Annotated in this window: 49 protein-coding genes (2 of these 49 running past the window's edge); 20 read left to right on the top strand and 29 right to left on the bottom strand. The window is 48.9% G+C overall.

Going from position 1 to position 57,671, the window contains the following annotated elements:
- On the top strand, positions 1-49 hold the end of the coding sequence (locus ACH3Y6_RS08100) for an acyl-CoA reductase (protein WP_490835094.1). The gene continues 956 nt to the left of window position 1, outside the view; the window shows 49 of its 1,005 coding nt (coding positions 957-1,005); the start codon falls outside the window, past its left edge; its stop codon occupies positions 47-49.
- A gap of 218 nt (positions 50-267) precedes the next feature.
- The gene (locus tag ACH3Y6_RS08095; RefSeq protein WP_490835093.1) at positions 268-1,791 is read left to right on the top strand and encodes a Do family serine endopeptidase; all 1,524 of its coding nucleotides are present in this window, start codon (positions 268-270) and stop codon (positions 1,789-1,791) included.
- Between the two features lie 76 nt (positions 1,792-1,867).
- On the opposite strand, the gene ACH3Y6_RS08090 is transcribed toward ACH3Y6_RS08095, so the two are convergent.
- A complete protein-coding gene (locus tag ACH3Y6_RS08090; RefSeq protein WP_490835092.1) occupies positions 1,868-3,139 on the bottom strand; it encodes an alpha-amylase family glycosyl hydrolase in 1,272 nt (423 codons plus the stop codon).
- 47 nt (positions 3,140-3,186) lie between these two features.
- On the opposite strand from ACH3Y6_RS08090, the gene ACH3Y6_RS08085 reads away from it, so the two are divergent.
- Positions 3,187-4,527, top strand: coding sequence for an APC family permease (locus tag ACH3Y6_RS08085; protein ID WP_490835091.1), 1,341 nt, complete (start codon positions 3,187-3,189; stop codon positions 4,525-4,527).
- A gap of 88 nt (positions 4,528-4,615) precedes the next feature.
- Here ACH3Y6_RS08085 and ACH3Y6_RS08080 read toward each other — a convergent pair whose 3' ends face one another.
- The 4 genes from ACH3Y6_RS08080 to ACH3Y6_RS08065 all read right to left on the bottom strand — a co-directional run bounded on the left by ACH3Y6_RS08080 (position 4,616) and on the right by ACH3Y6_RS08065 (position 11,744).
- Positions 4,616-6,343 (bottom strand): sodium:solute symporter family protein, encoded by a 1,728-nt coding sequence (locus ACH3Y6_RS08080; RefSeq protein ID WP_490835090.1) that lies wholly within the window; start codon positions 6,341-6,343, stop codon positions 4,616-4,618.
- A 147-nt stretch (positions 6,344-6,490) separates the two neighbouring features.
- Complete coding sequence (locus ACH3Y6_RS08075) at positions 6,491-6,643, bottom strand: hypothetical protein (RefSeq protein WP_490835089.1); 153 nt, start codon at positions 6,641-6,643, stop codon at positions 6,491-6,493.
- A gap of 2 nt (positions 6,644-6,645) precedes the next feature.
- Complete coding sequence (locus ACH3Y6_RS08070) at positions 6,646-9,138, bottom strand: PIG-L family deacetylase (RefSeq protein WP_490835088.1); 2,493 nt, start codon at positions 9,136-9,138, stop codon at positions 6,646-6,648.
- 110 nt (positions 9,139-9,248) lie between these two features.
- Positions 9,249-11,744 carry a M14 family metallopeptidase gene (locus tag ACH3Y6_RS08065; RefSeq protein WP_490835087.1) on the bottom strand — a complete coding sequence of 832 codons (2,496 nt, stop codon included), beginning with the start codon at positions 11,742-11,744 and terminating at the stop codon, positions 9,249-9,251.
- A gap of 124 nt (positions 11,745-11,868) precedes the next feature.
- On the opposite strand from ACH3Y6_RS08065, the gene ggt reads away from it, so the two are divergent.
- The 3 genes from ggt to ACH3Y6_RS08050 are packed head-to-tail and all read left to right on the top strand — an operon-like array spanning position 11,869 to position 14,862.
- Positions 11,869-13,596 (top strand): gamma-glutamyltransferase, encoded by a 1,728-nt coding sequence (gene ggt / locus ACH3Y6_RS08060; RefSeq protein ID WP_490835086.1) that lies wholly within the window; start codon positions 11,869-11,871, stop codon positions 13,594-13,596.
- Positions 13,597-13,610: 14 nt separating this feature from the next.
- Positions 13,611-14,153, top strand: a complete 543-nt coding sequence (locus tag ACH3Y6_RS08055) for a DUF1572 family protein (RefSeq protein WP_490835085.1) — start codon at positions 13,611-13,613, stop codon at positions 14,151-14,153.
- Positions 14,154-14,199: 46 nt separating this feature from the next.
- Positions 14,200-14,862, top strand: a complete 663-nt coding sequence (locus ACH3Y6_RS08050; protein ID WP_490835084.1) for an HAD family hydrolase — start codon at positions 14,200-14,202, stop codon at positions 14,860-14,862.
- 3 nt (positions 14,863-14,865) lie between these two features.
- Here ACH3Y6_RS08050 and rfbD read toward each other — a convergent pair whose 3' ends face one another.
- From rfbD to ACH3Y6_RS08030, 4 genes are read right to left on the bottom strand one after another with little or no spacing between them, the layout of a single operon-like run.
- Positions 14,866-15,735, bottom strand: a complete 870-nt coding sequence (gene rfbD, locus ACH3Y6_RS08045; protein WP_490835083.1) for a dTDP-4-dehydrorhamnose reductase — start codon at positions 15,733-15,735, stop codon at positions 14,866-14,868.
- A gap of 9 nt (positions 15,736-15,744) precedes the next feature.
- On the bottom strand, positions 15,745-16,731 hold the full coding sequence (locus tag ACH3Y6_RS08040; RefSeq protein WP_490835082.1) for a UDP-glucuronic acid decarboxylase family protein: 987 nt from the start codon (positions 16,729-16,731) through the stop codon (positions 15,745-15,747).
- A 1-nt stretch (position 16,732) separates the two neighbouring features.
- Positions 16,733-18,043, bottom strand: a complete 1,311-nt coding sequence (locus tag ACH3Y6_RS08035; protein ID WP_490835081.1) for a UDP-glucose dehydrogenase family protein — start codon at positions 18,041-18,043, stop codon at positions 16,733-16,735.
- A 2-nt stretch (positions 18,044-18,045) separates the two neighbouring features.
- Positions 18,046-19,176, bottom strand: a complete 1,131-nt coding sequence (locus ACH3Y6_RS08030; RefSeq protein WP_490835080.1) for a DegT/DnrJ/EryC1/StrS family aminotransferase — start codon at positions 19,174-19,176, stop codon at positions 18,046-18,048.
- 123 nt (positions 19,177-19,299) lie between these two features.
- Here ACH3Y6_RS08030 and ACH3Y6_RS08025 point away from each other — a divergent pair, with 123 nt between their 5' ends.
- Positions 19,300-20,565 carry a 3-deoxy-D-manno-octulosonic acid transferase gene (locus ACH3Y6_RS08025; RefSeq protein WP_490835079.1) on the top strand — a complete coding sequence of 422 codons (1,266 nt, stop codon included), beginning with the start codon at positions 19,300-19,302 and terminating at the stop codon, positions 20,563-20,565.
- Here the strand turns inward: ACH3Y6_RS08025 and ACH3Y6_RS08020 are convergent.
- Positions 20,538-21,191 carry a DUF8457 domain-containing protein gene (locus ACH3Y6_RS08020; protein WP_490835078.1) on the bottom strand — a complete coding sequence of 218 codons (654 nt, stop codon included), beginning with the start codon at positions 21,189-21,191 and terminating at the stop codon, positions 20,538-20,540. The two genes, ACH3Y6_RS08025 and ACH3Y6_RS08020, sit on opposite strands and share 28 nt — an antisense overlap.
- 80 nt (positions 21,192-21,271) lie before the next feature.
- Here ACH3Y6_RS08020 and ACH3Y6_RS08015 point away from each other — a divergent pair, with 80 nt between their 5' ends.
- Together ACH3Y6_RS08015 and ACH3Y6_RS08010 are read left to right on the top strand one after the other, a co-directional pair.
- Positions 21,272-21,838, top strand: a complete 567-nt coding sequence (locus ACH3Y6_RS08015) for a thymidine kinase (RefSeq protein ID WP_490835077.1) — start codon at positions 21,272-21,274, stop codon at positions 21,836-21,838.
- Entirely contained in the window at positions 21,828-22,487 is a 660-nt protein-coding gene (locus ACH3Y6_RS08010; RefSeq protein WP_490835076.1) for a heme exporter protein CcmB, read from the top strand. Before ACH3Y6_RS08015 ends, ACH3Y6_RS08010 begins: the two co-directional genes overlap by 11 nt.
- Here ACH3Y6_RS08010 and ACH3Y6_RS08005 read toward each other — a convergent pair.
- The gene (locus ACH3Y6_RS08005) at positions 22,484-23,254 is read right to left on the bottom strand and encodes an AMP nucleosidase (RefSeq protein WP_490835075.1); all 771 of its coding nucleotides are present in this window, start codon (positions 23,252-23,254) and stop codon (positions 22,484-22,486) included. The genes ACH3Y6_RS08010 and ACH3Y6_RS08005 overlap by 4 nt on opposite strands.
- An 87-nt stretch (positions 23,255-23,341) precedes the next feature.
- Between ACH3Y6_RS08005 and ACH3Y6_RS08000 the strand changes: the two genes are divergently transcribed.
- Positions 23,342-23,776: a type I restriction enzyme HsdR N-terminal domain-containing protein gene (locus ACH3Y6_RS08000; protein WP_490835074.1), complete on the top strand. Its 435-nt coding sequence runs from the start codon at positions 23,342-23,344 to the stop codon at positions 23,774-23,776.
- Between the two features lie 144 nt (positions 23,777-23,920).
- Here ACH3Y6_RS08000 and ACH3Y6_RS07995 read toward each other — a convergent pair whose 3' ends face one another.
- The 3 genes from ACH3Y6_RS07995 to ccsA form a co-directional block, all read right to left on the bottom strand.
- On the bottom strand, positions 23,921-25,342 hold the full coding sequence (locus ACH3Y6_RS07995) for a Glu/Leu/Phe/Val family dehydrogenase (protein ID WP_490835073.1): 1,422 nt from the start codon (positions 25,340-25,342) through the stop codon (positions 23,921-23,923).
- Positions 25,343-25,463: 121 nt separating this feature from the next.
- Positions 25,464-25,685: a CcmD family protein gene (locus ACH3Y6_RS07990; RefSeq protein WP_490835072.1), complete on the bottom strand. Its 222-nt coding sequence runs from the start codon at positions 25,683-25,685 to the stop codon at positions 25,464-25,466.
- On the bottom strand, positions 25,682-26,362 hold the full coding sequence (ccsA, locus tag ACH3Y6_RS07985) for a cytochrome c biogenesis protein CcsA (protein ID WP_490835071.1): 681 nt from the start codon (positions 26,360-26,362) through the stop codon (positions 25,682-25,684). The genes ACH3Y6_RS07990 and ccsA overlap by 4 nt, the downstream gene beginning before the upstream one ends.
- Positions 26,363-26,541: 179 nt before the next feature.
- Between ccsA and ACH3Y6_RS07980 the strand changes: the two genes are divergently transcribed.
- Together ACH3Y6_RS07980 and queA are read left to right on the top strand one after the other, a co-directional pair.
- On the top strand, positions 26,542-28,269 hold the full coding sequence (locus ACH3Y6_RS07980; protein WP_490835070.1) for an ABC transporter ATP-binding protein: 1,728 nt from the start codon (positions 26,542-26,544) through the stop codon (positions 28,267-28,269).
- Between the two features lie 171 nt (positions 28,270-28,440).
- Positions 28,441-29,490, top strand: a complete 1,050-nt coding sequence (queA, locus tag ACH3Y6_RS07975) for a tRNA preQ1(34) S-adenosylmethionine ribosyltransferase-isomerase QueA (RefSeq protein WP_490835069.1) — start codon at positions 28,441-28,443, stop codon at positions 29,488-29,490.
- 95 nt (positions 29,491-29,585) lie between these two features.
- Here the strand turns inward: queA and ACH3Y6_RS07970 are convergent, their stop codons facing one another.
- The 7 genes from ACH3Y6_RS07970 to ACH3Y6_RS07940 all read right to left on the bottom strand — a co-directional run bounded on the left by ACH3Y6_RS07970 (position 29,586) and on the right by ACH3Y6_RS07940 (position 37,176).
- Positions 29,586-30,824: a carboxypeptidase-like regulatory domain-containing protein gene (locus ACH3Y6_RS07970; RefSeq protein ID WP_490835068.1), complete on the bottom strand. Its 1,239-nt coding sequence runs from the start codon at positions 30,822-30,824 to the stop codon at positions 29,586-29,588.
- A 91-nt stretch (positions 30,825-30,915) separates the two neighbouring features.
- Positions 30,916-31,362 carry a hypothetical protein gene (locus ACH3Y6_RS07965; protein WP_490835067.1) on the bottom strand — a complete coding sequence of 149 codons (447 nt, stop codon included), beginning with the start codon at positions 31,360-31,362 and terminating at the stop codon, positions 30,916-30,918.
- A gap of 7 nt (positions 31,363-31,369) precedes the next feature.
- A complete protein-coding gene (locus ACH3Y6_RS07960; protein ID WP_490835066.1) occupies positions 31,370-32,689 on the bottom strand; it encodes an aspartate kinase in 1,320 nt (439 codons plus the stop codon).
- 156 nt (positions 32,690-32,845) lie between these two features.
- On the bottom strand, positions 32,846-33,913 hold the full coding sequence (locus ACH3Y6_RS07955; protein ID WP_490835065.1) for an Ldh family oxidoreductase: 1,068 nt from the start codon (positions 33,911-33,913) through the stop codon (positions 32,846-32,848).
- A 179-nt stretch (positions 33,914-34,092) separates the two neighbouring features.
- Positions 34,093-34,623, bottom strand: a complete 531-nt coding sequence (locus ACH3Y6_RS07950; protein ID WP_490835064.1) for an REP-associated tyrosine transposase — start codon at positions 34,621-34,623, stop codon at positions 34,093-34,095.
- 135 nt (positions 34,624-34,758) lie between these two features.
- Positions 34,759-36,657 (bottom strand): FAD-dependent oxidoreductase, encoded by a 1,899-nt coding sequence (locus ACH3Y6_RS07945; RefSeq protein ID WP_490835063.1) that lies wholly within the window; start codon positions 36,655-36,657, stop codon positions 34,759-34,761.
- A gap of 81 nt (positions 36,658-36,738) precedes the next feature.
- Positions 36,739-37,176: a single-stranded DNA-binding protein gene (locus ACH3Y6_RS07940; protein ID WP_490835062.1), complete on the bottom strand. Its 438-nt coding sequence runs from the start codon at positions 37,174-37,176 to the stop codon at positions 36,739-36,741.
- Between the two features lie 282 nt (positions 37,177-37,458).
- On the opposite strand from ACH3Y6_RS07940, the gene mnmA reads away from it, so the two are divergent.
- Positions 37,459-38,565, top strand: a complete 1,107-nt coding sequence (mnmA, locus tag ACH3Y6_RS07935; protein WP_490835061.1) for a tRNA 2-thiouridine(34) synthase MnmA — start codon at positions 37,459-37,461, stop codon at positions 38,563-38,565.
- A 120-nt stretch (positions 38,566-38,685) separates the two neighbouring features.
- On the opposite strand, the gene ACH3Y6_RS07930 is transcribed toward mnmA, so the two are convergent.
- From ACH3Y6_RS07930 to ACH3Y6_RS07920, 3 genes are all read right to left on the bottom strand, one after another.
- On the bottom strand, positions 38,686-39,864 hold the full coding sequence (locus ACH3Y6_RS07930) for an RsmB/NOP family class I SAM-dependent RNA methyltransferase (protein ID WP_490835060.1): 1,179 nt from the start codon (positions 39,862-39,864) through the stop codon (positions 38,686-38,688).
- 99 nt (positions 39,865-39,963) lie between these two features.
- Positions 39,964-41,184: a 2-oxoglutarate dehydrogenase complex dihydrolipoyllysine-residue succinyltransferase gene (gene odhB / locus ACH3Y6_RS07925; RefSeq protein WP_490835059.1), complete on the bottom strand. Its 1,221-nt coding sequence runs from the start codon at positions 41,182-41,184 to the stop codon at positions 39,964-39,966.
- Between the two features lie 41 nt (positions 41,185-41,225).
- Positions 41,226-43,973: a 2-oxoglutarate dehydrogenase E1 component gene (locus ACH3Y6_RS07920; protein WP_490835058.1), complete on the bottom strand. Its 2,748-nt coding sequence runs from the start codon at positions 43,971-43,973 to the stop codon at positions 41,226-41,228.
- A 290-nt stretch (positions 43,974-44,263) separates the two neighbouring features.
- Between ACH3Y6_RS07920 and rpsT the strand changes: the two genes are divergently transcribed.
- Positions 44,264-44,518 carry a 30S ribosomal protein S20 gene (gene rpsT / locus ACH3Y6_RS07915; RefSeq protein ID WP_490835057.1) on the top strand — a complete coding sequence of 85 codons (255 nt, stop codon included), beginning with the start codon at positions 44,264-44,266 and terminating at the stop codon, positions 44,516-44,518.
- A gap of 60 nt (positions 44,519-44,578) precedes the next feature.
- Here rpsT and ACH3Y6_RS07910 read toward each other — a convergent pair whose 3' ends face one another.
- From ACH3Y6_RS07910 to ACH3Y6_RS07900, 3 genes are all read right to left on the bottom strand, one after another.
- Entirely contained in the window at positions 44,579-45,961 is a 1,383-nt protein-coding gene (locus ACH3Y6_RS07910) for an ATP-binding protein (RefSeq protein WP_490835056.1), read from the bottom strand.
- Positions 45,962-45,972: 11 nt separating this feature from the next.
- On the bottom strand, positions 45,973-46,653 hold the full coding sequence (locus ACH3Y6_RS07905) for a response regulator transcription factor (RefSeq protein WP_490835055.1): 681 nt from the start codon (positions 46,651-46,653) through the stop codon (positions 45,973-45,975).
- A gap of 94 nt (positions 46,654-46,747) precedes the next feature.
- The gene (locus ACH3Y6_RS07900) at positions 46,748-47,470 is read right to left on the bottom strand and encodes a head GIN domain-containing protein (protein WP_490835054.1); all 723 of its coding nucleotides are present in this window, start codon (positions 47,468-47,470) and stop codon (positions 46,748-46,750) included.
- A 118-nt stretch (positions 47,471-47,588) separates the two neighbouring features.
- Between ACH3Y6_RS07900 and guaA the strand changes: the two genes are divergently transcribed.
- The 6 genes from guaA (at position 47,589) to ACH3Y6_RS07870 (ending at position 54,680) form a co-directional block, all read left to right on the top strand.
- Complete coding sequence (gene guaA / locus ACH3Y6_RS07895; RefSeq protein ID WP_490835053.1) at positions 47,589-49,124, top strand: glutamine-hydrolyzing GMP synthase; 1,536 nt, start codon at positions 47,589-47,591, stop codon at positions 49,122-49,124.
- Between the two features lie 21 nt (positions 49,125-49,145).
- Positions 49,146-50,315 carry an ABC transporter substrate-binding protein gene (locus tag ACH3Y6_RS07890; protein WP_490835052.1) on the top strand — a complete coding sequence of 390 codons (1,170 nt, stop codon included), beginning with the start codon at positions 49,146-49,148 and terminating at the stop codon, positions 50,313-50,315.
- The gene (locus tag ACH3Y6_RS07885) at positions 50,312-50,512 is read left to right on the top strand and encodes a DUF2256 domain-containing protein (protein ID WP_490835051.1); all 201 of its coding nucleotides are present in this window, start codon (positions 50,312-50,314) and stop codon (positions 50,510-50,512) included. The genes ACH3Y6_RS07890 and ACH3Y6_RS07885 overlap by 4 nt, the downstream gene beginning before the upstream one ends.
- A 61-nt stretch (positions 50,513-50,573) precedes the next feature.
- Positions 50,574-53,057 carry a ligase-associated DNA damage response DEXH box helicase gene (locus ACH3Y6_RS07880; protein ID WP_490835050.1) on the top strand — a complete coding sequence of 828 codons (2,484 nt, stop codon included), beginning with the start codon at positions 50,574-50,576 and terminating at the stop codon, positions 53,055-53,057.
- A gap of 67 nt (positions 53,058-53,124) precedes the next feature.
- On the top strand, positions 53,125-53,781 hold the full coding sequence (gene pdeM / locus ACH3Y6_RS07875) for a ligase-associated DNA damage response endonuclease PdeM (protein WP_490835049.1): 657 nt from the start codon (positions 53,125-53,127) through the stop codon (positions 53,779-53,781).
- On the top strand, positions 53,778-54,680 hold the full coding sequence (locus ACH3Y6_RS07870; RefSeq protein ID WP_490835048.1) for a histone deacetylase family protein: 903 nt from the start codon (positions 53,778-53,780) through the stop codon (positions 54,678-54,680). The genes pdeM and ACH3Y6_RS07870 overlap by 4 nt, the downstream gene beginning before the upstream one ends.
- Positions 54,681-54,685: 5 nt before the next feature.
- On the opposite strand, the gene ACH3Y6_RS07865 is transcribed toward ACH3Y6_RS07870, so the two are convergent.
- A complete protein-coding gene (locus ACH3Y6_RS07865) occupies positions 54,686-57,139 on the bottom strand; it encodes a DUF5916 domain-containing protein (protein WP_490835047.1) in 2,454 nt (817 codons plus the stop codon).
- A 127-nt stretch (positions 57,140-57,266) separates the two neighbouring features.
- Positions 57,267-57,671: the 3' portion of a helix-turn-helix domain-containing protein gene (locus ACH3Y6_RS07860; protein ID WP_490835046.1), read on the bottom strand. The gene runs 348 nt beyond the window's last position; only the last 405 of its 753 coding nucleotides appear in the window; its start codon lies off the right edge, out of view; it ends in the stop codon at positions 57,267-57,269.

The raw sequence follows: 57,671 nt of genomic DNA, 5'->3' as shown, positions 1-57,671 counted from the left end.
TGCTGACGGGGTTGATACAATGGCATTTCTGATGGAGCAGGGATCGTGAATGGCCACGTGAGTCGTGAGTAGTCAGTAGTGAGTGGGGAATATCTCAGGGTATGACTTCGTCAAGCCTGACGACTGACGACTCAGGATCCATCTACGAGGATTGCCGTAAAACATTTGTTAAATGGTGAAACCGGTGACCTGTCAATTAAACAGGTTCGTTTATTTGCTATCAGAAAGGCATAGAATTTGAACTATTAACCAAAAAAGAGCCGTAACATGAATATGAACCTCAAGAACATTGTAGCCGTAGTGGCCATCAGTGCCAGCACCGCTGTTATGAGTGTATGGGGCTATGGAAAATTTATGGAACACCAGACCGCAGGTATCCAGGAAGCTGGGAAACTGCCTGTAAATTATGCCGGTTTTTTTGGCAATAACAACGCCCCGGCCGGCAGTATCGATTTTACCCCGGCAGCCACTACCGCCACCCCTGCAGTAGTGCATATCAAAACAAAAACAAAAGCCAAGCAGGTAAGTAACTCTGCCCGTCAGCGTTTCTCCAACCCTTTCTCCGACCTGTTCGGGGATGATTTTGGCGATTTCTTTGGCGGAGGCCCCCGCATCATACCCGAGCAACGTGCCAGTGGCAGCGGTGTCATCATTACAGATGACGGATACATCGTTACCAATAACCACGTGGTGGATGGAGCCGACGACATCAACGTGACTTTATCCAATAAAAAAACCTATAAAGCAACCATCGTAGGCACCGACCCGAGCAGTGACCTGGCTGTGATCAAGGTCGAAGGCAAGGGCCTTCCCTACCTCGTATACGGAAACAGTGACGATACCAAACTGGGTCAATGGGTGCTGGCCATCGGCTACCCGCTTACCCTGGATGTAACGGTTACTGCGGGTATCGTGAGCGCTAAATCCAGGTCCATCGGTATCAACGACAGGCAAAGCAATACAGCCATCGAATCTTTTATACAGACCGATGCGGCCGTCAACCCCGGTAACAGCGGCGGTGCCCTGATCAATACCAATGGTGAACTGATCGGTATCAATTCCGCTATTGCTTCCCCAACCGGATCTTATGCGGGTTACTCTTACGCCATTCCGGTGAACATAGTGAAGAAGATCGTGACCGACATTGTAAAATTTGGTGCAGTGCAGCGTGCATTCATTGGTATCCAGTATCCGAAAGAGAACCTGACCGATGAGCAGAAAAAAGAACTGGGCACGGGTTACAAAGAAGGCGAAGGCGTTTACGTGACCGATGTGCCCTCTGATGGCGCTGCAGCAGCTGCCGGTATCAAGAAAGGGGATGTGGTGACCAAGATCAACGGTAAGGAAGTGACTACCGGTCCTGAACTGCAGGAGCAGGTTACCCGTTATAAACCCGGCGATAAAATTTCACTCACTTACCTGCGTGGTGGGAAAGAAAATACCGTATCACTGACCCTGAAGAATAAGGCCGGTACAACCGATATCGTAAAAACAACTGGTATATTGGAAAAACTGGGAGCCGAACTGGTAGCTATCGACAGCAAAACAGCGGCTGCCAACCAGATCAATGGTGGCGTGCTGGTGAAAAAGATCGGTGATGGCCTATTGAAGAAAACAAGGATGCAGGAAGGGTTTATTATCACCAGTGTGAATGACCAGGAGATCAAGAGCGTAAATGAGCTGGACAAAATCCTCTCTATCAATAAAGGAAGAAAAGTGAAGATCGAAGGAGTTTATCCCGGATTTGAAAGCACTTATCCGTATCCGTTGGATCTGAGTGATGTGGATTAGGATCAATGAGTGAATGAGTGAATGTTTTTTTAGGCGGCGGTTTCTGGGAGACCGCCGCTTTATTTTTGTGGGCAGGTCAACTTATCTTTTCGTATACAAAGTATTCGCCGGACTGCAGTTCAAAATTCTCTGATCCGGTAAAGTAGAATTCCAGGCCGGTGAAAATATTTCTGAATTTGCCGGTGAGCCATTCATGCTGCACAGACACCTGTAAACGATCCTGGTTAGATACGTTGAGCAAAACAAGCACCGCCGCTTCATTTCTGCGACGCAGGAAGGCCATCAGTTGGTCATCATGTGCCGACGGGAGGATACAAGTTTCACCTTCCTGAACAGCCGGGTTGGTTTTATGCAGGTGTAAGAGTTCGCGGTAAAAATCTTCCAGTTGCAGCGGGTGTTTCCACTCAAACAGGTCTTTGTGAAAGAATTCTATCCGCTTGGTATTGGGGCTTTCCTGTCCGCTATAGATCAGTGGCATACCCCGCTCCCAGGTAGCGGTAAATACGGCCCAGGCTTTGGCCGCTTTACCATATTTCTCATACTCGGTCCCATTCCAGCTGTTCTCATCATGATTGGTGGTGAAGAACAGTTTTCGTGCGCCTTCCGGATATTGCGTATACGCATGTAATACTTCGCGAACATCGTGCAAACTGGCTTCTCCTCTTGCCTGTTTGCCGGTAGCATGCATCCAGCTCCAGGCGTAGCTAACATCAAATACATCATGGTAGCTTGTCTCTTCGCATTCTGCCAGCCAGAACAGAGGTTTAATGGCATCGCAGGCAGTTCTGGCTTCTCTCCAGAAATCCAAACTGACCAAGTGTGCCATATCACAACGGAAACCATCGATATTACATTCGTCCACCCAGTACTTCATGGCTTCGATCATGGCTTCACGCATGGCACTGTTGGTATAGTCAAGGTCGATGACATCCTTCCATCCGTTTCGTTCTGTAAAACCACCCTGCATATCTTTTACGTACCATTCGGGATGAGAAACGGTCCATTCATGATCCCATCCGGTATGATTGGCCACCCAGTCGATGATTACCTTAAAACCCAACAGGTGGGCTTCCCGAACAAGGTGTTTGAAATCGGTCAGGTCGCCAAATTCGGGACTCACACGCATATAACTGCTGCAGGCATAATAACTGCCCAGGCTACCCAGCCGCTCTTTTTCACTGATGGGTGTGATGGGCATGAGCCAGAGGATATCCACCCCCATTGCACGCAGTCGAGGCAAATGATTGCTGAAGGCCATAAAATTACCCTCCACGGTGTACTGTCGGATATTGACCTCGTATATATTGGCAGTTTTTGCCCAGTCTACTGTTGAAAACTTTTTACGCATAACGGATTAGTCTGCTTACAAAGAAATAGTTTTATGCCCACAAGCACATGAGCGAGCAACCAAAACTGGAAAGAAAGATAAGCCTTTTACAGGCTACGGCCATTAACATGACCGATATGGTGGGCATTGGCCCATTCGTGGTATTAAGCGTGGTGGCAGAAACACTGAAAGGTCCCTGGTTCTTATATGCCTGGATCGCGGGGGCCATTCTCTCATTCATTGATGCCATGATCTGGAGCCAGCTGGGTGCTACCTATCCGCTGGCCGGAGGTAGTTACAACTTCTTAAAAGAGGGCTACGGACCCAAGTGGGGCAAGCTGATGAGTTTCCTGTTTGTGTGGCAGACCATGATACAGGCCCCCCTGGTAATCGCTTCGGCTGCCATCGGATTTGCGCAGTATGCAGGGTATATCACCCATCTTGAAGAATGGCAAAGCAAATGTGTCAGTGGAGGATTGGTGATACTGATCGTGGCAATGCTGTACCGAAAAATAGAAGCCATTGGTAAAATCAGCGTGCTGTTATGGGTCGGTGTGCTGATCACTTTGTCCTGGATCATCGGAGGGGGACTGTTTCACGGACATTTTCTCGAACCGGTTCAACAGATCAATAACGGTTTACAGGTAGATCATGCTTTTGCTGCCGCTCTGGGTTTTGCCAGTGTAAAATCCGTATACAGTTACCTCGGATATTACAATGTATGCCATCTGGGTGGAGAGATCGTGCAACCCCAAAAAAACATCCCGCGAAGTATGTTCATCTCCATAGCCGGGATCGCAGTGCTGTATCTCATGATGAATATCAGCGTAGCTTCCGTGTTGCCCCTTGAACAGATCCAGAAAAGCAAGTTCGTGGTGAGTGAGTTTGTACAACACCTGTCGGGATCCACTTCCGCCACCATCGCCACCATCCTGATCCTCTGGGTAGCATTCGCTTCTGTGTTTTCGGCCACTTTGGGTTACAGCCGCATTCCCTTTGCAGCCGCCAGCGACGGAGCTTTTTTCAAGATCTTTGCCAGACTGCATCCTAGCAAACATTTTCCGCACATCTCTCTCCTATTCCTCGGCGGCATTGCATTTGTATTCAGTCTCCTGTTCAAACTGAAAGACGTGATCGACGCCATTCTCGCCATGCGGATACTGATACAGTTCATAGGACAGGGTATCGGACTGATGTGGCTGGTAAAACGGAAAGGCCGGTCGCATTTTGCCTGGCGAATGCCCTTCTACCCCCTGCCTGTAATATTGGCGATACTGATCTGGGGGTATATCTTTTTCTCTACCGGGCATAAGATGATGATGGGCGGAGTAACGGTGATCGGGTTGGGAGTGATCGCCTACCTGATCAAGTCATACAACAACAGGGAATGGCCGTGGAGGAGTAATTAGTAGTTAGTAATTGATCTGCTGTTCCACTATCATCAGTCGTAGTGATCCGATGGTAAGAGAACCGCAGTATTACAAAAAGAAATGAGTACTACCTGCTAACTGCCAATTGCTTTTTCATAAAGAGCTGCAGCAATAAAGCCAGTAATACCACCGCTACGGCACCCACCACATTGAGCCAGAGGAAACCAAGGCCGATCACATTGTATTTGTCCAGAAGGAAAAAAGTGATGACCACCAGCTCGCCGATGACCGCAGCGATAAAAACGGCATTACCGCCTACTTTTTTACAGTAGAACGCAACCAGGAAAATACCGAGTATCACACCATAGAAAAGTGATCCCAGCACATTCACCGCCTCAATCAGGCTCCCCATACCGGTGGCGAATTCAGCAGTGATGATGCAGAAAATCCCCCAACCTAACGTATAATATTTGGACAGTTTGTATTCATCAGCACATTTTATTGCATCGCTACTGTCGTAAGCAGAGCCACGAAAACGGACATGGAAATCGATCATGGTGCAGGAAGCCAGTGAGTTGAGTGCTGCTGCAATAGACCCCCAGGCAGCCAGGAAAATGATGGCAATGAGAAGGCCCACGATACCTTTGGGCAGGAAATCGACCACAAACCTGAGAAAGATATAATTGGTATCGCTGGTATCATCAGCCGGCAGGGCCTTCTTCAGGACAGTCTTATATTCTTTCTGAATGGCGGAAAGTTTCGCAGATCCTTCGCGAAGGCTGTCCTTATAATTTTCTTTTTTATCAATCACATAATTCCTGCTCAGCTTTTGCTGTACCAGTTGCTGTTCGTTGAATTTTTTTTCTATACCTGCCAGCGAATCTTTGTAACCGGTGGTCATAGCTTTTTCAGCAACTGCCTTATTGAAAAATACCGGCGAAGAATTGAACTGATAAAATGTAAACAGCATGGCGCCCAATAACAGGATCAGGAACTGCATCGGAACCTTCACCAGGCCATTCATAAGTAACCCAATACGACTTTCGGTATTGCCCTTGGCGGTAAGATAACGGCCCACCTGCGACTGGTCGGTACCAAAATAGGACAGCGCCAGAAAAAAACCTCCGATTACACCACTGATGATATTGTACCGGTCCTTCCAATCAAATCCTTCCGAAGAGATCCCGGTTGTGATCACATTCAACTTACCGGAGGCACCACTTACTTTCAATGCATCCGTGAACCCAACCCCTTCCGGCAGATAATGAACAATACAATAGCCCGCCACGAACATGCCCGCGAAAATGATGAGCAGTTGTAACTGCTGGGTATACGCCACCGCTTTGGCCCCGCCACTGACGGTATAGATGATGAGCAGGCCCCCCATCACTATATTGGTCCAGAAAATATCCCAGCCCAGTAAGGATGACAGGATAATGGAAGGCGCATAAATACTGATACCGGTTGACAAGCCTCTCGACAACAGGAAGAGGAAGGAAGTGAAGGTTCTTGTCTTCAGGTCAAACCTTTGCTCCAGGAACTCGTACGCCGTGAACACTTTTACCTTATGGAACAGGGGTACGAACGTGATACAAAGTATCACCATGGCGATCGGTAATCCGAAATAATATTGCACAAAACGCATCCCATCCGTAAATGCCTGTCCGGGTGCAGAAAGGAAGGTAATGGCGCTGGCCTGTGTTCCCATGATGCTTAACAGCACCAGGTACCAGGGCATGCTCCTGTCGCTCAGGAAATAGCCTTCCAGGTTCTTGGCTGTCCGGCTTTTATACAAGCCATAGGCAATGATGGCTGTGAGTGTGATCCCCAGTACTATCCAGTCAAGTTGGCTCATGAAAAGAATTTAGTAAACCAGGCAAAAAAAATGATCAGCAACGCCAGTACCACCAATACAAAAAAGTACCAGCAACGCCAGGAGGAAAAAACGGGTATCTTGTCTTTATGGGTCATAGTATTGACATGAATGCTTTACAAAAACAACTCATTTTTTGGTGCTGCTGCTAAGGATCCCTCCCGCCAGCATGCCAAGCATTAGTCCAACAATCAGGCCGATCTTTACATTTTTGAGGAACAAGCCGATGCCCAACCCCAATAATATCAATGTTACAAATCCGATTCTTTTCCTGGGCTGCATGGTTATGGATTTTTAGGTAATGCGATCAGGTTGGCCAGCAAACGGTATGCACCGGGTACACCTGCCGGTAACTGCCGGAACAACACAAGACTAACATACGCAAAATTACCTTTCCCGTAGGGTGTTATGGCCAGGCTTCCGTTGCTTTGTTTTTCGCCGGTATCATGCATGGCCAGCGGCATCACATAATGCGGGTCGGCCTGATCAACCTGGTAAGTGCTGCGCTCCTGAACCCAGCCTTCAAAATCCTTCTCCGTGATCTTGTTGGGGTAATTCAACACCGGGTGTTCGGGCAGCAGAAAACTTACCTGGGCATCTTCTTCCGTTACGCGTGAACCCGAACTGATCGAAAAAGGATATGGCCCCAGTTTGATCCGCTTATTGCCGACCGTATTACTTTTCACGTATTGTGCAATGAGATTGCCGCCGTTCTCTACATACTTGCTCAGCACCTCATTCTTATTGGTAAGGAATTCATAGATATTGCCGGCCCGTATACCCAATATCACTGCATCGAACTGGGCAAGCTGCTCTATCGAGAGATTTTCTTCGGAAAGTATCTTTACTTCATACCCCAACTGCTCCAGTGCCTGAGCCACTTTATCACCGGCACCTACTATATATCCCACTTTCTTACCGACCGTCTTGATGTTCAAGTTCAAGAGGTTGGCTTTTGCAGGAGCGAAGTAAGTGATGGTGGGAATATGGTCATAGGAGATCACCCGGGTGCTCCCATTCAACACTTGGGCCTTAGCAGGAACCAACGTGAGTTCTTCTTTCTGATTCTGTAATTTGTCCACTGGCGTAAATACAGATACCATCTCTTTGTTGGCCCCGGATCCTTGTCCGTTCATCACCAAAGGTTCCTGTTTAAAGAGTTGGGCCCTGGTTATGTCAGCCTCTAACTGTGCGGTTTGTGGAATATTCTGTTTTATCTGAACGGCCACTTTTACAGGAGAGCCATTCAACGAAACAAAATTCTCTTTGGTAAAGTTGGCTTCCACGGCGGGCAGTATTACCAGTGGCTGATACAATTCGCCCTTGGCAGGATCCACCACTTTGTATTGTACGGGGCGCCTGATCACAAAATCCTCCCCTTCGATCTCCACTGTATAAACGGCTTCATAAGCAGGATCGTTCTCGGCTTTTCCGATCAGCAACTGATCCCGTACATCAAATATGCCCTCAGCTTTGGGATATTCCAGCCAATACGGTTGCGATATCTTTTTATCGGGCGATACCCGATACATTTTATTGATCGTTACATTGTTATTCAATGTCAGAGGCAGGTTTACCGTGGTGTCAAACTTTTCCAGCACTACCTGTTTCAGACTGGCATTCACCTCCCTCCTTTTATTTAGGAAAAAACTGATGTTCAGCAGATCCCCCTGTACAACGGTCTCCTGCGCAGTAGTCGCTTCGGTGAACAGCGCCGAACAGGCTTCGATGAGCGCTTGTGTCTCTTCCAGTTTTTTATCGCGCCAGTTACCTGCAGGTAATTTTTTTATGGTACGGTATAACTGCACCAGTGCCGGAACAGAAGCTTCCGGTTTCTCGAACTGGTATTGGGCAAGGATCGTATTGACCTGGGCCTCCACCTGCTCCCCACCCGGGATCCTTCTCCAACCGGTAATGATGCCATCCATTAGATCATTTTTGGGGGCGTCGCCACCGAGGGTCTGGAAGAATTCATATACCTGTCCTCTCCTGCGTGGCCTTCCCTCACCCTGGCTCTTGTGCATGGTACGGGCTTCACCGCCGAGTTCGCCGTAACTCTTACCCAACAAAGCATTGTATCCTCCCACATCCATTTTAAACTGGTCGTTGGAAGTGGTATTGTTCCCGCCAAAATTGAAGGTATTCCAGAGTATCCGTTTGGCCTGCCAGGGCTTTACCCCATACTGGAACTGTTCCGGAAAACGTTTGGGATCTGCTGCAGCGGTATAGGCTTCCTGCGCAATGATCGAGGAAGCTGCATGATGTCCATGCCCTGCTCTTGCATCGCCGGGGAAACGTGTAATGATGATATCAGGTTGAAACCTGCGGATCATCCAGACCACATCGCTCAATACCTTTTCCTTGTTCCAGATACGCAACGCTTCCTCCGCACTTTTACTGAACCCGAATTCATAGGCACGGCTGAAATACTGCTCTGCCCCATCGATCCTTCTGGCAGCCAGTAATTCCTGTGTGCGTATCAATCCCAATTCTATGCCCTGTTCGCTGCCGATCAGGTTCTGACCGCCATCACCCCTGGTCAGACTCAGGTATCCTGTCCGATACAGTTTTTCTTTAGCCAGATACGGCAAAAAACCATTGTTCTCATCATCCGGATGAGCAGCTACATACAATACACTGCCCAATACATTCAGTTTTTTCAACTGCAGGTAGATATCGGTACTGCTGTTTGTTACCGGCGTCTGCGAATACGCGTCGGCACCGGACATCCAGCACATCGCAAAAAGAATCCAAAATGCTTTTGTTTGAAAGCGCATGAAACCAGAATTTAAATGTTTTCGAAGATAGTCTTAGTTGTGTAATTGATTCAGCCGTTTAACAAAAAAGTCAGGTCCGGGGACCTGACTTTTCACAAAACGATACGCTTTTATTGTCCTACCAGAAAAACCGCATTACAGATCAATAACTTTCCGTTCTCCCAGAAGTTCCGGAAAAGCGGGTTCTCGGCAAAATAGATCACGTTACCGCTACCCATATCCTGTACACCAAACACCACACCGTCTTTCAGTTTCGGCTTCAGTTTGCTGCCGGCAAAACCGGTCACATAGGCATCTTTTTTCATCACTCCCACATTCCAGCCTTCTTTCATGAATTCAAACATATTACCGTCCTGCTTCAGGGTAAAATAATGATCCGGATACCCAAAACCCAGCGGATGGGTATTGTCCAGCTCCAGTTTATAAATAGCCCCGGGTATGGAATTGGTCAGGTACTGGCTTTCTCTGTCTGCATATTTTTTCACATGGGCATATTCCCCCTTCTCCTCTGTTTTATCGTCTTTCAGTTTGATACCCCAATCTGAGGCGGACAGTATGGAAACTGCATTATCCAAAGCGATGAGTTTACCACCGTTGCGGACAAAATCCTTCAGCTTATCTGCTACGGATTTATCATTGAGAACCCGGTAATTACCATCTGGCATGATGAGCACCTGGTAATTACGGATATTGATCCGGGCTAGGTCCGCAGCATTGAGTAAGGTAATGGGATATTCCAGTTGCTTTTCAAAGAAATGCCATACCTCCCCGGCACTGCCGGATGCTGTCTGATCACCAGTAAGCATGGCCACTTGTAAGGCACTGTTGATGATCTTGACATCCGGAGAACCAAAATCAGCACCTTTATCCATGAATCCTGTCTCTACTGCCACCGGTTGCAGGTTAAATAGTTTGCAGGCTTCGTTAGCCACTTCATTCCAGTTTGCGGGATTACTGGTTTTCAGGATGATCAAAGTACCGCGATCAAAATTTCGTCCCTGATAGGTAAACGGTTTTTCGGCAAAGCGGACTTTCACGCCATTCTTCAGCATATATGCCATTGCCTTAGCAGCATTGAGCGACTGGTATGGGATCAGTACTCCGTAAGAAGACCTGGCTTCATGCAGTGCAGCCACCAGTTTTACCGCATTGGTCAGTTCCAGTTTTTCTTTGACTGCATATCCTTTAACACCGTAAGCATACGGTACACTCCAGGCAGTAATATCGTAAGTGTTGGAATCTGTAACAACCGTTCTGGGCTCCAGCAATACTTTCGCCATGGCAGACCTTGGTTGAAAAGCGCTTACAGCCACATGATAGCCTTCATCTGCATATGCATCATCCTTGCCGTTAGTATAGTTATATCCACGGAAATTTTTATTGGTCAGGGAACCATGCGCGATCCCATTCTGATCCAGCAATTTTATCACCGCTTTGATCTTGTTCTCATCCCTGGAAGTCATCACATAGGTTTTGTATTCACCAACCTTACCTGCCTGTCCGTCGTCGAAATATTTCCTGAACTCATCCACCAATTTCTGGCGGTTCTGCGAAGCGGTTTCAATAGTAGACAATCCCGTTGTATAATGGTGTGTGGCACGGTCCAGCAGGGTGAGTGTATCCCCGTCTTCGTTGATGATGCCCAGTCCACCACGCGGACCGCCACCCTGTTCAAAAGTCATACCGATGGCGCCGTTGTAAATGGGATAGGTATCTCCGTAAGAAGGATACAGCAGATCGAATCTTTCCTTGGTGAAGAACAACCAGCCATTACGATCGAAATACCTGGCATTGTTCTTACCGATCAATACCTGGAAGTCTTTCTGCCAGGGAGTGATCACTTCATGCAGCGGGTCAGCTGCGGGAGCAAAATAATAAGGCTCGTTGATCCCCTGTTCATGAAAATCAACGTGCACCTGCGGCATCCACTGGTTGTATTTTTTGATGCGTTGCTGGCTCTCCACCTGTGTTTGCCAGGCCCAGTCCCTGTTCAGGTCAAAATTATAATGGTTGGTCCTTCCTCCAGGCCAGGGTTCAGCATGCTCACGGGCTGCAGGGTCTGGATTAAAACGGGTTCCCACCATACCGTTGAACCAGTTCACATACCTGTCTCGTCCATCAGGGTTGATGCAGGGATCCATGATCACCACGGTATTTTTCAGCCACTCCTTGGTCTGCGCATTACCCGGATCCACGAGCGACCAAAGGGTAAGCATAGCCGCTTCCGAAGAGGAAGTTTCATTACCATGTACGTTATAACTCAGCCAGACGATCGCAGGTGCATTTTCCGTAGCCCCTTTGTTTGCGGCAAGCCCCGCCAAACCCAGGTTATTTGTTCTGATCGATTCCAGTTTCTGCAGGTTCTCCGGCGATGCGATATATGCTACGATCAATTCTCTGCCTTCATTGGTCTCACCGTATTTTTCAATCTTTACCATATCCGGTCTGGCCTGCGCCACGGAACGGAAATAGTCAACCACTTTATGATGACGGGTATAGCGGGTACCGATCTTATAACCCATGTACTGTTCTGGACTTTGCAAACCCTGTGCAAAAACAATATCGGCCAGCAACAGGAGTGCAAAAACGGATAATAATCTCTTCATATAGGTAATAAATAATCAGTGAATGTAGGCAAGAAAAAAAGCCAGCGGACATTATCCCCGAGTTTTTTTTACACAGCTATGCCAAGAGGCTTTGAGGTGTTCCAAAAAGCAGTAATTTTCTGCCATGAGAAAAGCAATCATCTGTATACTGGCATTGGGAAGCCAGTTTTCCCTGGATGCACAGTCCGTCCGCTCCATCGTAGGTCCCGGCAAAGCCATTAATCCCTATCAATACCATATCGTCAAGAAGAATGATTTCAGCAAAGCGGCTGTCAGCAGTGCCCACCCACTAGCCAGCCTGGTTGGTGCAGCTATGATGAAGAAGGGAGGAAATGCCTTTGATGCGGCCATTGCCACACAGCTGGCGCTGGCCGTGGTATACCCGGGCGCGGGCAATATTGGTGGCGGAGGATTTTTGCTGGGCAGGAAAAACAATGGCGAACTGATCGGTATCGACTACCGCGAAGCGGCCCCTGAAAAAGCTCACCGCGATATGTACCTGGATAAAAACGGGAATGTACAATTGAACTTATCGCAAAGCGGCCACCTGGCTTCAGGTATTCCCGGAACCATTGCCGGATTGTTTGCTACTATGCCTTATGCCAAACTTCCTTTCAGAGAGCTGATACAGCCTGCGATAGACCTGGCTGAAAAAGGATTCTCCATCACCGAAAGGGAAGCCAGCAGCCTGAACAGCACCCGCGAAAGTTTTCTCAAATTCAGCACCCGACCCACTGCTTTCGTAAAAGAAAGCAAATGGAAAGCAGGTGACACACTGGTGCAGAAAGAACTGGCCGCCACATTACGCAGGGTGCAGAAGGATGGGGTTGCCGGGTTTTATACCGGGGAGACCGCCAAACTGATCGTAGAAGAGATGCAGCGTGGCAATGGCATCATCACACTGGATGACCTGAAAAACTATACGGCCAAACTGCGCAATCCTCTGGAATTCACTTACCGTGGTCACGAGATCATCAGTTTCGCCCCACCCAGCAGTGGCGGTATCCTGATTGCACAGATGCTGAAAATGATCGAGAAATTTCCCGTAGGCAGCTATGGTTTTCAAACGGCGAAATCAGTGCAACTGATGGTAGAAGCTGAACGCCGCGCTTATGCTGACCGTGCGGAATTTATGGGAGACCCTGATTTTTACAATGTCCCCGTAAAGACCTTGACCAGCGAAGAATATGCCCAGCAACGCATGAGCGATTATACTCCTGATAAAGCAGGCAGCAGCTCCACAGTAAAAGCGGGACAGATTAAGGAAAGCGAACAGACCACTCACCTGAGCGTGATGGATGCAGCCGGTAATATGGTGGCGGTCACCACAACCTTAAATGGCGGTTATGGCAGCAGAACGGTGGTAGGCGGTGCCGGATTCCTGCTGAATAATGAAATGGATGATTTCAGCGTGAAACCCGGGGTTCCCAACATGTATGGTGCGGTGGGCGGTGAAGCCAATGCCATTGTTCCCGGGAAAAGAATGTTAAGCTCCATGACTCCTACCCTGTTACTGAAAAATAACAAACCCTTCGTAGTTGTAGGAACCCCTGGAGGAACCACCATCCCCACTTCGGTCTACCAGGCCATTGTGAACCTGGTAGATTTTAACATGAATGCGGATGATGCCATCAATAAACCCAAATTCCACCACCAATGGCTACCGGATGAAGTGATGATCGAAAAGGATTTCAATGCCGAGACCAAAAAACAATTGCAGTCAATGGGTTATAAGGTAACAGAACGAGGCGCCATCGGCCGAACCGAAGCCATCCGCGTTTTGAGCAATGGTAAAAAAGAAACCGTTGCGGATAAGAGAGGAGACGATTCTGTGGCGGGTTTTGCACCCTGATAAAACAACCTATCATGTCATTTGAAGCAGGATTTCTGAAAGACGCCATCAAGCGGTTCAGGTATTACAAGGAATTGGGAGATAAAACATTCGACCAGTTAACGGAGGCCGATATGTTCTTTCAACCCTCCGGTGAAAGCAATAGTATTGCCGTCATCATACAACACTTGTACGGCAACATGCTGAGCCGCTGGACCAACCTGTTGACCGAAGATGGTGAAAAGGAATGGCGCAGGCGTGATGCGGAATTTGAGGTAGCACCCTGCAGTAAACAGGATCTGCTTTCTTTCTGGGAAGAGGGCTGGAAATGCCTTTTCAACAGTTTGGAAAAACTGCAACCGGAAGACCTGACAAAAACCATCACCATAAGAACGGAACCCTTATCGGTATATGATGCCATACTACGGCAGCTAGCCCACTACCCTTATCATGTTGGACAGATCGTTTATTTGGGAAAAATGATCCGGAACAGCCAGTGGACCTCACTCAGCATCCCCAAAGGAAACAGTGCCCAGTACCTTGATTCTGTCAAAGCCACCCAAAGCCAACAACCCTGACCCAACTTCATTTTTAATTTTGAATTTTTAATTTTCAATTACTCCCATGCCTCCATTTGCCGTTGCCTTCGACCTTGACGGGACACTCATTGATAACAACCAGTTCCACTTCATCACCTGGCAGGAATTTTACCGGAAGAGAAACCGGGAGCTAAGCCTTGAAGAATATAAAACCCACTTCAACGGACGGACCATGACGGATTGTGTGAAATACGTATTTCAGCAACCGGATATGTCCGCAGAAGAGATCGAAAAATATACGAATGAGAAAGAAAGCCTGTACCGGGAGATCTATGCGGCACATATAAAACCCATACCCGGGTTACTGCCATTTCTGGAGTTGCTGCACCAGCAGAATATTCCGATGGTGATTGCTACTTCCGGTATACAGGACAATATAGATTTTCTCTTTGCACATATACATATCCAGCACTATTTCAAAAGGGTAATCAAGGGTAGCGATATCACGCATGGAAAACCACATCCTGAAATGTACCAGCTTGCCGCAAAGGAACTGGGCCTGCCTGCTGAAAAATGCATCGCTTTTGAAGATGCCACAGTGGGCATTGCTTCTGCCGGTGGCGCAGGCATGAAAGTGGTAGCACTCACCACCACACATACCCCAGAAGAACTTGGTAACGCGGATTGGGTTATCAAAGACTATGAAGGAATAAAGATGCAGGACCTGTTACAATTGATCAACCAGTAATGTTTATAATTTGCTGATACATTCAGCAAGACTATCTTTCCAGCTTCTAAGGGATACGCCAAAGTCCCTGACAATCTTTTGCGTATCCATAGCAGAATAGGCAGGCCGTTTGGCCGGTGTCGGATACGCTGTTGTAGGAATCGGCAGCAACTGACAATGCAGGTCCGCGATCTGCTGAATGGCAGTGGCGAAATCGAACCAGGAGATCACACCTTCATTGCTGTAATGGTACACACCATAATGCCGGTTGCCTTTGGCCAGTTCTCCAATCACCTGTAATAACGCCGCAGCCAGGTCTGCAGCATAGGTAGGTGACCCCACCTGGTCACTCACTATTTTCAATTCGCTCCTGTCTTTCATTAAGCGGAGCATCGTTTTTACAAAATTGTTGCCGTGAACACTATACACCCAGGAAGTGCGGATAATGATGGTTTGGGGATTATTGGCCAATGCAAGATGCTCACCTGTTAATTTGGTGTACCCGTAATAATTCACGGGATCTGTAGGATGGTCCGTAGAATAAGGTTCTGTGCCTTTTCCATCAAATACGTAGTCGGTGGAGAGCGTAATAAAAACACAATCTTTCCTGGCACATTCTGCAGCCAGCAGTCCTACTGAAGAGGCGTTGACGGTATAGGCAAAATCCTGCTCGGTCTCTGCCTTATCCACAGCCGTATAGGCAGCACAGTTGATGACATAGTCAGGATGATGTTTTTGGAAGAATGTGTGTATCAGGTCCGGGTCGCTCAGGTCCAGTTCTTCTCTGCCGGTGAACAGGAAATCGTATTCCATCGGCTGCTGGCTGACCAATTGCTGCAATTCCCATCCCAATTGCCCGTTTTTTCCCGTAACAACAACCAGTGGTTTTGCCATAACAGCTATTTATTTTTTCAGTGAAACAAATTCTTTCGGTTGTCTGGACCATTCTTCCTCAGGAAGTGACTTGAAGTATTCATACGTACGCTTCAGTCCCTCGGCCCGGTCGATCACAGGCTCCCATCCCAGTATTTCTCTTGCTTTTGTGATATCCGGCCTGCGTTGTTTCGGATCATCCACCGGTAAAGGTTTGTACACAATTTTTACAGAAGAGCCCGTCAGTTTCAATACTTCCTCTGCAAAATCCTTCAAGGATATTTCGTTGGGATTGCCCACATTCACCGGCATGCTGTAATCACTCATCAATAAACGATAGATCCCTTCCACCAGGTCGTCCACATAACAGAAAGAACGGGTCTGGCTGCCATCTCCGAATACGGTCAGGTCTTCTCCACGTAAAGCCTGCCCTATAAAAGCAGGTAAGGCGCGACCGTCGTTCAGCCGCATCCTGGGGCCATAGGTATTGAATATGCGTATGATCCTTGTCTCCACACCATGAAAGGTATAATAAGCCCGGGTGATGGATTCCATGAAACGTTTGGCTTCATCATACACGCCGCGGGGGCCTACAGGATTTACATTGCCCCAGTATTCTTCCGTTTGCGGATGCACCAGCGGATCGCCATATACTTCACTGGTGGAAGCCACCAGGATACGTGCTTTTTTCTCTTTGGCCAGTCCCAGACAGTTATGCGTACCCAATGCTCCTACTTTCAATGTCTGGATCGGTATTTTCAGGTAATCGATCGGGCTGGCGGGTGATGCAAAATGAAGGATATAATCCAGTTCACCGGACACATGGATGAACTTGGTCACATCATGGTGATAAAACTCAAAATTATCCAGCGGAAACAGGTGTTCGATATTCCGGATATCACCGGTGATCAGGTTATCCATCCCGATGACATGATAACCTTCTTTGATAAAACGATCGCAAAGATGCGAGCCCAGGAAACCGGCAGCACCGGTGATCAGTATTCGTTTCTGTGACATATTATTTGGCACTGGGGCGACCAATACTTTCGTAATGATAACCAAGTTCAGAAATATATTTTACATCAAACAGGTTACGTCCGTCAAAGATCACTTTGTTCTTCAGCGAATGGTTGATCATGTCAAAGTCAGGTGTGCGGAATTCGCTCCACTCCGTGGCAATGATCAATGCATCGGCATCTTTCAACGCGGCATATTGTCCTTCTGCATAAGTCACCTTATCGCCTAATAAAGCCTTTACATTATTCATGGCTTCCGGATCAAATACCGAAAGGGTTGCCCCTTCGGCAAGCAGGGCATCGATCAGGTACAATGCCGGCGCTTCGCGGATATCATCTGTGTTGGGCTTGAAAGAAAGTCCCCACAACGCAAAATGCCTGCCTTTCAGATCTCCTTTGAAACAGGCTTTGATCCGCGGCATCAGATGCAATTTCTGCAGGTCATTAACACGTTCAACAGCTTTCAGTATCTTAAAATCATAATCCGCTTCTTCCGCAGAAGTGATCAGTGCCTGCACATCTTTGGGAAAACAACTTCCCCCGTACCCGATACCCGGGAACAGAAAACGTTTGCCAATACGGTCATCACTGCCGATGCCTCTTCGTACCATATCCACATCCGCTCCCAGTCTTTCACACAATTGTGCGATCTCGTTCATGAAAGAGATCTTGGTAGCCAGGAAGGAATTGGCGGCATATTTGGTGAGTTCGGCAGATTTTTCATCCATAAAGATGACCGGGTTACCCTGACGCACAAAAGGGGCATACAGATCGCTCATCACTTTTCTGGCCCTTTCTGAAACAGTGCCCACTACTACCCTGTCGGGTTTCATGAAATCATCCACAGCAACCCCCTCGCGCAGGAATTCGGGATTACTCACCACATCAAATTCGCCTTTATAATTTGCCGCAATAGCCGCCTGTACCTTTTCCGCAGTACCTACCGGCACTGTACTCTTGTCTACGATCACTTTGTAATCGGTGAGCAGTTTTCCCAGTTCGGTAGCAACGCCCAGCACGTATCGCAGGTCTGCGGCACCACCTTCGCCGGGTGGCGTGGGAAGCGCAAGAAATACGATCTCTGCATCCTTAACACCTTCTGCCAGCTTGGTGGTGAATTTCAACCTGCTCTCTTTCAGGTTACGAAGAAATATTTTTTCAAGCCCCGGCTCATAGATCGTGATCTCGCCCCTGCCCAATTTTTCTACTTTCTGCTGATCTATATCGATGCAGGTTACTTTATTACCCGTTTCTGCGAAACAGGTTCCGGTAACCAGTCCAACATACCCTGTTCCTACCACTGCAATCTTCATGTTTACTGATTTACGTATTTCAATACATGACCAGTTATATAGGCCAGTTGTTCTTCATCCATTTCCGTATGAACCGGCAAAGAGATTACCCGTTCTGTTAACCAATCGGTGGTTTCCATATTCTGCGGTGCCAGTTTAAGCGAACCGAACATTTTCTGCCTGTGTCCGGGAACCGGGTAGTAGATCATGGATGGTATCTTCTGTTCAGCAAGATAGGTGCTTAAGCCATCCCTGTCTACATCATTCAGTACGAGTGTATATTGATGGTACACATGATCGCTATAGGAAGCCACAAACGGCGTAGTGATCTTTTCATTACCGGCAAACGCCTGGTTATAAAAAGCGGCTACCTGTTTTCTTGCCTGGTTATATTCGTCCAGTCGGGTCAGTTTGATACCCAATATGGCCGCCTGTATGGCATCCAGGCGGGAGTTACAGCCCACCAGTTCATGGTAATACCTTTTTTCCTGTCCATGATTGGCAATCATTTTCAGCTTATGTGCCAGGGCATCATCATTGGTGAAAATAGCGCCACCATCTCCAAAAGCGCCCAGGTTCTTACTGGGATAAAATGAAGTGGCCCCGATTGTTCCGATACTTCCTGTTTTGGCAACTTTTCCATCTGCAAAACGGTAATCGCAGCCAATGGCCTGCGCATTGTCTTCTATCACATACAGGTTATACTCTTTGGCGATCGCCATGATCTCTTCCATTGGCGCCGAATGTCCATAGAGGTGAACCGGTACAATGGCTTTGGTCCTGGGTGTGATGGCTTTGCGCAATGCAGCGGGATCCATACAAAAAGTACGTGGATCCACTTCCACAAAAACAGGTTTGAGTTTCAGCAGCGCCACCACTTCCGTAGTAGCAATATAGGTAAACGAAGGGGTGATCACTTCATCGCCGGGTTGCAGGTCAAGGGCCATCATGCCAATCTGCAGCGCATCCGTACCATTGGCGCAGGGAATGGTGTGTGTAACACCTACGTACTGCCCCAGGGCCGCCGCAAAATCCTGAACCGGTTTTCCACCAATGTATACCGCACTATCCAGCACTGCCTGAATAGCCGCATCCACTTCGGGCTTTATTTTCAGGTACTGGGTCTTTGTATCCACCATTTGTATTGGCCGCATAGTTCTTTGAATTTAGCAGCGGCAAAATTACTGCAAAAGGCTCATATACCGCCGAATCCTCATATAAAAGCACCCGGTCATACAAGCTGTTTTATTTGTTTCTTTGCAGTATAACCTTTGCTGATGCTGATCTACCGTTTATTCGTATGGCTGTATCCCCTTATTGCCCGTATCATTGGTCTCGGCAATGCCAAAGCCCGGTTATGGGTCTCCGGCAGGAAAAAATTGTTCGAAAAGCTGAGTTCCGCATTTTATAAGAACCCCCACCCGGTGATCTGGATCCATTGTTCTTCACTGGGCGAGTTCGAACAGGGACTGCCCGTATTGGAGGGAATAAAAACATCCTATCCAGGTCATAAGATACTGCTCACATTTTTTTCGCCTTCGGGTTATGAGATCCGGAAGAACTACCAGGGAGCAGACCATATTTTTTACCTGCCGATGGATTCTCCCAAAAATGCAGACCGTTTCCTGGATATCGTTCAACCTTCACTGGTGGTCTTTATCAAATATGAATTCTGGTATTATTACCTGAAAGAGATCCGCGACAGGGAAATACCGCTGCTGCTGGTATCAGGCATCTTTCGTGAGGAACAGCCTTTTTTCAAGTGGTATGGCTACCTGCACCGAAAAATGCTGGCTGCCTTTACCTGTCTGCTGGTGCAGAACGCCGCTTCAGCCAGTCTGTTGAACGCAATTGGTCTGCAGGAGAAAGTGCTGATCAGTGGTGATACACGTTTTGATCGTGTCATCACCATCAGGAACAGGTTTGAGGCAATCCCACTGATCGGGCAGTTCTGCGAGGGGCACCCTACTATTGTGGCAGGCAGCACCTGGACAGAAGACGACGAGGAACTGGATCATTTTGCCAATACCCATCCCGAAACCCGCTGGATCATTGCACCACATGCCATTGAATCGGAAAGACTGGAAGAATGCCTCCGGCTGTATAAACACGCCATGTTATTCTCAGATTACAGGAATGCCATTGAAAAAGGTAAATTCATCTCAGACAATATCAATGTGCTGATCATTGATAATATGGGTATGCTGAGCCGCTTATACCATTATGCAACGATCGGATATATCGGCGGGGGTTTCGGTGACGATGGCATACACAATATCCTGGAAGCTGCGGTGTACCGGATCCCCGTGATCTTCGGACCGGTTTACGATAAATATGCGGAAGCGGAAGAAATGATTGACTGCGGAGGCGCTTTTGTCATTGAAGATGCGCTGGAGCTGGAAGAACAGTTGCAGCAGTTATTACAACAAAAAGACATATACCACAAAGCGGCATCAGCAGCCGGCGATTATGTACAGTCAAAAGCGGGTGCTACAGAAAAGGTTTTGGGCTATATTCAGGAAAACCGTCTCTTGACCAGTTGATCGAAGATCTTCACTGCTTCACTGTTATCGGGCCAGCTCAGTTTTACTTTCAATTCGCGCTGGATCCAATATTGTGCTTCCGGGTAAATGCTGAAGCTGTTGATGGTTTTCAGGCTCCGTTCATACATATTCTCGTCACCCCTGAACAAATCATTTACAAACAGGAAACGGTCATTGATGCCGATGGCTTTTTTCAGATCACGTATCGGTGCGCCCTGCAATACCGCAGCTACTTCCACTTTTTCTTCTTTCAGCTTCTCATTCAGGCTCTCTTTTGGGGTAGCCAGTAAGGTATTGAATTCAAACAACTGTTTTTTGGGCACTTGCGCTGCTGGGACTTCAACCTGAACAGGCTGCACCTGGTGCGCCAGCGTTGGAATGTCCGTGGGTGTTTCGAACAACCAGTTGGAAACAGGGGCTTCTTTTTCCGGCTCTGGCGCTGTAGTATGGGCATGGGTAGCTACCGAAGGCAACACAACGGAAACCTTGCTTTTCACCGATTGGGCAGACTGGTTGGCCTGTAACTCGGCCAGGAGCATCTGCGCCGTCACCGCCAGTTTGTCGGCATCAGCCTGCTGCTCAAATTGTTCCTTCAGTTTGTTGATCAACGTGCCCACTCTTTCCATCGGATGTAATACATTTGGGGGTTACCAAAACTTGGGATGTCTAAAGTTACAAACGTTTTCCTGTTTAATTTATTTTACGGATGTTTATTGAACCGAATTTATCAGGCGAGAGAAGAGGATGGATCGAAGTGATTTGCGGAAGTATGTTCAGCGGCAAGACCGAAGAACTGATCCGCAGGCTGAAAAGGGCCAAGATCGCCAACCTGAAAGTAGAGATCTTCAAACCTGCCATCGATGTGCGTTACGATGAGACCAATGTGGTCAGTCACGACGCCAATGCCATACAATCTACCCCTATCGACAATTCCCAAACCATCCTGTTGCTGTCCGAAGGCGTAGACGTAGTGGGCATCGATGAGGCCCAATTTTTTGACGATGAGATCTGTAACGTATGTGAGACCCTGGCACTCAGGGGCGTACGCGTCATAGTGGCTGGCCTCGATATGGATTACCTGGGGAAACCCTTTGGCCAGATGCCCTACCTGTTGTCGATTGCCGATTATATCACCAAACTGCACGCCATCTGCATGCAGTGTGGCAATATTGCCAATGTTTCTTACCGCAAAACTGCCCAGGAAGGACAGGTATTGCTCGGCGAAAAAGAAACTTACGAACCCAGATGCCGCAAATGTGCCCATGAAAGCTAACCAACGCATATTGGCATTGATGCAGAAGGATCTGCTGCTGGAAGCCCGTCAGCAATATACCCTGTATGGCATCCTGTTGTACCTGGCTTCTACCATATTTGTGGTGTACCTGTCGATGGACCAGCCCGAAGAGAAAGTATGGAACGGACTGTTCTGGGTGATCCAGCTGTTTGTGTGCATCAATGCCGTGGCCAAAAGTTTTCTTCAGGAGAACCGGGGGCGTATGCTCTATTTCTACTCCATAGCAGGTGCCAGGGATTTTGTACTGTCCAAACTCCTGTTCAACGCATTGCTGATGATCGTGATGAGCCTGCTGAGTCTGGGCGTATTTACGGTGTTATTGGGCAATCCACTGGAGAATGGACTCACATTTTTATTCATCACCTGCCTGGGCGGCGTAAGCCTGAGCCTGGTATTTACTTTTCTGGCAGCTATTGCCGCCAAAGCACAGCAACAGGCGGCATTGATGGCGATCATGGGTTTCCCCATCATCATTCCCCAGTTGCTTTTGTTGATGAAGATCTCTTCTACCGCTTTTGCCTCTGTAATCCAGGGAGGCTGGTGGCAAATGGTGGGATTGCTGGCCGGGCTCGACCTGATGGTCATTGCCCTGGCCGTGATACTTTTCCCTTTTCTCTGGAGAGATTAGAAACGCAGGTGCCTTACGGTCAACCCGTTGTTGATCAGCTGCTTCAATGAATCGATACCAATCTTCAAGTGGTTCTCTACGAACTGCGAAGTAACTTTCTGATCGCTGGCTTCCGTTTTTACCCCTTCCGGCACCATGGGCTGGTCGCTCACCAATAACAGGGCCCCGGTGGGGATCTTATTGTAGAACCCTACCGTAAAGATGGTAGCGGTTTCCATATCAATGGCATAAGCCCTTAACTTGGTAAGATAGTCTTTAAATTCCTCATCATGCTCCCATACCCTTCGGTTGGTGGTGTATACGGTACCGGTCCAGTAATCCACCTGGTAATCACGTATGGTGGTGGAGATAGCTTTCTGCAGGGCAAATGCCGGCATGGCCGGAACTTCCGGCGGGAAATAGTCGTTGGAAGTACCCTCTCCCCTGATGGCAGCAATGGGCAATATCAGGTCTCCGATCTTATTACGTTTCTTTAGTCCCCCGCATTTACCCAGGAACAATACTGCTTCCGGCTGTATGGCGGTGAGCAGGTCCATCACGGTGGCTGCACCCGGACTGCCCATCCCGAAGTTGATGATGGTAATACCGTTGGCTGTGGCACATTGCATGGGTCTGCCCGCACCTACCACTTCTACCTTATTCCACTCAGCAAACATGGTAACATAATTGCTGAAATTGGTGAGCAACACATACTTTCCAAAATTCTCCAACTGCTCGCCCGTATACCTGGGCAGCCAGTTATTGACGATCTCTTCTTTTGTTTTCATAATCCCTACTTTTAACAGATACCCAATGGTATCTTTGAACAAGATAATTGGCTAAAATACAGAATTTCGCTGCTTTAAACAAACCGCATGCTCTCTATCAGGTACCCGAAACACGAATTCCGCTTTAAACAGGAAGCTGATAAGGAGTGGATATTCGACGAATTCAGGAAACAATGGGTACGCCTGACGCCCGAAGAATGGGTACGGCAGAACATGCTGCAATACCTGGCTAAGACCCTTCAATATCCCGCATCGCTCATAGCTGTAGAAAAAGAGATCATATTGGGAGAACTCAAAAAACGATTCGACATCCTGGTATACCGCAATGCAACGCCGTGGATGATCATCGAGTGCAAGGAAATGAATGTCCCCCTAAGCGAAGCCGTGCTCAAACAGGTCCTTAATTACAATATCAGTATCCAGGCCAGTTACCTCATCATCACCAACGGAACCGATACAGCGGGTTTTGCATTGAACCATGGCAAAGCGGAACCCCTCACCCACTTCCCTGAATTCTCCTGAACAGACGGTTCGCAGATTTCGGATAACAACTTTATTTCCCGAACATAAAAAGCCGCTGCATCTGCAACGGCTTTTCCAGTGATCAGAACCCATCAGAAGGAAGATTCATCATTCTTCTGTTCCCTGATCGATATTCATCTGTTCTTATGGGAAGATACCCAGTTCAGCATAAGTGGTACCTACTTTATTGATGGCACATACATATGCTGCGGTGCGCATATCCGGAATATCAGGGTTGCTTTTCCAGATATCCATGATCTCGCGGGTAGCACCGATCATGGTCTCTTCCAGACCACTATGTACCAGATCAATCTCATCTGCGCCATGCATGATCAGGTTACGCTCTTGGGAGTCCACTTTTTTGGCAGTCAGGTTTTCCATCTGTTCCAATATCCTGCCATTCATGTTCTCGGTGAATCGCTTTTCCATCCTTCCGTAACGGACATGGCTCAGGTTCTTTAACCATTCAAAATAAGATACGGTTACACCACCCGCATTCAGATACATATCAGGCACAACCAGGATACCCTTTTTAACAAACACTTCATCTGCCTCGGGGGTCAACGGACCGTTTGCTGCCTCACCAATTATTTTGGCTTTCACCCTCTCTGCATTGCTGCTGTTGATTACGTTCTCCAGGGCTGCAGGGATCAGTACATCACATTCCAGTTCCAATGCATCGCCACTCTTTTCCAGGTTGGTGGCACCGGGGAAATTCAGGATGGAACCCGTTGCTTTCCTATGTTGGAACACTTCTTCTTCATTCAGACCATCTGCTTTGAAAATCGCACCTTCGTATTCAGCGATGGCCACCACTTTGGCTCCATGCTCGCGGAAGAATTTGGCACAGTGGTAACCCACATTACCCAGTCCCTGCACGATCACTCTTTTGTCTTCCACACCTACGGTCATTCCCAGTTTCTGCATCACATCGGGCATATTCAACACTTCGCGGATACCATAAAACACACCCAGGCCGGTAGCTTCCTTACGTCCGCGTACACCGCCCTGTGTGATCGGTTTACCGGTAACACAACCGGCAGCGTCGATCTCACCGGGTTTCAGTGACTGATAAGTATCTACGATCCAGGCCATTTCTCTTTCGCCGGTTCCGTAATCGGGTGCAGGTACATCAATACCTGGTCCGATAAAGTTCTTCTTCACCAGTTCACTGGTATAACGGCGGGTGATCTTTTCCAGCTCATACACGCTGTGTTTTCTCGGATTGATCTTGATGCCGCCTTTGGCTCCACCAAACGGCACATTCACAATGGCACATTTGTAGGTCATCAGTGAGGCCAGTGCCATCACTTCATCCTGGTTCACTTCTTCGCTGAAGCGGATACCACCTTTACAAGGCGATTTGTGCTGCGAGTGCTGCACACGGTACGCCTCAATCACTTCAATACTTCCATCATCCATCTTAACTGGGAAACGCATGCTGTATACACTGTTACAGGCTTTGATCTGTTCCAGTAATCCCTTCTCCCACTTGGTAAACTTGGTAGCTTTATCAAAGCTTTTCTCAACGCTTTGAAAGAAGCTATACGCTTGTTGACTTGACATGAGTAATCGTTTTAGTTTAAACTTTATATGTATTGCGGTTGCCCGCCTGTAGACTTGTTGCGTGAGTGGTGAGTGGTGAGTAAGGACAAGTACTCACTACTCACTACTTACTACTCACCACTCACGAATTCTTCTCCAGCCTGGTGATCTTCCGGTCAAGGCTGAACACGTAGGCAAACAATCCCAGTAATATGGTCACCACAACGGCCACCACCACATAAATTCTTCCGTTACTGCGCATCAGTCCTGCATTGTCTGCTGTAGCCACCACTTCCTGTGCCTGCACTGCCGTATTCATTGCGAGTAACAGTAACAGCGCCATCATTTTTACCAGTTTATTCATTGGTTCAATCTTTTATGGTTAATCATTTGCACTCGGATACGTAAGGTGGTGATCCATACACTCAATAATGTCCAGCCAATAAAAGCCGGGTACATAACACTGCGCATCGAATTGCTGGTATCTTTCGGGTTGAGACCCGGGTTACCTTCACTGCCCAATCCGCCCGGATGCAGGCTTTCCGCCAGTCTTGGCAGGATCCAGATGGTTGGAAACAACATGAAAAAAGCGAAAATATTGTATACCGATCCGATCCTTGCCTGCTTCTCCTCATCCTGCAGACTTCCTTTCAAAACAAAATACGCGAAGTAGATGAGCAGGGCAATGGCGGTTCCATTCTGTTTGGCATCGCCGCTCCAGGCTTTACCCCATTGATAGTTGGCCCAGATCATACCGGTTACCAGACCCAGGATACCCAATACAGTACCGGTACGGGCATATTCAGTTGAATAGATCTCGTCTGTTGCCCGCTGGTAACGCAGGTAACGGATGGCATATACCACGGAAACGGTGAAACATACCATCATCGCGATCCACATAGGGACATGGAAAAACAGGTTGCGGATGGTTTCTTTCAGCGGAACACCGGGAGGAGAAGGCACTTCAACCAGGAAGCCGTAAGAGCAGGTATATAACAGTAAAACAAAACTTGCTATTTTCCACCAGGATTTTCGAATCATGAGCTGATTTTTACTGAAAGCCTTTCACAATTTTCAAAACTAACAATTGTGAGCGCAAAAATAGGTGAAAGGGCGTCAATAATGGTAGTGTTTGTGTAAAAAATACCTAATGATTTGTGAATTACGGATCGGTGATTTTTGATGCTCCGGATTACAGAATTTCGAAGTTATCTTTACCCATGTCTCTGCCCTTGTTACACATCAAAAACCTGAGCATCCATTTTGTCACAGATGGTGCTCGCACACAAGCATTAAAGAATATCAACATATCTGTTTCACGTGGCGAACTGCTTGCCATTGTAGGCGAATCAGGTTCGGGTAAATCCGTGACCTCTTTATCCATTCTGCAGCTGTTACCAACGCCTCCAGCCGAATATGTTTCGGGAGAGATCCTGCTGAACTGCGATGAGAACACCATTGACCTGCTTCAGTTACCACGCGAGCAGTTATCCGCCATACGCGGCAACCGTGTGGCCATGATCTTCCAGGAACCCATGACCTCGCTGAACCCCGTGCTTACCTGTGGGTTTCAGGTGCGGGAAGCCATCCTGCAACACAAAGTGATCAGTACTGAGGAAGCTACCCGCCAGACCATCGCCCTGTTCGAAAAAGTGCAACTGCCCGATCCTGCAGGTATGTACCACCGTTATCCGCACCAGTTAAGCGGCGGACAAAAACAACGCGTCATGATTGCCATGGCCATGAGTTGCGAACCCGACCTGCTGATCTGTGATGAACCTACCACGGCACTGGACGTGACCGTACAAAAGAATATCCTGCAACTGATCCGTGAACTGCAGCTGCAGAACCAGATGGGCGTGATCTTCATTACGCATGATCTGGGTGTGGTGGCCGATATTGCTGATCGGGTAGCCGTCATGTACAAAGGCGTGATCGTAGAACAGGATATGGCCGATACCATTTTCAAATATCCCAAACACCCTTATACCAAGGCCCTGCTCGCCTGTCGCCCCATGCTACACCCCAAAGGCGAGCGTTTGCCGGTGGTCAGCGATTTCATGGAAGTGGATGCCGAAGGCAATATCCAGGAAAAAAACGGTGCGAAGGTAACAGCGCAGGAACCGATAACACCCCCCTCTCCACAAACTGCCACCACATCACTGCTTGCTGTACAAAACCTCAAAGTCTGGTTCCCCGCAAAAAAAACATTCCTGGGAAAAACAACTGCCTACACCAAAGCTGTTGACGATGTGAGTTTTGACCTCTACGAAGGTGAAACACTTGGCCTGGTAGGCGAATCAGGTTGTGGCAAAAGCACTTTGGGAAGGGCCCTGCTCAGGCTGATCGATGTCACAGAAGGATCCATCCACTATAAGAACACCGACCTGCTCACAGCCAGCAGCTCGCAGCTCAAAGCCCTGCGCAAGGATATGCAGATCATTTTCCAGGATCCTTATTCCTCACTCAATCCCCGTATCAGCATCGGTGAAGCCATTGCGGAACCTTTGCTGGTACATGGTCTGCTTACCAATGGCCGGCAGCGGAAAGAGAAAGTGCTGGACCTGCTGGAAAAAGTAAATCTTCGCCCGGAACATTATCACCGTTACCCGCATGAATTCAGTGGTGGCCAGCGGCAGCGGATCGTGATCGCAAGGGCACTGGCATTACAGCCCTCTTTTATCATCTGCGATGAAAGCGTTTCCGCACTGGACGTAAGCGTGCAGGCACAGGTGCTGAACCTGCTGAACGACCTGAAACAGGAATTCGGGTTCACAGCCATTTTCATTTCGCATGACCTGTCCGTGGTACGTTATATCAGCGACAGGATCCTGGTGATGAATAAGGGAAAGATTGAAGAAATGGGCCTGGCTGAACAGGTGTACAATTCTCCACAAAGCACTTATACACAAAGGCTTATATCTTCCATTCCGGGTATCGGTCGATAAGATATGCACAGATCGAGAACCGGAATTTGGCACAAATTGGCATATTCCTTATCTTATGTTACCTTTGCAAACTTCTGAAATTCATGCCGTAACATGAAGTGAGTGCCCCCTGCCAAGCCCGGCGGGACAACAAACTGATTGTGGCTATCATCTTAAAACAGGATTAGACACATGAAATTATCGCAATTCAAGTTTGACCTTCCCCTGAACCTGATCGCACAGAACCCGACCAAAAAAAGAGAAGACAGCCGTATGATGGTTGTTGACCGTAAGAGCGGGCATATGGAGAACAGGCATTTCCGCGACATCTTAGAGTATTTCGACGACAAGGATGTATTTGTAGTAAACAACACCAAGGTATTCCCTGCCAGGATGTATGGCCGCAAGGAGAAGACCGGCGCCAAGATCGAAGTGTTCCTGCTTCGTGAACTGAATAAACCCAACCGTTTGTGGGATGTGATTGTTGATCCCGCAAGAAAGATACGTGTAGGCAACAAACTGTATTTCGGCGAGAATGAAGAGCTGGTTGCCGAAGTGATCGACAATACTACCAGTCGTGGCCGTACCATCCGTTTCCTGTGGGACGACGATGACGAGAGCTTCAAAAAAATGCTGGAACACCTGGGAGAAACCCCGCTGCCCAAATACATCAAGCGCAAGCCGGATGAAGAAGACAAAGAGCGTTACCAGACCGTTTATGCCAAATACGAAGGTGCCGTTGCCGCGCCCACTGCCGGTCTGCACTTCAGCAAGGAACTGATCAAACGTTGTGAAATCCTGGGTATCCGTTTTGCAGAAGTGACCCTGCACACAGGACTGGGCACTTTCCGACCGATTGAAGTAGAGGACCTCAGCAAACACAAGATGGATGCTGAATACTATTCCATCAACGAACAGGCCTGTGCCATTGTGAACAAAGCCAAAGAAACCGGCCACCGCATCTGCTCTATCGGAACCACTACCATGCGTGCCATGGAAAGCAGTTTCACCGCACAGAAATTGCTGAAGCCCAGCGAGGGTTGGACGAATCACTTTATCCACCCGCCTTACAAATTCAATGTGGCGGATAGCCTGGTCACCAATTTCCATTTACCCAAGACCAGCCTGCTGATCATGACCTGTGCTTTTGCGGGTTATGACCTGGCCATGGAAGCCTATAAAAAAGCGATCAAAGACAAATACCGTTTCTTCAGTTATGGTGATGCATTACTGATCATCTGACGATGGAAGGAGTTCAATAAAAAAGGCCGGTATGCATACCGGCCTTTTTTTATGATCGGTGTGATCGGCTCGCAAAGACGCAAAGGCGCGGCTTTTTATTTTTTGGTGGCGGGCCAATATTCATTCGGCAAAAGGTTGGCGATCTTTTCAGACCAGGCCCAATAACCTGAAGTGATCAGGTCGGTACCTTCAAAATAATTACCGGATGCCAATACCATGATGGGGTTCAGACTGGTACGCACCAGCTCAGAGGTAAGCGGGATACTGAAGACCCCACGTGGCAGCATCTTCTGGTATTCAGGCGGGGTTTTCTTTTGCGTGTAAACCACCTGCAGGTAATCGGGGAACTCAAGTCCTACGGTAGCACTATCCAGGGCATAGGCAATACTATCCCCCGTAAGGATTTTGTTGATCAGTACATTCATCGATTCCGGTTCATTCATCACTTTACGGTAATAGGCGGCTGAATCACGGCGGAGGCCAGGTAATTGTCCGTCCACCATCACAGTACCGTTAATGGCTGCATTCACCGCCTGCGTGCGGTAGAGGGCCTTTACGCGTTTCTTCTCTGCATCCGCGATCTTGATCAGCCTGCGTACCTCAAAATGCTGTTCCACCAGTTGATTCCGGTAGAGGCTACGCATAAAGTGCATGACCGATCCAAAATAAGCGTCTTCCCGGTTGGCTGCCCATCGCTTCAGCCGGCCCGAACGTTTACTCTCCATCTCTTCGAACAGGGGATATCCCTGGTACAGGAAGATCCGGCTACCAAAATCGTATTCAAAACGGGTAAGGTCATATTTGAGCACATACCCCAGTGCATGGTTCTCTATCACCAGCCTGTCGGTGGCAATCACTTCCAGTTTGTTCTTCTTTTTGCTGAATCGGAATTTGATCACATCCCTGTTCAGCAGTTTGCAATCACGGGCAAAAGCCGATGTACCGATAAAATTCTCCAGGAAAAAATTACCCCATCGTTCCCAGCCATTTTTATCAAAAGGCTCAACGATCACTTCCTGCAATTCATTCACTTTGGGCTGTAATAGTATGGTCAGCTGTTTGGGCAACTGCGCTGAAGAGACCGTGATCACCTGTGTTGTGTACCCCACACAGGACACCACCAGATCATACCTGCCCGCAGGAAAATTACGGATCAGGAAATACCCTTTCTCATCCGTGACCGTTCCGATGGAACTGTTGCTGATATAGACGTTGGCAGATGCCACAGGCTGTCTGTTATCTGCACTCAATACCTGTCCGCCCAGGTCAGCCTGCGCATGCGTTTCCATCCAGGCGAAGCAACCGAGACACAACAACAACCAGCACCGCATCATAACTATAAATTTAGTTATACAATGGTACGGGTTTTTCGGCATAAAAAAACCGCTGAATCGTATCAGCGGTTTTGAAAAATTATCTTTTGGCTTAGCGGAACAGGTTAGCCCCATCCTCTTTCAGCTGCAGGTAACGGTTACGTCCAAAGCTAAGATAATATAGGTAATACAAGAGGAAGGGCACCAATACCGCCAGTTGCAGGTAGGTGAACTCTTCCGGAACTTTCAGCTGCAGGTATTTGATCACCGGGCCCGAAAGCAGCACCAATATCATAAGGGTTGTGAACAGGCTGTAATATTTCATACCGGAGCCTACCTGCACAAAACGGGTCTCCCCTTCCTGCACCGTCAGTTCCAACTCGGTACTGCTGCACCAGTCGATCTTGCACTGGAGTTTGTGTGTGCCAGGTTCCACCGGGAAGGCTTCAGAACCGCCATCGGCGATGGTTCCGGCTTCTTTCCCATCGATCCATACCTTGAAACCCCGTGCACGGTTTCGCCATTCATTCTTCCGGTTGAGGATGATCCTGGTTGCCATAAGCAAATTATAGACCGAACAATCCCTTGTTCAGCAATTGTAAGGTTTTGGTTTTATAGGTACTGGGAACAAGCAGTGAAATGTTATGCGGGCTGCCACCGTAACTTACCATAGTAACGGGGATCTCGCTTACTGCTGAGAAAAGTTTGTGCAGCACATCATCTGTTTTCGCGATCTCATTACCCACAATGGATACGATGCTCTGCTGTTCTTCCACTTCCACGGTACCAAAGGGTTCCAGTTCGCGAACAATCTGCAGCAGGTAGATATCCGAATCGATGGTCACAGATACCGCCACTTCTGAGGTAGTGATCATATCGATGGAAGTATGGTATTTCTCAAATACCTCAAACACTTTACGCAGGAAACCATAAGCCAGCAACATGCGGCTGCTCTTGATCTTGATGGCGATGATGCCATCTTTTGCCGCTACGGCTTTGACACCCACGCTGCCTGCTTCCTTGGTGATCACGGTTCCGGGTGCATCGGGTTCCATGGTGTTCAACAGCTTCACGGGAACATTCTCCTGCTGTGCGGGCCAGATGCAGGTCGGGTGCAGTATCTTGGCACCGAAATAAGCCAGCTCCGCCGCTTCATCAAAACTCAGTTGTTTGATGGCGATGGTCTTTTCCACGATACGCGGATCATTGTTGTGCATGCCATCGATATCAGTCCAGATCTCACAAACGGTTCCATGTACTGCAGCAGCCACCAGCGATGCCGTGTAATCACTACCACCTCGTTTCAGGTTATCCACTTCGCCTTTTGCATTACGGCAGATATATCCCTGTGTAATAAACAGTTGCTTATCCTTATGCTCCTGCAGCAAATGGGTCAGTTTGGTTCTGATCGCCGGCAGTTGGGGTTCTTCATTCGCATCGATAGACATGAACTCCAGCGCAGGCAACAACAGGTGATCGATACCCTGCTCTTCCAGATAAGCGCTAAAGAGTTTGGTACTCATCAGTTCACCCTGTGCAAGGATATCTTTGTTCAGCGCTTCACTGAATGAGATGCGCAATATGATATTCAGGAATTCAAAATGTTCTGTAACGACCGCATTTGCTTTTGCTCTGGTGTCCTCTTGCTTCAACAGGTCCAGTACAAAACTCCTGTAATGTGCTTCCAGTTTATCGATCTGCTGTTTGGCAAGGGTACGGTCGCTATGCGACAGGCTGGTACTGATCTCTACCAGTGCATTGGTGGTTCCACTCAGTGCACTGAGCACTACAATCTTGGGTTCTGCATCTTTGGTGATGAGCTGCGATACCTGGTGCATACGTTCCGGCTTACCAACACTGGTGCCGCCAAACTTCATTACTTTCATGTGGTTCCTTCGGGATTTTACTTTTAAAAAATGTAATACAAATGTACAGCCTCACAGGAAATGCGGGCGCATGATTTTGTGAACAGCCGTTAGCTTATATTAGGGGGATACCCAAAAAATTCCAGTAACAATGTGCAGGTAACTGCATCCGTTGCACTACCAGGTAAGCGAGAAACGTTTGGCCAGCTGCTCCAGCTCTGTAACCACGCTATCCACCAGGGGTATACCTTCCTTCATCCGGATGGCTTCCATCTCTCTTTCCGGATCACCGGGGATCAATACTTTTTCATGGCCCTCCGCAGGACGTGCCAAACGGAAACGCGCGATCCAGTTATCCATATGCTGTTTGAATTCCTCTGCGGGACGGAACGCATCTACCCGCATGGCGCCAAAGAAATGACCCAATCCCTCACCCGGCATATGCTCCGGCATGGGAACATAGGCAGGAAATGGGGGCGCCCACGGACCATAGGAAGCACCACTCAACACCGCTGAGAAAATATCAACGATACTGCCCAGGGCATACCCTTTGTGACTGCCATGATCACGGTCACTACCCAATGGTAATAACGCCCCTTGTTTCTTTAAGATATTGGCATCGGTAGAAGGATGTCCCTGCTGGTCCTGCACCCAACCCAATGGGGCATCTGCCTGTTTCCTTTGTAATATTTCCAGTTTACCATTGGCAGCGGTGGTCGTAGCAAAATCAGCTACAAAGGGAGGCTGTTCACCTGCCGGAATAGCCACTGCAATCGGATTGGTGCCCAGCATCCGCTCCACCGAAAAAGTGGGCGCCACCAGGGCACTGGCATTGGTCATGGCCATACCGATCATATCCTGTTCCAGCGCCATCATGGCATGGTGGCCGGCAATACCAAAATGATTGCTGTTACGCACGCTTACCCAACCGGTACCCGCAACTTTGGCTTTATCAATAGCCACCTGCATTGCAAAAGGTGCCACTACCAGTCCAAGTCCCGCATCCCCATCCACCACTGCAGTGGAAGGCGTTTCATGAACGATGCGGATAGTCGGGGTCGCATGCACGCGCCCGGCTTCCCACAAACGAACATATCCGCTTAACCTTGCCACACCATGGCTGTCGATGCCACGGATATCGGCAGCGATCAGACCGCGGGTAGCCATAGCGGCATGTTCTTCAGAACAGCCCATGCTTTTGAATACGTCATAAGTGAACCGGTATAAACGATCGTAGGAATACATACAGTGGAACTAAACTTTTCAAAATAAAAGGGTTCAGACAACCCCATCGGTTGCCGAAGATACATTCTTTACCACTAACTGCTGCCTGCAGCAGCAGTCGCTCGGCTCCGCCGAGTGACCCCTATCCCCCGGCCTCAGGCCGCAAAATTATTGATTGATTCTATTCTTCATTAGTTCATTCATATATCCATCACAACAAGCGGCGATCTTGGATTGGCACTGCTATACCACCAATGCCATGGTTCTGTCACCCATCCGGCCCGAACAGGATTCATATGAACATAATCGATCTTCTGCCTTAACACTTTACCATTAAAACAATCGATCGGATGATTGGTCTTTTGCCAGAACATATGCTCCGCATTCTGCTTCTGAAACCTGGCATGGTATTGAAAAACCACTTTCATCCAATCTCTTCTGCTCTCTGTATCTCCTTCATAGATCATCGCAAGCATCTGTTTGGCGGTGTAACTTTTAAAATCCCTTAATAGATGATTCAACCTGCCTTCTTTTTGCCCGGCCACCCAATGCATATGATGGTTCATGATCACATAGGCATATAATTCCAGTCCCTTGTGCTGTTGACAGTAGGCTATATTTTTTATGATTTCTTCGCAATACTGTTTCCGGGTAAATACATCTACCCATCCAACAACGGTGAGGGTGAGGAAGAAAACGGCATCGTAATTGGCTTTGCGGAGTTCACTCATGATAGAGGCCTTGGCGGAAGCTTTAGTTGGGATTTTGGCTATCGCTTTGGCTGGAAGCCAAGGTATAACAGTCACTCGGCAGAGCCGAGCGACTGAGGCATGTATTAATACTACGTATTTATACCTGGTCGGTATTTATTTCAAAGCCGCGCAGAAAGTCCCATCCAGGCAAACATCTTTGTCGAAACTGCCAAACAGATAATCGAGATAGATCGCAGCTTCTTTCCTGGTCAAGGGAGCCTGGTTGCTTTTTTTCACCAGCTGAAAGGATTTCAGGTTTGTGAGCATATCGCGGAGTTTAGCATCTTCCGCATCGGTTATCACCGTATTGGCCTGTTTCAGATGCTGGTGCAGTTTCAGCAGCTGCGCCAGGTTCACATAGGGAGTTTTATGGGCTTCCTTATACCCTTCCAGTTCGTACAGTCTGGTAAAGCCATCCATCATTTCACTGGTCAGCATCAGGCTATCCGGGTAGAAATAGGTCTTGTTGGCCCAGTCAATACTTTTGCCAACCCCTTTGATCAGTCCCTTCAAACCCACCCATTGAATGACCGGCCAGGCCGGATCATCAACGCGTACATCCACAAAAGGCATGAGGTAACATTTGTTCTGCAAGAGCTCCTGCTGTATTTCCCTTATGCGGATACCGCTGGCGAACTGTTTTTCCTTTCCTAACGCTTTTTTGGCAGCCATTACTCCCGCTGCCTGGCCGGTCAGTAACACCACCGGCTGCAAACGGGTGGTGCCATTGGCGATATTACTTACTGAAATACCCTTCTCACAAACGATCAATCCTTCCACCCCTTTCGGCAACAATGCACCCAGCGGGATATTGAAGGAGGACACTTTGGGAAAAGGTATGGGAGGCACTTTGCCGGGATACTGGGCATGGTGATGGTCTACCGGGTAATCACCTACCGCAATCCCGGTTCTGTATAAAGTATAGTCGTAGGGCGACCGGATATGATCGATGTTCAATCTAACTTCTCCCCTGACCCTTCTTCCTTCGCGGTTGTAGGGAACCAATGCCAAACCTTTATCCATCTCATCTTCTGCCAGGCCAATATGTGCCTGTTTCAATTCGGTTTGCAGAAAATACAGGAAACCCAGCGTGATATTCTTCGCTTTTGCATATTCCTTTTCCCTATCCATCGGTTTCATTTCCACCACATCCAGGTAAGCATCGTTACCGTGTGCCGGCCAGTTCAGCATGTATTTGTCAGGAGCGCCTTTCGACACCCGCAGTTTTCCATAATCCAGTACTTTCTGCGTGTTCAGTGCATACGGTTGACCCGTACAGGGTGCCTCACTGGTACTGCAGTAATACCTGGCAGCATCGTATCCCGGCGGAGCCGGTATGGTTTTGTCAGCTCCCTTACCAAAATCTTTGAGGGTAGCGGCCCAGGTAAGGTCCTGTATCACATTGCTTTTCCCCGGTGCGATCCGCTCCCCGCTTTGTATACTGTCTTCTGTTCCCAGGTCATACGCCACACCGGCATCTGCAAACACATCGCCCAGGTCTGTGGCATCTACCGTAACGCTTGCCGTCACTTCCAGTTTCTCTCCCTTGCTGTTTACAAAAAAAGCTCCGGTCACTTTATTACCCCGCTTCAGTACCTTATCAAAATACCAGCCGTATACTAACTGCAGGTTAGGTTCATGACCGGCCATGGCTTTAAAGATGCTGTCGCCCACATGCGGTTCAAAACAGGTCTCACTCACCCATCCGGCAAACAGGTTATTGGTCCGGTAATGTTGGTATAAAGACTGCCGGAATTCCTCCCAGATACCGCTGCGCAATTCATGGTTACCATCTGTGCAACTGACGCCCGCAGCGGTCAGCATACCTCCCAGCCAATGAGTCTGCTCCACGATCAGTGTTTTGGCGCCACTGCGGGCACTTTGTATGCCGGCGGCAGTGCCACCCGTGGTTCCGCCCACCACCAATACCTGCACATTCATTTTTGTGGTCTGCGCCACCAATGATAACAGTATCATGAACAGTCCGGATAGAACAAGCACCAGTTTTTTCATATGCTCAAATGATTCCCTAAGATAAAATAAAAAGGAGATGCGCGTTGACACATCTCCTTTTCAAGTTCATCGGATCCGTTCTTAGAACGGCAGGTCATCCAACGGCTCTGTAATATCAGAAGCGGCAGGTGCAGAACTTGCTGGCTGCGAATAAGAAGCTGCCGGCGGTTGCTGGTAACTGCCTGATCCGCCACCTTCATTAGGACGGCTGCCCAGTAACTGCACGCTTAGAATGCGCAGGGTTAAAGTAGCACCCTGGCGACCATCCTGCGTGGTGTAGGTACGCACATCAGGCTGCCCTTCCACATATACCTGTGTCCCTTTTTTCAGATAAGGGGCTACGGCAGTCCTGTCGGTCCAGTAAGCACAGTCCACCCAAGTGGTCCTGTCTTTCTGGTTACCCTGAGCATCTTTATATCTTTCTGTATGGGCGACGGTGAAGTTGATCACATTTTTTCCGTTCACATTGTTCACAATGGCATCCTTTCCAAGGTTGCCGATTACCTGAAGCTTTATCATAACATCATATTTTTTTAAATATCGGGAGAATGAAATTAAGGGAAAAGCGTATTTACCGCATAATCCAATTCTTTTTCACTGTATAACTTGGGAGTAACTGCCCCCCAGCAAACCAGAGAACCAGCTGGTATTACTATCTAATAACCACTGTTTTAGATCGAGGCGCCCATTTTTTTCCGCTTTCGAAATACCGCCGGCCCCGGATTGGCCGGTTCTTACCGATACTTGTTTTAAATTTGCAGATTCACGCTTTCCCGCTCTGCGGGATGAAAAACACAGCATATGAGCCGGAAAGGAAAGGTTTTAGTGGCAATGAGCGGCGGTATCGACAGTACCGTAGTGGCCCTTATGTTGCATAACGAAGGGTACGAAGTGGTGGGCATCACCATGAAAACATGGGATTATGCCAGCAGTGGCACCAGCAGCAAGGAAACGGGCTGCTGTAATATCGATTCATTCAACGATGCCAGGCAGGCGGCCGTTCACCACGGTTTCCCGCATTTTATCCTGGACATACGCGAAGAGTTCGGCGATTTTGTGATCGAGAATTTCGTGGACGAATACCTGGCAGGCCGTACTCCCAATCCCTGCGTCATGTGCAACACGCATATCAAATGGCGCGCACTGCTGAAAAGGGCCGATGCACTGGAATGCGAGTTCATCGCCACAGGACATTACGGAATGATACGCCAGCACGACAATGGCCGTTACGTGATCAGCAAAGGACTCGATGAGACCAAGGACCAGAGTTATGTGCTTTGGGGACTGGACCAGCAACTGCTGAGCCGCACCCTGCTGCCATTGGGAGGTTACCGGAAATCGGAGATCCGCCAGATGGCCGTGGACCTGGGTTATCCCGAACTGGCCAAGAAGAGTGAGAGCTACGAGATCTGTTTTGTGCCTGATAACGACTACCGTGGTTTCTTAAAGAACCGCGTGGAAGGATTGGAAGAAAGAGTGAACGGAGGTTGGTTCATAGACAAGACCGGTAAAAAACTGGGCAAACACAAAGGATATCCCTTTTATACCATCGGGCAACGCAAGGGACTTGAAATAGCCATGGGCCACCCGGTATATGTTACGGCCATCAACCCGGAGAACAATACCGTGGTACTGGGCGATGAAAAGGACCTGGAGCAGAACGACATGCTCATCGGCAAGATCAACTGGATCAAATACGATGGCATCAACGATGGTATGGAAGCCATTACCAAGATCCGTTACAAAGACAAAGGAGCCCTCAGCAACCTATACACTGCCGATAACGGTATCCGCGCACGTTTCTACGAGAACGTCAAAGGCATCGCACCGGGACAAAGTGCTGTATTTTATGAAGGTAATGATGTGATAGGCGGAGGCATTATTCAGCGTGGGGAACTTGTGGGATAGGGGTTAGTTAAATTGGTTTAAATAGTTAAAAGGGTTAAAATGGTTAAAAGGGGTTAGAGAGAATGGTAAACCATTGATCAAGTTTAACTGCTTTAACCATTTTAACCACTTTAACCTCCTTTAACCCCTCCTCAACAAAGCTGCAAACATAGAATCCGCCTTCCGGTCGTACCCTTTCAGCAATTCCATTTTCACGAGTTCAAACCCACCCTGTTGCAGGATGAACTGCACCTGTTCCTCATTCTCCTGTTTGAATACGGAGCAGGTAATGTACAGGAGGTAGCCGCCCTTTGCTACCTGTGGCAGCACATTGGCAATGATCTTTTGCTGCAGATCTGCGTAAGCTGTGATCTTTTCCCGGGTGAAGAAAAACAATTGTTCAGGTGTACGTCCCCAGGTACCACTGCCACTGCAAGGCGCATCGCAGAGAACCATGTGGTAAGGTGCGTGATAGGCAGTGAAAGGCGACTGAGCAAGGTCTGCGGTAAAAGATCGGTAATGTTTGATGCCTGCCCGATTGAATCTCTCTTTGAGATTCCTGAGAATGCTCGGGCGGATATCTGATACGGTCAATTCAATACCGGGCAATACATCACAGGCCAACAAAGATTTTCCGCCGCTGGCGGCGCAGCAGTCCCAGACGGTTGTTTTCGTGAGTGGGGAGTGGTGAGTGGTAAGAGAGAGAAAGCGGGCCACTTGTTGGGAACTGTAGTCCTGTATCACTACCTCCTTATCTATATCCAGCACTGAATCAACTTTGGTGGTATTGGCCAAAGCAAGACAAGTATCCGTCATTTGCGAAAAAACGATCTGCTGTTCCCGCAGTTTGGCCAGCACCTGTTTTTCTTTCCCGGGACGGATCCGCAGGAACAGGTCCGGCTGGATGAAATGAGAAAGGATGAAAGCTTCCTGATCAATCCCTTCACTCAACGCTTCTGTCCAGGGAAAGATCGAAGCTGCTGAGAACGCCGGGTATTTCTGTTGTAACCAGTGTATCTTTTCCGGTATCGGAATAGCCCATACAGCCAGCCAGTCCTCTTCGAACAGGAAGGCCCAGTCCCCTGCCGTTTCATTACAGAGAAAGATGGCTATTTTCAGTCGCTCCGCTGTCTCCAGTTCTTTTACTGCATGACCCAGCCGGTAGTAACCATAACAGAGATGGGAGATCAGTTTCCGGTCTCGCGAGCCGTGTTTCTTGTGTTCTGCAAAATATTTCTTCAGGAAATGTACAAGGGGAACCGATCCGTCATATGCACGGATAAGCGATACTGCCGTATTGAAATAAGATTGGTAGCGCATGGGTCCCCTATCGCAGCTGATTAAAAAAGCCTGTTACCAACCGGCAACAGGCTCAAATATAAGTGATGCATTCTTAACGGTATTCTCAGCGGTTCCGTTTTATACTTGCAACAGGGTCTTAACGGGATCCTTGCCCATCAATAACAGTTCGGGGTTCTCAAGCAGTTCTTTCACACGCACCAGGAAGCTCACACTCTCTTTTCCGTCGATGATGCGGTGGTCGTAACTCAGCGCCAGATACATCATCGGGCGTATCACCACCTGGCCATTGATGGCCATCGGGCGGTCCTGTATCTTATGCATACCCAGTATGGCGCTCTGTGGGATATTGATGATCGGTGTGCTCATCAAACTGCCGAACACACCCCCATTGGTGATGGTGAATGTACCGCCCTGCAGTTCTTCTGCGGTCAGTTTGCTATCCCTGGCTTTGCCCGCCAGTTCCACTACTTTCTTTTCAATATCGGCCATACCCAGACTTTCCACATTACGCATTACCGGAACAGTGAGTCCGCGTGGAGTGCTCACTGCAATGCTGATATCGGCATAATCGTGGTAAATGATATGATCGCCGTCGATGTATGCATTCACAGAAGGCCACTCGCCCAGGGCAATGGCACAGGCTTTGGCAAAAAAGCTCATGAAGCCCAGGTTCACACCGTGTTGCTCCTTGAATTTATCCTTGTATTGTTTACGTACTTCCATGATACGTGTCATGTCCACTTCGTTGAACGTGGTGAGCATGGCCGTGGTATTCTTGGATTCCACCAGCCTGCGGCTGATGGTCCTGCGCAGGTTACTCATTTTTTCCTGGCGCACTACGCGGGTGAACAGTTCGTTACCGGCAAATGCTTTTTTACCGGGGTTATTCAACGCATCCAGCACATCATGTTTCAGGATCTTGCCACCGGTACCGGAAGGTTTGATGGAAGCAGGGTCCACTTTTTTATCGGCAATGATCGCAGAAGCTACAGGTGTGGCTTTGATATCATTGGGTACTGAAGTGACCGGTGCCTGGTTGCTTACCGGTTTCTGCTCGGCAGCTACCGGTGCCGTTTCCCTGGCAGGCGCTCCTTCCGGTTTGGCAGCCGTCTCATCGATCTGTGCCAATACATCACCAATATGCAGCGTATCACCCTCTTTGGCGAGGGTTTGGAGGATACCGGCTTTTTCAGCATTCACCTCAAAAGTAGCTTTCTCACTTTCCAGTTCGGCGATCACTTCGTCGCGTTCAACCCATTCGCCGGGTTGTTTGGTCCACTTCAACAGGGTCACTTCGCTGATGGATTCACCGATGGTGGGTACTTTGATATCGATCATAAAAAATTATTTCAGTTTGTGGTTGGTTGTATGGTCTATCGTTAAATCGAAAATGCTGTTTCAATGATCTCTGCCTGTTCCTGTACATGTACTTTGTGATAACCCGTTGCGGTGGATGCACTCGCATTCCGGCTGATCACACCAAAGTTGATCGACTTCAGGTTCATCTGCAGGAATGAGGCAGCTCCCATATTCAGCGGTTCTTCCTGTACCCAGAACCAGGTGGCTTTGCTGTATTTCCTGTACAACAGGTCAAGTTGTTTCTGTGGCAGCGGATAGATCTGCTCCAGTCGTATGATCGCAATATCCCGGCGGTTCTCTTTCTGCTGGCGTTCGGCCAGTTCAAAATATAATTTACCGGTGCAAAGCAATACTTTTTTTACCTCAGCAGCATCCGTTACAAAACTGTCATCGATCAGTTCTCTGAATCCGCCTTTGGTGAATTCGCTGATATGGCTGTATGTAACCGGGTTACGCAGGTTGGCCTTGGGTGAGAAGTTAATCAGCGGCTTGCGGAAACTCCAGGCCAGCTGGCGTCTCAGCGAATGGAACAGGTTGGCGGCAGAAGTGATATTAGTGATCACGATATTCAGCTCGGCACACATCTGTAAGAACCGCTCCATTCTGGCACTGCTGTGTTCTGGTCCCTGCCCTTCGTAGCCATGCGGCAGTAACATGACCATACCATTCTGGCGCTGCCATTTCTGTTCGCCTGCTGCAATGAACTGGTCGATCATGGTCTGTGCGCCATTTGAGAAATCTCCGAACTGCGCTTCCCAGATCACCAATGCGTTGGGATTGGCCAGGGCATACCCATATTCAAATCCCAGTACCCCGTATTCACTCAGTAATGAATTGTAGATCCTGAATTTCTCCTGGTTCTCACGGAAGTGGTTCAGGCGGTTGTAGCCTTTGTTGGTGTTCTCATCCCGCAGAATGGCATGTCTGTGACTGAAAGTTCCGCGCTGCACATCCTGTCCGCTCATCCGCACGATATTACCTTCCAGCAGGATCGAGCCATAGGCCATCAGCTCTGCCGTAGCCCAGTCTATCTTCTGTTCCGCTTCCAGCACTTTGATCTTGTCCTGCAATAATTTCTCCACTTTCTTCAATGGCTGAAAACCTTCGGGCCATTTCATCAGGCTATGGAACATGCTATAAGCATCTTCTTCACTGATCGCCGTATTGGGTGATGCATCAAAATCTTCCGGTCTGGCTTTTCGAAGACTTTTCCAGGCCAGTTCCGGTTGCTGGTAATGGTAAGGTAGGGGATTCTGTTTTACTTCATCCAGTCGCTCCTGCAGGTCGGCCCAGAATTTCTTCTCCATTTCTTTGGCCAGTTCCCTTGCATCCGCTTCGCCGTTCTCAATCAGGTATTGTGTATAGCTCTCTCTCGGGTTCTGGTGTTTATCGATCAGGGCATACAGCTGCGGCTGGGTATATTTCGGGTCATCACCTTCGTTATGGCCATGTCTGCGGTAGCAAACCATATCGATGAAAATATCACTGTTAAATTTCTCGCGGTAACGGGTAGCGATCTCGGCACATTTCACTACAGCTTCTGCATCATCGCCATTCACGTGTAATACCGGGGCCTGCACCATGGCTGCAACTGAAGTACAATAAGCAGCAGAACGGGCATCGTCGAAATCGGTGGTGAAACCGATCTGGTTATTGATCACAAAATGAATCGTCCCCCCTGTATAATATCCTCGCAGGTTACTCATCTGCAATACCTCATACACAATGCCCTGCCCGGCTACGGAGGCATCCCCGTGGATCAGGATCGGTAAGATCTTATCAAAATCGCTATGGTACAACACATCGGCCTTGGCCCTCGAAAAACCGATCACCACCGGGTCCACCGCTTCCAGGTGCGATGGGTTGGGCATCAGTTTCAGGTGCATGGTCTTATTATCGGCCGTCTGCACTTCACTTCCATAACCCATATGGTATTTTACATCACCGCTACCCATGGTCTGGTCCATGGTGGCCGTTCCCTCAAATTCACTGAATATCTGTTCATAGGTTTTACCCATGATATTGGCCAGTATGTTCAGCCTGCCCCTGTGTGCCATACCGATCACCACTTCCTGTACATCGTTATTGGCCGCTACATTGATGATGGCATCCAGTGCCGCGATCGTAGTCTCCCCGCCTTCCAGCGAAAAACGTTTCTGACCGATATATTTCGTGTGCAGGAATTTCTCGAACATCACACCCTGGTTCAGTTTCTCCAGGATCCTTCTTTTTTGTGCCAGCGGAATGGGTCTGGCAAATTCTTTCTCCATTTCATTCGTCAACCAGTCAATTTTTTCCTGGTCGCCGATGTATTTGAATTCGATACCCACATGATTGGCATACACCTGCTCCAGATGAGCCAGGATAGTTCGTAAAGTGGTGGCACCCAGTCCCAGCAGGTTTCCCGCCTGGAATACCGCATCCATATCCGCATCCGTCAGTCCGAAGAATGATAGTTCCAGGTTGGCGCCCCTGTCTTTCCGGGGCCTGATGGGATTGGTCCTGGCCAGCAAATGGCCTTTGTTCCGATACCCCAGTATCAGCCGGTACACCCTGAGTTCGCGCATCCAGTCGATACCGGAATCTCCGGTTGCCGGTACAGTGCTTGCTGCCGATGTTCCTCCCAAACCATGATTGACCGCAAAATCGAAGCCCTCGAAGAACTTTTTCAGGTCGGGATCTACACTGGCCGGGTCCTTCACAAAGTCCTGATACAGGTTTTCTATATACGCAGGGTGAGAATTCGTAATGTATGAGAAGTCTTTCATTGTGAGATTTTGTGCTGCTTTGATCGAATGGGGAGCAAATATCGGTCATTGGGGGCAGAAAAAAAGCCTAAAATGGCGTTTGATACGGAAAAGACCGGAACTCGAAATAGCCCAAAACAAGGTTGGATTTACGGCTGCCGGCAAACCGGTCCGGATCGCCGGAACTGACCGGGTTTTGGGTGTGAAAAGCTGGTTTTCAGTGTTTTCTATATTTTTTGGATATATTTTGGATATAAATTTCCAAAATTGCTTTCCAGGTATTACCTTTGCCGTCCTGAAAAAAACAATACATGGCAAATCATTCAGCTACCAAGAAAGATGTGAGACAAGCTACCAAGCGTCGCGATAGTAACCGTTACTACGGAAAAACAACCCGTAATGCGATCCGCGACCTGAAAGCAACCGCCGAGAAGAAGGCTTACGAAGAAAGCTTACCCAACGTGGTTTCCATGATCGACAAGCTGGCTAAGCGTGGCATCATTCACAAGAACAAAGCTGCCAACCTGAAAAGCAAACTGACAAAAAAAGCGGCTGCGATCGCTTAATCCTTGAATATCTTTTTGAAAAGAGCCACCCGTACCAAGCGGATGGCTTTTTTTATGTCCCTACCCTGTTACCGCCGAAGCCTTACGCAGGATCACGGTAAAACGGTTCTGGTCGTTGGAGATGGGTGAATAGGTCACCGTACCCTTGTGGATGGCGATGAAACGGTATACAATGGAGAGACCCAGACCGTATCCCTTTGTGGTAAGTGCATTACTTCCCCGGAAAAAGGGCACCATGATGCTTTCTTTCTCATCCACCGGTAACTGTGTGCCGGAATTATCGAGATGAATGAACACAGATTCACCACTGGAGTCAATGGTAATGATCACTTTCTGGTCAACAGAATAGGTATAGGCATTCTTGATCAGGTTGGTGAATGCCGATTTCAGCAGCGACTCATTGCCCCGCACCATGAAATCATCATCGTTCTCCGGCACGTTGGCAAAAATGACCTCCACCACCAGGTTGGGTAACATTTTCTTGCAGCTGCTCACGGTCTCATACAGCAGTTCATCAATCCGCAGGCGGGGCCAGTCTTCCTCAAAATCCATCTGTTCGAACTGCGAGATCAGTAACAGCGAGTTGGTGAGTTCGATCAGTTCCTGCTGCTCTTCCTTGAGCGATAACAGGGTCTCTTTATAACCGGCCGGCGACAGCTCTTTCGAAAGCGCCGATTCCGTCTCTGATAACATGATGGCCAGCGGTGTTCTCAATTCATGCGAAGCATGGTATACAAAGTTCTTCTGAAACTCGAAGGATTTATTCAGCCTTTCCAGCATGGCATTGAAATTCCGGGCTATCTCATTGATCTCATCATTGGCAGACGTTTCAGCAACCCGTTCTGTCAGGTTCTGCACCGTGGTCTTCGTCATCTGGTTGGCCAGGTCCTTCAGTGGTTTTACGGCCTGCCGTACAAACAGGAAGGAGATCAGTATAGACAAAGCCATGGCGCCAAAGAATACGATCACCAGGATCAGGCGTAGAAAACCGATCCTGGCAAAACCCTGTTTATCAAAACCGGATACGAATACATAGGAATTCGTTTCCGGCATGAACATGGCCACCTGCTGGTTCCTCGCATGATCCATGCTGCGGATCTCTTTCTCCTTCTGTATCCGCAACAAAGGATACGCCAGCGGTGGTATGTGAATGGTATCCGGGAACCGGAATATGGGAGCGCCGGCCGAATCAAGTATGAATACCTGCTCATAGAACAGGGCCTTGTCGTGGATCTCCTTGATGAGCTTGTACGCTACATGGCGGTCCTCTTTTTTGATATCGGTGAAGATATTATACACTTCCATGCCCTCTTTGGCCACACGCTTGTAATAATCATCCTCACGCGATTGGTAAAAAAGAACATAGATGGCAATACAGGAAACCAACAGGATCACCGAAACAAAGAAAGTGAACAGCAGGGCAAAGCGCAGTTTCAGGTTCATTGCCGGCGGGTTTATTTGATATAATACCCGAAGCCCGGTTTGGTATGGATCAGCTTATGGGCAAACGGTTTATCGATCTTATTGCGCAGGAAACTGATATACACTTCAATGGTATTGGTGCCGGTATCAAAACTGAGGTCCCATACCTTTTCCAGGATCTCCTGTTTCGAGATCACGCGGTCGCGGTTCCTGGCCAGCAAAGTAAGGAGGGTGAATTCCTTGGCCGTAAGCGGTATGTTCACACCGGCCCTGGTCACGGTCTTGTTCAGGAAATTGATCTCCATATCTTCCACGAAGAGCTTATCCTTTTGCGCCGGCAGTTCTGATCGCTTCAGAAATACTTTTACGCGGGCAAAGAGCTCAACAAAATGAAAAGGTTTTACGATATAGTCATCGGCGCCGATATTGAACGCTTCCACCTTATCATGTATCTCACCCGCAGCACTGAGCATGATGATCGGCACTTTCTTGTTCTGTTCGCGGAATTCACGGCACAACACAAAACCATTCTTATAAGGCAGATTGATATCCAGCAGCACCAATGCATACGCATGCTGGTTGAAGAGTTTGGAAGCTTCCAGTCCATCTGCAGCAATATCCGTATCGTATCCGTTCGCATTCAGCTCTTCCCGGATAATCTTGCTCAACTTCGCTTCATCCTCAACTAATAAAATTCTATGTTTTACAACCATGCAGCAGTTAGATTACTGCTCAAAATAAACAAAAATGCTGTTCGTTGTACCATTTATCTGGTAACCAGTTGATACAGCAGCGGGTATCGCTTTATTATTCCATCTTCTTCACTTCGCCACTGCCAGCCACCTGTTGTTTGATGGTGGGCGCTCCTTTGTAAAACACAGATCCTACACCCGCAATATTGACATCCAGCGTAGCTGCAGCAAACAGTTTGACATTACCGCTGCCGGCGATCTTCACCACTGCATTCTCCGATTTCAGTTCGTCTGCATTGTAATCTCCCACACCACTGATGCGGATCCGCTGGTCGCGGGTTTCGCCGCTCATGGTCATGGAACCGCTGCCGGCGATCTCGGCTTCGATGCTTGGGGTGTTCACGTCCAGTTTGATATCACCGGAACCGGCGATCTTCAGGGTCAGCTTATCACCACCCGTGAATTTATTCTTGCCGATGATGTTACCGCTGCCCGCAAGCTGCAGCTGTTCCATCTTCGCAGTGGTGATGTATACTTTGATGGGGTTATCTGTAGAAATGCTGTAATGTTCCTTCGTTTTGATCAGCAGGAACCCATCTTCCTCACGGGTCAGGATCACAGGCAGGATATTCTCATCCGCTTCCACTTTTACGGAGGTAGCGGGCCCCTGCGTGATTTCCACATCAAAACTGCCCGCCAGTTTGATCCTTTCTGCACGACTTACCGAACGTTCCTGCGTGGTGAGGCGTCCATTACCCACCACCCGTTTATAGCCGAACCAACGGCAGGAACTGAGCGTCAGCATTATCACAGTAAGAAAAAGAAGAATGTGTTTCATAAGGTTGGTTTTGGAACGGTAAATTAAACAAAAGCCTGCTTACCCGGATGCCCTTTATCCCCATTTGCAACCGTACAACCGGGTTCCTGCCTTAAAAAATTCTGTTACCTTCGCAGGCATGACAGAAAAAATACTCATTCTCGATTTTGGAAGCCAATTCACCCAGTTGATCGCCCGGGCCGTACGTGAGGCCAATGTGTTCTGCGAGATCATTCCTTACCAGAAATCTTTCACCATTGAACCCGGTCTGAAAGGGATCATCCTGAGCGGGTCCCCTTTCAGCGTGAACGAAGAAAAAGCGCCTTCTGTGGATGTGGCGGCTTTTATACAGCAGGTGCCGGTACTGGGTGTCTGCTACGGTGCACAGCTCACCGCCAAACTCTTCGGCGGAAGGGTGGACAAATCCAATAAAAGAGAATATGGACGTGCCAAACTGCATATCCAAAAAGAGGATATTTTATTCAAAGGGGTGGCCGAACAATCACAGGTATGGATGAGCCACAGCGACTCCATCACCCAGTTACCCGAAGGTTTCGAGATCCTGGCCACCACCGAAAGCATACCGGTGGCCGGCTTCCGCAAGACCGGCAGCGATACCAAAGCTTTATATGGTATCCAGTTCCACCCGGAAGTATACCATTCCGTAGAAGGCAAAAAGATCATCAATAATTTCCTGGTACATACCTGTGGTTGCCAACAGGACTGGACACCCGCTTCATTCGTACACGAGACCGTGGAAGCACTGAAACAACAGATCGGCGACAGTCATGTGATCATGGCACTGAGCGGCGGGGTCGACAGTACCGTTGCCGCCACCCTCATCAGCAGGGCCATCGGCGACAGGCTTCATGGCATTTTCGTAGACAATGGCGTACTGCGTAAGAACGAGTTCCAGCAGGTACTGGACACTTACCATACCATTGGCCTGAACGTGACCGGCATCGATGCCCGGAAATTGTTCTACGATGCCTTCAAAGGCAAGACCGACCCGGAACAGAAAAGGAAAGTGATCGGTGGACTGTTCATTGATGTGTTCCATGAAGAATCGAAAAAAGTGGAAGGTGTGAAGTTTCTCGGACAGGGAACCATTTACCCCGATGTGATCGAGAGCGTAAGCGTACACGGACCTTCACAGACCATCAAGTCGCACCATAATGTGGGCGGATTGCCCGATATCATGCACCTGGACCTGGTGGAGCCCCTGCGTTTCCTGTTCAAGGATGAAGTGCGCAAAGTGGGACTGGAACTGGGCATCCCCGCAGATATGATCAACCGCCACCCATTCCCAGGCCCAGGGCTCGCCATCCGTATCCTGGGTGAAGTGACCGAGGAGAAAGTGGCTTTGTTACAGGCAGCAGATGATATTTATATCAGGGGGCTCAAAGAATTCAATCTCTACAATTCCGTATGGCAGGCAGGTACCATCCTCTTACCCGTAAAAAGTGTGGGTGTGATGGGCGATGAAAGGACCTACGAATTCACCGTGGCCCTGCGCGCCGTAACATCGGTGGATGGCATGACGGCAGACTGGGCACATCTGCCTTATGAATTCCTTGCACATATTTCGAACGAGATCATCAATAATGTTCGGGGCATCAACCGCGTGGTATACGATATCAGCAGCAAACCACCGGCAACCATCGAGTGGGAATAGACCGCTGCACAAACTGTTTGTATGCGATACCTGAAACAGGTCATACTGTTGGTCATTTGTCTCTGGTCCCTGTTGCACACAAGGGCCCAGGACAGTCTTGCCAGGCCGGTGAAAGTAGCCGTCTTCGCACCACTGTATATTGATTCGGCCTTTGCAGGAGAGAATTATAAACTGGGCAAGAGCAACCTTCCCAAATACCTGCTGCCGGGACTTGATTTTTACAATGGCGTCATGCTGGCCATCGATTCACTGAATGCCGAAAGAACGGTAGCAGAAGTGCAGATCTATGACACGAAAAACCCCAACAGCTCACTCGAAGAGCTACTGGCACAGCCCGCATTACAGGATGTATCGCTGCTGATCGCTTCCTTCAATAACCGCAATGAGATCAGGCCCCTGGCAGATTTTGCGCAGAAGAAGAACATCCTGCTCATCTCATCCACCTATCCCAATGATGGCGGCATTACGGATAATCCGAATTTTGTATTGCTCAATCCCACGCTCACTGCGCATATTGAAGCCGTATATAAATACGTACATCGGACCTACCCACTTGATAATGTGATCCTGTTCAGAAGAAAAGGCAATGTGGAAGACCTGATACAGAACATCATCGGCAACCTGAACAAACAGACCCGCGGAGTTCCCGTAAAATTAAAGGCCGTAGAACTGACCGATAGTTTCAGCGTGCAACAGGTGACCGCTTACCTCGACAGCACCAAGCGCAACGTGGTGATCTGCGGCACACTGAACGAGACCTTCGGTTTGAATCTATCCCGGGCACTGAGCAGTTCCAAAGCTTATACAACAGCCGTGATCGGTATGCCCACCTGGGATGCCTTGCGCGATATCGGCAATGGCATCGATATGGTGTATACCACCCCTTACAACTATTCCCGCCAGGACAAACTCAGCATGCAACTCAGCGAGAGATACAAAGCCCGGTATGCGGGCCGCGCCAGCGATATGGTATTCAAAGGATTTGAATCGCTTTATCGTTTCACCAAACTGTTGTTGAAATATGGTGAGGGACTGAAGGATCATTTATCCGACAAGGAATACAAGGTCTTCAACGATTTCGACATACAACCCGTGAGCTCCGGCAAAGAGACCCCGTCCACAGAATACCTGGAGAACAAGAAACTCTACCTGATCCGCAAAATAGACGGCAAACTGAAATCGGTGAATTGAGTCAACCAATCCCTGCAGCAGCTGTTGTAACAGGTATGTGTGCCTCCAAAGCCAATAAGTCTTACCTGCCCACCCGTCTATGCAAGACCTGCGGGCGCCCTTTCAGCTGGCGAAAGAAATGGGCCCATAACTGGGAGCAGGTACAGTATTGCAGCGACCGCAGCCGGATGCAGAAAAAACAGAAAAGCAGCGCCTGAGCAACCCCTGCTGCAACAGAATCCTGTAAATTGTAGCCTGCATCACTACGGGCATTACCACATGAAACTCCAGCAAAGCAAAGGATACCAGATCATCGACCAATGGCTTACGGGCAAGGGTTTCCATGCGTTCGCTTTCCAGGAGCAGGCCTGGCAGCAGATCTTTCAGGGTGAAAGCGGCCTGGTAAATGCACCTACCGGATGTGGTAAGACCTATTCTGTATTCCTGGCTTCGCTGATACAGTTCATCAACGAGCATCCGGACCGCTACCTTACCCAAAAGAACAATGGGTTACAACTGCTGTGGATCACCCCCCTGCGGGCATTGGCCAAAGATATCGGCCGCGCCATGGAAGAAGTGATCAGTGAACTGGGTATGCAATGGCGGGTGGGCATCCGTAACGGCGATACGGATACGGCCGAGAGAAGCCGGCAGAAAAAGAACATGCCCGAAGTGCTCATCATCACCCCCGAAAGTCTGCACTTGTTACTGGCGCAGAAACAATATCCCGACTTATTCGCCTCCCTGCGCATCATTGCTGTAGATGAATGGCATGAATTACTGGGCAGCAAACGCGGCGTACAGGTAGAGCTGGCCATCAGCCGCATCGTGAACTGTCAACGTTCGCAAGAAACACCCGGCAAAACAGCTGTCAGCGTATGGGGTATCAGCGCCACCATCGGTAATTTACCGGAAGCCAAAGATGTATTGCTGGCTCCCTTGCAAAAAGAAGGTGTCATCATCCGTGCGCAGGTGAACAAAGAGATCATAGTAGAATCCATCCTGCCCGATGAGATCGAGAAATATCCCTGGGCCGGTCACCTCGGTATCAAACTGGCCGAGAAGCTGGTTCCCATCATCGAACGGAATAGGACCACACTCATCTTCATCAACACAAGGGGTATGAGTGAGACCTGGTACCAGACCCTGCTGACCGTTGCCCCGCAACTGGCCGGAGCCATCGCCCTGCACCATGGAAGTATTGAGCAGGAACTCCGGTTATGGGTGGAAGACGCTTTGCACACCGAGAAGCTGAAAGCCGTGGTCTGCACTTCCAGTCTCGACCTTGGTGTGGATTTCAGGCCGGTGGATGCAGTGGTACAGGTAGGTTCACCCAAGGGCATCGCGCGTTTCCTGCAACGTGCCGGAAGGAGCGGCCACAGACCCGGCGAACAGAGCAGGATCTATTTCCTGCCCACCCATTCACTGGAACTGCTGGAAGTGGCCGCATTGAAAACAGCCATCAGGGAAATGGCCATCGAAAGCCGCGAACCCCTGCTGCTCTGTTTTGACGTATTGCTGCAATGGCTCTGCACACTGGCCATCGGCGAAGGTTTTGAACAGGCGGCACTGTACAGGGAGATCAAAAGCACCCATTGTTTTGCAGACATCACCGAAACCGAATGGCAGGACATCCTCCTGCACCTGACCATCGGCGGCAAAGCCCTGCAGCAATACGATGAATATAAAAAAGTGGAAATAGAGGATGGCCGTTACGTGATCAGGAACCGCCGCATTGCCATGCGGCACCGCATGCATATCGGCACCATCGTCAGCGATGCCATGCTGAAAGTGAAACTGATGAAGGGCGGGTATATCGGTGTCATCGAAGAATGGTTCATCAGCCGCCTGGAACCCGGAGACGTGTTCACGCTGGCCGGGCGCAACCTGGAACTGGTGATGATCAGGGAAATGGATGTACTGGTACGCGTTTCCCGTTCAAAAAAATCCATCGTACCCTCCTGGATGGGCGGGCGCATGAGCCTGACCGCCAACCTGGGACAGATCCTGCGCCAGACCTTCGACAAAGCCCTGCACGATGAGGACGAGATAGAACTGCAAAGCCTGCATGGACTGTTTGAACTGCAGCAGGAACTCTCGCATATCCCAAGACATGATGAATTACTGATCGAACAGATAGAGGACAAAAATGGTTTTCACCTGTTGGTCTATCCCTTTGAGGGCCGGCAGGTGCATGAGGCCCTCAGCGCCATACTGGCTTACCGCATTGGTCAATCCCTGCCCATCACGTTCTCCATCTCGATGAATGATTACGGGTTTGAGTTGCTGAGTGACCAGCCAGTACCCGTTGACGACAGCAATGTGCGTGAACTATTCTCTACCGATCACCTGCTTGCCGATATCCAGAAAAGCATCAACAGTACCGAGATGGCCAGGCGAAAATTCCGGGATATTGCTGTGATCGGCGGGCTCATCTTCCAGGGCATGCCGGGAGAGCGTAAAAAAGCCAGGCACCTGCAATCATCTGCCTCCCTGCTGTTCAAAGTGTTTGAAGAATACGAGCCCAACAATATCCTGCTGAAACAGGCCTACCAGGAAGTACTGATGCAGCAGATGGATGAAGTGAGACTGCGTATGGCCATGCAGCGGATCCATGATCACAGCAACATCGTGCTCCGGTTCCCGAAACAGCTGACGCCACTCTCCTTCCCGATCATCGTGGATGGACTGAACCGGAACCACTATTCATCCGAGAAACTGGAAGACAGGGTCCGCAAAATGCAGGCACAACTGGAAAAATGAACAGCACCCGTCATCCTACACACATGCGGCACCCTTTGCAAGAGCCTAGCCTTTATCTTTGCGCACCATGACGGCCCCTGTGTTACATACTGTCCGCAACAACCGGTTCTGGTTATCTCCCCAACGCTGTATCTTTTGGGAAGAGGAACAGGCATTGATCCTGTCCGACCTGCACTTCGGCAAGACGGGGCATTTTCGCAAACATGGTATTGCTGTGCCACAGCAGGTGTACCGGGAAGACCTGCAGCGGCTGGTAGACCAGATCGGCCATTTCAAACCCAGCAAGATCATTGCCGTGGGCGACCTGTTTCACAGTGTTGCCAACAAAGAGATGGACTGGTTCCTAAAATGGCGACAGGACTTGGGCCCCATCGATCTCATCCTGGTAAAAGGTAATCACGATATCCTGTCAGAAAACTGGTATACAGATGCAGCCATCTCCGTTGTTACCGGAACCTATTCCATAGGCGGTTTCGGTTTTGTACACGATCCGGAAGAAGTTGCGGATCAGAACGATCAGTATATTTTTTCGGGACACCTGCATCCCGGCATACATATCAACGGGCTGGGCAAACAAAGCCTCCAGTTCCCCTGTTTCTATTTCGGAAAAAACAGCGCGATCCTTCCCGCATTCAGTAAGTTCAGCGGGCTGGCCATCGTGAAAAAGAAAAAAACGGATACCATTTACGCCATTGTGAACCAGACATTAGTTCCTGTTACATGATCAGTATTGCCTACGACCCTATATACGCACACCCGCTTCCGGAAGGTCATCGTTTTCCGATGCTGAAATATGAATTGATACCGGAGCAGTTATTGCACGAAGGAAGTATCGAACAGGAACAGTTATTCTCTCCACAAGCCTGTTCAGATGAGATCCTGCTGCTGACACATGACCGGGAATATATCAACAAACTGGAGCAGCAAACACTGAGCGCTTCCGAGCAGCGCAAGATCGGATTTCCGCAATCGCCCTTACTGACCAAACGTGAACGCATCATTACACAGGGAACCATTGACTGCTGTTACCGGGCCATGCGGTCGGGCTGCGCGCTGAATGTGGCAGGTGGTACCCACCACGCATTCAGGGACCGTGGCGAAGGTTTCTGTTTGCTGAACGATATGGCCGTGGCCGCCAATTATCTACTGCAACAACAAGTGGTCAAACAGGTACTCATCATTGACCTGGATGTACACCAGGGCAATGGTACGGCCAGCATTTTTGAAAACGAATCCAGGGTATTCACGTTCAGTATGCATGGCGGACATAATTATCCCTTTCACAAAGAACGATCCGACCTGGACATCCCTTTGCCCGATGGTACCGATGAAGCTACCTATCTCAGCATATTGACCGAGACCCTACCCAAACTGATCGATGAAGTGAGACCCGATCTCGCTTTTTACCTGTCCGGCGTTGACATACTGGATACCGATAAATTCGGCAAACTGAAAGTGAGCCTGGCCGGCTGTAAACAACGCGATGCTTTTGTATTCGAAACACTGCACCAACACGGCATCCCCGTTACGGTTGCCATGGGCGGCGGTTACTCACCCGATGTACGGACCATCGTGGAAGCTCACTGCAATACGTTCCGGTTGGCGAAAGATATTTTCGGTTAAGTTGACTATGTCTTGGGTTTCTTCTGCTGCAGGCTAAGATAGTCCAGGTAATAGATCAGCCTCACGGTGAGTTCATTGCCATGCGGTTGCTGGAACACCTGTCCCAGGTTACCCAGGTAACTTTTGTAGTTCATACCATTGATCGGGAAATCGGTACCCAGCCAGTTCTTATAACCGATGATGAGTTTGCTGCCGTATTTGAAATCCCAGGTATAGAACATATCCAGGTTAAAGGCATTGAAGTTCTGGTCCTGGCCGTTCACGAACGCATGAGGCAACAGGTCGCCGTTGGCATCCACGTTAAAGAATTGGGTATACGTCACTTTGCTCCAGTAATGTCTGGCCCGCATGGATACATTCATGCGCGGAGAAAAATTATAGATCGCATTCACAATGGAAGTCAGGCTCTTCATCTCACGCCTGCCCGCGATCGGTTCACCGGAAGCCTCTCTGAATGCGAACCCATAGTTACCCCGATCACTTACACCGGATATATCCAGGTCCAGGCTGAAATGTTCATCGAACCGGTAACGTGGACCGATCTGCCAGGTAAAATACGGGTCCTGTGGCAAGGGCGATTCTGCAAAACCCAGCTGGTAACGCATAAAAAAACGTTTGCGGCTATCGCTGCTGCCGTTGGCGCCAATATACCAGTAAGGCGTTTTTTTCATGACCCTGCCGGGGGTGCGCAGTTCAAAGAAGTCGCGCTGCCATACGGGCTGCCAGTTAGCGTTGAACGTGATGTCCCAGAAATTCTTGAAGAAATAAAAAGCTTTTCCCTGCAACACATAGTTCGAGAACCGGAACGGTTTGAACAGGTATACCGGTAAGACGCTGAGGCTGTAATTATAACTCAGGAAATGTTGGGTGGGCGTGAAACTGTTATAACTGATCCTGCCCACAGCAGAGACCTCATTGGGCGAACGCAGGATGCCCAGGTCGTTGGGATCATACCGTTCCGACTTGATGCTGTTGGATACCAGGTACTGCAGTTTGCCGCTCACTTTACCATAACTGATGGCGCTGCTGAAGCCGGTATATTTTTCTACACCCGCTATCTGGCTGAATTTACCCGACCAGGCAAAATTGTGTCGGTTACCTGCATCGAACAGGTTCACATCCACACCGGATACGTTCGCATTCCTTCTGCCGCCGCTGCGCCATACGTTCGTATTGGTGAACGTGAGCGATGAACGGTTGGGCAAAGCCTGGTCAAGCACCAGGATATTGTAATTGGTCAGGGGCTCTGTTTCAATGGTGGTGGTTGCTTTGGTGGTCCTGTCCTCGATCACGGCATGAATGGGCGAACCAATGGCGTTGAACACACCGATGCCCAGTTTCTTCTTGGTACGTCCCGAGAATTTGGAAGCATTGATCAGCTGTGTAACACCCGGGTTGGAAACGATCTCCAGGTTGGGATCGCTGTTCACCATATTTCTCACGGCAGCATACCCCGCTGGTGTGCCACCTACCCTCCTGGAATAGAACAGGCCCGCTTTGTTGAACAGTTCGATGCCTTCGGTGAAGAAAGGACGGTTCTCCTGGAACTGCACTTCATAAGGTGTCAGGTTCAGCACCACATTATCAGACACCACCTGTCCGAAATCGGGGATCACCGTGGCATCCAGTGTAAAACTCTCGTTAATGCCGTATTTTACGTCCATACCCCCATTGCGCAGGAAATCTGTTTTCCTGGAACCGTTGGCATAAGGCACCGTTCTGAAACCCGAAGTGATATACGGCAGAAATGACAAACGCAAAGGCGGTGTGATATGGTCCACACCCGTCAATGCACCGAACTGGTTCACAAAACCTCCCTGTGCGGGATCCACTTTGTTCCAGAATACACTCTCATTGGTGCGGCGCATATACCGCTGGAAATTGATACCCCAGTCCTGCACTTCTTTTCTCGCAAAACGCAGGGCTGAATAAGGGATCTTCATTTCTACCGACCAGCCGTCTTTCTGGTGTTTTACACTGCTTTCCCAAACAGCGTCCCAGCTGTAATCGGTGGGCAGGCCGAACTGCGAGACCATGCTGGCCACCAGTCTGCCATCAGACTGCACATTACGGGAGGTCACCAGGAACTGGAAACCGTTCTGGTCATCGTTATAGGTATCAAAGAATACGCTGAAATAATCCACATCCTTGCGTTGTTCCCCATCGCGTGAGGTGAGCTGTTTGCGGATCTTGGGCATCACATCGAACAGGTAGGCGCCAACATATACGGCCTGGTCATCGTACAGCACGTATACATGGGTGTTCTGTGAGGCGGGTTCTCCAAAATGGGGCATATTGGAAACAAATCCTTCGGCACGCTGGGCCTGGCTCCAGACCTTTTCGTCCAGCAGGCCATCGATCTTGACAGGCGACTGTATGCGCAGGGCAGACAGTTTCTTTTCCTGTGCAGAAACAATGGCAGTAATGGCAATGGCAATAATCGTGAGTATGTTTCTCATGCTTTGTAAGGTGGCGCAAAAGTAAGGATTGCAGTAGCTGTGTCTGCGAAAAATATATGAGTGGAAAAAACAAAGCAGCTTTGTTCAAGCTGCTTTGTGAATATGACAAAAGAACCTTATCCGTTCCTTAATTCAGTTTCTTTTTCAGGCTGCTCACCTGTTCCTGCAGGTTGTTCACCATACCTGCCAGCTGGTTCACGTCCCAACGCGGACCGGTATTGGCTTTCTGCATGATGTAAACAGCTTTCCATACTTCCAGCACGTCTTCGGCGCTGACATGGTAGGGCTCGTATTGCGGGTTATCGCTGATCAGGGTGATCTTGTTCTTGAGGCGGTTGTTCTTCATGATGCGCTTATATACCACACCTTCGTTCTTAGACAGTACCACATAGGTATTGCTGTTCTTCACATCTTCCAGGTCATCCACTTTTTCGCCCACGATCACGCTGCCGCTGGGGGTAGGTAACATACTGTCACCCACGATCTCAAAAGCGCGGTACTGACCGGGCCCCAGCATGGGAAGGGTGAAAGT

Source organism: Sediminibacterium sp. FW305-C-269 (assembly GCF_058231045.1).
This window is presented reverse-complemented; position numbering and strand designations above follow the sequence as displayed.

Bases quoted from the DNA above. Each gene is read 5' to 3' on its own strand.
- ACH3Y6_RS08095 (WP_490835093.1), top strand. From the start codon at position 268: ATGAATATGAACCTCAAGAACATTGTAGCCGTAGTGGCCATCAGTGCC.
- ACH3Y6_RS08090 (WP_490835092.1), bottom strand. From the start codon at position 3,139: ATGCGTAAAAAGTTTTCAACAGTAGACTGGGCAAAAACTGCCAATATA.
- ACH3Y6_RS08085 (WP_490835091.1), top strand. From the start codon at position 3,187: ATGAGCGAGCAACCAAAACTGGAAAGAAAGATAAGCCTTTTACAGGCT.
- ACH3Y6_RS08080 (WP_490835090.1), bottom strand. From the start codon at position 6,343: ATGAGCCAACTTGACTGGATAGTACTGGGGATCACACTCACAGCCATC.
- ACH3Y6_RS08075 (WP_490835089.1), bottom strand. From the start codon at position 6,643: ATGCAGCCCAGGAAAAGAATCGGATTTGTAACATTGATATTATTGGGG.
- ACH3Y6_RS08070 (WP_490835088.1), bottom strand. From the start codon at position 9,138: ATGCGCTTTCAAACAAAAGCATTTTGGATTCTTTTTGCGATGTGCTGG.
- ACH3Y6_RS08065 (WP_490835087.1), bottom strand. From the start codon at position 11,744: ATGAAGAGATTATTATCCGTTTTTGCACTCCTGTTGCTGGCCGATATT.
- ggt (WP_490835086.1), top strand. From the start codon at position 11,869: ATGAGAAAAGCAATCATCTGTATACTGGCATTGGGAAGCCAGTTTTCC.
- ACH3Y6_RS08055 (WP_490835085.1), top strand. From the start codon at position 13,611: ATGTCATTTGAAGCAGGATTTCTGAAAGACGCCATCAAGCGGTTCAGG.
- ACH3Y6_RS08050 (WP_490835084.1), top strand. From the start codon at position 14,200: ATGCCTCCATTTGCCGTTGCCTTCGACCTTGACGGGACACTCATTGAT.
- rfbD (WP_490835083.1), bottom strand. From the start codon at position 15,735: ATGGCAAAACCACTGGTTGTTGTTACGGGAAAAAACGGGCAATTGGGA.
- ACH3Y6_RS08040 (WP_490835082.1), bottom strand. From the start codon at position 16,731: ATGTCACAGAAACGAATACTGATCACCGGTGCTGCCGGTTTCCTGGGC.
- ACH3Y6_RS08035 (WP_490835081.1), bottom strand. From the start codon at position 18,043: ATGAAGATTGCAGTGGTAGGAACAGGGTATGTTGGACTGGTTACCGGA.
- ACH3Y6_RS08030 (WP_490835080.1), bottom strand. From the start codon at position 19,176: ATGCGGCCAATACAAATGGTGGATACAAAGACCCAGTACCTGAAAATA.
- ACH3Y6_RS08025 (WP_490835079.1), top strand. From the start codon at position 19,300: ATGCTGATCTACCGTTTATTCGTATGGCTGTATCCCCTTATTGCCCGT.
- ACH3Y6_RS08020 (WP_490835078.1), bottom strand. From the start codon at position 21,191: ATGGAAAGAGTGGGCACGTTGATCAACAAACTGAAGGAACAATTTGAG.
- ACH3Y6_RS08015 (WP_490835077.1), top strand. From the start codon at position 21,272: ATGTTTATTGAACCGAATTTATCAGGCGAGAGAAGAGGATGGATCGAA.
- ACH3Y6_RS08010 (WP_490835076.1), top strand. From the start codon at position 21,828: ATGAAAGCTAACCAACGCATATTGGCATTGATGCAGAAGGATCTGCTG.
- ACH3Y6_RS08005 (WP_490835075.1), bottom strand. From the start codon at position 23,254: ATGAAAACAAAAGAAGAGATCGTCAATAACTGGCTGCCCAGGTATACG.
- ACH3Y6_RS08000 (WP_490835074.1), top strand. From the start codon at position 23,342: ATGCTCTCTATCAGGTACCCGAAACACGAATTCCGCTTTAAACAGGAA.
- ACH3Y6_RS07995 (WP_490835073.1), bottom strand. From the start codon at position 25,342: ATGTCAAGTCAACAAGCGTATAGCTTCTTTCAAAGCGTTGAGAAAAGC.
- ACH3Y6_RS07990 (WP_490835072.1), bottom strand. From the start codon at position 25,685: ATGAATAAACTGGTAAAAATGATGGCGCTGTTACTGTTACTCGCAATG.
- ccsA (WP_490835071.1), bottom strand. From the start codon at position 26,362: ATGATTCGAAAATCCTGGTGGAAAATAGCAAGTTTTGTTTTACTGTTA.
- ACH3Y6_RS07980 (WP_490835070.1), top strand. From the start codon at position 26,542: ATGTCTCTGCCCTTGTTACACATCAAAAACCTGAGCATCCATTTTGTC.
- queA (WP_490835069.1), top strand. From the start codon at position 28,441: ATGAAATTATCGCAATTCAAGTTTGACCTTCCCCTGAACCTGATCGCA.
- ACH3Y6_RS07970 (WP_490835068.1), bottom strand. From the start codon at position 30,824: ATGATGCGGTGCTGGTTGTTGTTGTGTCTCGGTTGCTTCGCCTGGATG.
- ACH3Y6_RS07965 (WP_490835067.1), bottom strand. From the start codon at position 31,362: ATGGCAACCAGGATCATCCTCAACCGGAAGAATGAATGGCGAAACCGT.
- ACH3Y6_RS07960 (WP_490835066.1), bottom strand. From the start codon at position 32,689: ATGAAAGTAATGAAGTTTGGCGGCACCAGTGTTGGTAAGCCGGAACGT.
- ACH3Y6_RS07955 (WP_490835065.1), bottom strand. From the start codon at position 33,913: ATGTATTCCTACGATCGTTTATACCGGTTCACTTATGACGTATTCAAA.
- ACH3Y6_RS07950 (WP_490835064.1), bottom strand. From the start codon at position 34,623: ATGAGTGAACTCCGCAAAGCCAATTACGATGCCGTTTTCTTCCTCACC.
- ACH3Y6_RS07945 (WP_490835063.1), bottom strand. From the start codon at position 36,657: ATGAAAAAACTGGTGCTTGTTCTATCCGGACTGTTCATGATACTGTTA.
- ACH3Y6_RS07940 (WP_490835062.1), bottom strand. From the start codon at position 37,176: ATGATAAAGCTTCAGGTAATCGGCAACCTTGGAAAGGATGCCATTGTG.
- mnmA (WP_490835061.1), top strand. From the start codon at position 37,459: ATGAGCCGGAAAGGAAAGGTTTTAGTGGCAATGAGCGGCGGTATCGAC.
- ACH3Y6_RS07930 (WP_490835060.1), bottom strand. From the start codon at position 39,864: ATGCGCTACCAATCTTATTTCAATACGGCAGTATCGCTTATCCGTGCA.
- odhB (WP_490835059.1), bottom strand. From the start codon at position 41,184: ATGATCGATATCAAAGTACCCACCATCGGTGAATCCATCAGCGAAGTG.
- ACH3Y6_RS07920 (WP_490835058.1), bottom strand. From the start codon at position 43,973: ATGAAAGACTTCTCATACATTACGAATTCTCACCCTGCGTATATAGAA.
- rpsT (WP_490835057.1), top strand. From the start codon at position 44,264: ATGGCAAATCATTCAGCTACCAAGAAAGATGTGAGACAAGCTACCAAG.
- ACH3Y6_RS07910 (WP_490835056.1), bottom strand. From the start codon at position 45,961: ATGAACCTGAAACTGCGCTTTGCCCTGCTGTTCACTTTCTTTGTTTCG.
- ACH3Y6_RS07905 (WP_490835055.1), bottom strand. From the start codon at position 46,653: ATGGTTGTAAAACATAGAATTTTATTAGTTGAGGATGAAGCGAAGTTG.
- ACH3Y6_RS07900 (WP_490835054.1), bottom strand. From the start codon at position 47,470: ATGAAACACATTCTTCTTTTTCTTACTGTGATAATGCTGACGCTCAGT.
- guaA (WP_490835053.1), top strand. From the start codon at position 47,589: ATGACAGAAAAAATACTCATTCTCGATTTTGGAAGCCAATTCACCCAG.
- ACH3Y6_RS07890 (WP_490835052.1), top strand. From the start codon at position 49,146: ATGCGATACCTGAAACAGGTCATACTGTTGGTCATTTGTCTCTGGTCC.
- ACH3Y6_RS07880 (WP_490835050.1), top strand. From the start codon at position 50,574: ATGAAACTCCAGCAAAGCAAAGGATACCAGATCATCGACCAATGGCTT.
- pdeM (WP_490835049.1), top strand. From the start codon at position 53,125: ATGACGGCCCCTGTGTTACATACTGTCCGCAACAACCGGTTCTGGTTA.
- ACH3Y6_RS07870 (WP_490835048.1), top strand. From the start codon at position 53,778: ATGATCAGTATTGCCTACGACCCTATATACGCACACCCGCTTCCGGAA.
- ACH3Y6_RS07865 (WP_490835047.1), bottom strand. From the start codon at position 57,139: ATGAGAAACATACTCACGATTATTGCCATTGCCATTACTGCCATTGTT.